This window comes from Thauera terpenica 58Eu (assembly GCF_000443165.1).
Taxonomy (GTDB): domain Bacteria; phylum Pseudomonadota; class Gammaproteobacteria; order Burkholderiales; family Rhodocyclaceae; genus Thauera; species Thauera terpenica.
In genome coordinates, this window is the sequence record NZ_ATJV01000001.1 from 1 (window position 1) to 57,671 (window position 57,671).

A 57,671-nucleotide genomic window follows, 5' to 3' on the forward strand; every position below is an offset into this window, starting at 1 on the left:
GCCAAGCCGCGCGCGGGTTTCACACCCGCGCGCGCCACTCATCCGTGAGCGGCTCACACCTCGTTGTCCATCGTATCGATCGCATCCTCGATCACCGCCGCGCCGCTCACCTCGTCCATCTCCACTTCCACCGTCTGCAGACCGCGCAGATGCTCAGGAAGCTGCAAGGCATGCTGGGCGCCATTGAAGAGATCGCGACTCAGCACCGAGACGGCTTCCAGCCAGGCGCTCGACGCCTCGCAACCGACCTGCACCTCGCCGCTGCGGCACACCCTCAGCGCCTTCCTGCCTTCCAGCGTGAAGTGCAGGCCAGGCAGCGGCCGCACGCGCAGCACGTCATCGGCACGTGCGACAAAGCGCAACATGCTGTCACGCTCATCGCCGAGCAGATCGAGAATCAGGCCAGGCAGCGCATACAGCGGAAGATCGCCGGTACGCACCGGACCGTGGCGGCCGTCGATGACGATCAGCGGTGTCGCCACCAGGGTGCGAAACATCTCGTCGCTGAATTCGCTGCGGCTCGGCGCGAGCAGACCGGACTCTGCATAGCCACCGTGGTTCCAGCCCAGCGAGGGCAGGTGGTCGCCGAACAGCACGATTATGGCGTCGGGATCGCGCTTGCGCAGCACACGGAGAAACGCCATCAGCTCACGCGACTTGTAGTACACGGTGTTGGCATAGGCGGACACGAGCGCGTTGTCGGTGCGGGCCGTGATCAGCTGTGGGCGCGATTCGTTGAGCGGGTATTCCATGTGACCGAAGTAGGTGAGCACATAGTTGAACACCGGCTGGCCCGTGTTCAGCACAGGCTCCAGGCGCTCCAGCACCTGCCGATACAAGGAAGAATCACCGAGAAACTCGCCATTCATGTCGTCGAGCACGAAGTCGCGGTCGGACCAGTACTGTTCGAAGCCCACGCGGCGATAAGCATTGATGCGATTCCAGAACGGCGCGGCGTTCGGATGTGAAGCCACGCTGCGATAGCCGGCTTCGCCAAGATGCCGCGGCAGGCAAGGCACATCACGCCGCAGGCCACCCTCGAAGAACACGGCATCGATCTGCACCGGAAAACCGCACAGCGCCTCGAATTCGGCATTCGCGGTGTAACCCCCGAACACCGGCGACAAGGCGTGCGCATTACCGGTCGCCTTCCACAGCTTGCGAAAGGCGGGGTCGATGGGGTCTGCGGAAAATCCAGCCTGTTTCAAGGCCACCGGATCCCAGAAGGATTCGAGCACGATCATGTGCACATTGCGCGCAGCGCCTGCGCCGGGCACCGCGGCGGCCTTGAAGAAAGCGCTGGGCTGGGTGGCACCGACCATCCTCAGTGCATCGTCGACTTCACCGAACTCGGGCGCCTGCTGCCGACGGGAGAGATTGCGCGCCGCCTCCTGCACCAGATGGATGGGCAAGCCGCGCATCTCGTAATTGCCGCGCTGGTTCCATACCCAGTCGCCGAACTGCTCATCCAGCCAGCTCGACACCGGCGCCGGATTTGCGCTCACGGCCGAAGCCGCCAGCACCACACTGCCCAGTGCCACCCAGGCACGCGGCATGCGCCAGGCGAACATCCACAGCAGGGCCAGCCCGGGCACGGCCAGCATCGCCACACTGGCCCAGAATTGCCAGCCGTCGAGCAAGAGAAAGAGGTTGCGTGCGGCGACGAAGTCGTCGGGCATCACCGGCCCGCCGAGCACCGCGAGCTTCATCGCATTGCCAAGGGTAAAAGCCGAAAACAGCACCACCATGGCGAGCGCAAAACGCATCACGCTGCGCGCCATCAGGAACAGCACGCCACCAATCAGCACATGCGCGCCCAGATCACGCAGCCACGCGTCCACCCCGGGCGAAACACCAAAGAGGTAAGCAATGCCGCCCTGCGCGGCGCCGTACCACAAGACCACCAGCGCCAGCGCCCACGCCCACTCGCGCGCCACGCTGGTGGCAGGCGAGGCAAGGGGGCCCCCGGGGTCGGGGCGAGCTGCGGATACGGACACGGCAATACTCCGGGAGACATGAACGCGACCCCGGATCATACCCGTGGAATATCGCGCGCGACGTGATCAAGGCCCCCTCTTCACCGCAACACAGCAAGCCAATTGCGACAAGGCATTTCCGCTATCGCGGCAACAGGCTCTCACCCATGAGGAAAGTATCCACCGCGTGCGCGCATTGACGCCCCTCTCTAATCGCCCACACCACGAGCGACTGCCCCCGGCGCATGTCGCCTGCGGCGAAGACCTTGGGCACATTGGTGGTGTAGGAGCGCTCGCCCTCGGTGCTGGCCTTGGCGTTGCCACGTGCATCCTGGCCGACGCCAAAGGCTTCGAGCACGCCGCCGACGGGCTGGGTGAAGCCCATCGCGAACAGCACCAGATCGGCCTTGATCTCGAACTCCGAGCCTGGCACTTCGCACAGCTTGCCGTCCTTCAGCGCCACACGGCAGGCCTTGAGTGCCTTGACCTTGCCGTTCTTGCCGATGAACTCCTTGGTGGCGACGGCAAAGTCGCGCTCGCAGCCTTCCTCGTGCGAAGACGAGGTGCGCAGCTTGATCGGCCAGTACGGCCACACCAGCGCCTTGTTCTCCTGCTCGGGCGGCATGGGCATGAGCTCGAACTGGGTGACACTCGCCGCACCGTGACGGTTGGAGGTGCCGACGCAGTCCGAGCCGGTATCACCGCCACCGATGACGACCACGTGCTTGCCCTTGGCTGAAATCGGGTTTGGCTTGTCGCCGGCGACCTGCTTGTTCTGCGGGATGAGGAATTCGAGCGCGTAATGCACGCCGCCCAGGTCGCGCCCCGGCACCGGCAGATCACGCGGCACCTCGGCGCCGCCGCTCAGGACGACGGCGTCGAAGTCGGCCTGCAGCTGCTCGGCGCTGATCACTTCGGTGGCGTCATTGACGATGCCGGCGGGCATGCTCTTGCTGCCCACCAGCACACCGCTGCGGAAAACGACGCCTTCGGCCTGCATCTGCTCGACGCGGCGGTCGATCAGCCCCTTCTCCATCTTGAAGTCCGGGATGCCATAGCGCAGCAGGCCACCGATACGGTCGTTCTTCTCGAACACGGTGACCTCATGCCCGGCGCGCGCCAGCTGCTGCGCGGCGGCCAGGCCGGCGGGGCCGGAGCCGACCACGGCGACGCGCTTGCCGGTCCTGGCGTCCGCCGGCTGTGGCAGCACCCAGCCCTCTTCCCAGGCCTTGTCGATGATGGCGTGCTCGATCGACTTGATGCCGACCGCGTCGTCATTGATGTTCAAGGTACAGGCGGCCTCGCACGGCGCGGGGCAGATGCGGCCGGTGAACTCCGGGAAGTTGTTGGTCGAATGCAGCACCTCGATGGCTTCGCGCCACTGCCCGCGATACACCAGATCGTTCCAGTCCGGAATGATGTTATTGACCGGGCAGCCGCTGGTACAGAACGGAATGCCACAATCCATGCAACGTGCGCCCTGGACGGCGGCCTGCTCATCACTCAGGCGCAGGACGAACTCCTTGTAGTTCTTCAGGCGCTTTTCGATCGGCGCATAGGCCTCGGACAGACGCTGATACTCCATGAATCCAGTAGGCTTGCCCATTTATGCGATCTCCTTCTTGGCGGCGTGCGCGGCGCCCTGCAGTTCGGCCCTCATGGCACTCATCTCCGCCAGCGCACGACGATATTCATGCGGGAATACCTTGACGAATTTCTTGCGCCAGGTGCTCCAGTTGTTGAGGATCTCGCGCGCGCGCACGCTGCCGGCGAAGCGCACATGGCGCTCGATCAGACCCTTGAGGATGAGCTCATCACCCATGCTCAGGTGGTCAATATCCACCCGCCCATGCGCTTCGAGCTCGTCGCCCGACTCCGAGCCCTGGCGCGCGGCGAGCTCGTCCGGCAGCGGCTCGAGCGCGACCTGCGCCATGTTGCAGCGCTGCTCGAAGCTGCCGTCCTCGTCCAGCACATAGGCCACCCCGCCTGACATGCCGGCGGCGAAGTTGCGCCCGGTCGAACCGAGCACGACCACGGTGCCGCCGGTCATGTATTCGCAGCCATGATCGCCAACCCCCTCCACCACCGCGGTGGCGCCTGAATTGCGCACTGCGAAGCGCTCGCCGGCGACCCCGGCAAAGTACACCTCACCCTCGGTGGCGCCGTAGAGCACGGTATTGCCGACGATGATGTTGTCCTGGGTGTTGCCACGGAATTCGGCCTTGGGCCTGACGATGATGCGCCCGCCCGACAAGCCCTTGCCGACGTAGTCATTGCCTTCGCCAACCAGCTCCAGCGTCACGCCGCGGGCAAGGAAGGCGCCAAAGCTCTGCCCTGCGGTGCCGTTGAGGCGGATATGGATGGTGTCATTGGGCAGGCCTTCGTGACCGTAAATGGAGGCAAGCCGGCCCGACAGCATGGCGCCGACGGTGCGGTTGATGTTGCGCACGGGCAGATCGATGTTGACCTTCTCGCCCTTTTCCAGCGCCGGCTTGGCGAGCGTGATGAGTTGCTGGTCGAGCGCACCCTCAAGGCCATGGTCCTGGGTCTCGGTGTGCAGGCGCGGGACCTCGGCCGGCACCGCCGGCAGATGGAAGATGCGCCCATAGTCGAGGCCTCTGGCCTTCCAGTGCGCGATGCCTTGCTTCATGTTGAGCAGATCGGCACGACCGATGAGTTCGTCGAACTTGCGCACGCCCAGCAAGGCCATCAGCTCACGCACCTCCTCGGCAACGAAGAAGAAGTAGTTCACCACGTGCTCGGGCTGGCCGGTGAAGCGCTTGCGCAGCTCGGGGTCCTGGGTGGCCACGCCCACCGGGCAGGTGTTGAGGTGGCACTTGCGCATCATGATGCAGCCCCCGACCACCAGCGGCGCGGTGGCGAAGCCGAACTCGTCCGCCCCCAGCAAGGCGCCGATGACGACGTCGCGACCGGTCTTGATCTGGCCATCGACCTGCAGCCGGATGCGCGAGCGCAGGCGGTTCAGCACCAGGGTCTGCTGGGTCTCGGCCAGGCCCAGCTCCCACGGCGAACCGGCATGCTTGATCGAGCTCCACGGGCTGGCCCCGGTGCCGCCGTCATGGCCGGCGACGACAATGTGATCGGCCTTGGCCTTGGCCACCCCCGCGGCCACCGTGCCGATGCCGATCTCGGACACCAGCTTCACCGAGATGCTGGCCACCGGGTTGGTATTCTTGAGGTCGTGGATGAGCTGCGCCAGATCCTCGATCGAATAGATGTCATGGTGCGGCGGCGGCGAAATCAGGCCGACACCTGGCACCGAGTGGCGCAGAAAGCCGATGTATTCCGACACCTTGTGGCCGGGCAGCTGACCGCCTTCGCCGGGCTTGGCACCCTGGGCCATCTTGATCTGGATCTGATCGGCGTTGGCGAGGTATTCGGCGGTGACCCCGAAGCGGCCTGAGGCGACCTGCTTGATCGCCGAGCGCAGCGAATCGCCGGCGTTCAGCTCCAGATCGCGTGCGATGCGGCTCTCACCGATGACCTGCGACAGCGTGCTCGCCTGGGTCAGGGTCTTGAAGCGCTTGGGGTCTTCGCCGCCCTCACCGGTGTTCGACTTGCCGCCGATACGGTTCATCGCCACCGCCAGGTTGGTGTGGGCTTCGGTCGAGATCGAGCCCAGCGACATCGCGCCGGTGGCAAAGCGCTTGACGATCTCGCTCGCGGGCTCGACCTCATCCAGCGCCACCGGGCTGGCTGCTGGCTTGAGTTCGAACAGGCCGCGCAAGGTCATGTGGCGCTTGTCCTGATCATTGATGATGTGGGCGTATTCCTTGTAGGTGCTGTACTCGCCCGAGCGCGTCGAGTGCTGCAGCTTGGCGATGGCGTCCGGGGTCCACATGTGCTCTTCGCCGCGGATGCGGAAGGCGTACTCGCCCCCGGCGTCCAGCATGTCGTGCAGCACCGGGTCGGTGCTGAAGGCGGCCTTGTGCTGGCGGATGGATTCTTCCATCAGGTCGAACACGCCGATGCCCTCGACCTGGCTGGTGGTGCCAGTGAAGTACTTGTCGAGCAGCGCCTGCTGCAGGCCGACGACCTCGAAGATCTGCGCGCCGGTGTAGGACATGTAGGTCGAGATGCCCATCTTGGACATCACCTTCATCAAGCCCTTGCCGACCGCCTTGACGAAGTGCTGGACGTACTTGACGGCGGACTCGGCATCACCCGCCAGATGCTGCAGGGTCTCCAGCGCCAGATACGGATGGACAGCCTCGGCGCCGTAACCGGCGAGCACGGCGAAGTGATGGATTTCGCGCGCCGAGCCGGTCTCGACCACGAGGCCGGCGCGGGTGCGCAAGCCCTTTGTCACCAGATGCTGATGAATGGCCGACAAGGCCAGCAGCGCTGGAATGGCGATACGCTCGGCGGCGAGCTTGCGATCGGACACGATGAGGATGTTGTAGCCGCGCAGCACCGCGTTCTCGGCGTCGGCACACAGCGAAGCCAGACGTGCCTCAACGCCTTCATTGCCCCATTGGACCGGATAGCAGATGTCGAGCTCGGCCGAGCGGAACTTGTTGTTGGTGTAGCGCGCGATGTTGCGGATCTTGGCCATGCCCTCGAAGTCGAGCACCGGCTGGCTGACTTCGAGCCGGAAGGGCGGGTTGATCTCGTTGATCTCGAGCAGGTTGGGCCGCGGCCCGATGAAGGACACCAGCGACATCACCATCTGCTCGCGGATGGGGTCGATCGGCGGATTGGTGACCTGCGCAAAGAGCTGGCGGAAGTAGTTGTAGATGGGCTTGTTCTTCGACGACAACACCGCCAGCGGCGAATCATTGCCCATCGAACCGGTCGCTTCCTCGCCCGCCTTGCCCATTGGCTCGAGGATGAACTTGATGTCCTCCTGGGTATAGCCAAAGGCCTGCTGACGGTCGAGCAGTGCCGCCACGCGCTCGCCATCGGCGTCGGAGGCGGCGCTGTCCGATGCCGCCGGCGCTTCCAGGGTATCGAGCTTGATGTTGATGCGGCGCAGCCAGTCGGCGTAGGGCCGGGCGTTGGCGAGCGACTCCTTGAGCTCCTGGTCGCCGATGATGCGCCCTTGCTCCATGTCGATCAGGAACATCTTGCCCGGCTGCAAGCGCCACTTCTTGACGATCTTGCTGTCGGGAATCGGCAGCACGCCGGATTCGGACGCCATCACCACGAGGTCGTCGTCGGTGATCAGGTAGCGCGCCGGGCGCAGGCCGTTGCGGTCGAGGGTGGCGCCGATCTGGCGCCCGTCGGTGAAGGCCACCGCTGCCGGGCCGTCCCACGGCTCCATCATCGCCGCATGGTATTCGTAGAAGGCGCGACGCTTCTCATCCATCTGCGTGTGCGACTCCCAGGCCTCGGGGATCATCATCATCATCGCGTGGGCGAGCGAATAACCGCTCATCACCAGCAACTCGAGCGCGTTGTCAAAGGACGCCGAATCGGACTGACCGGGATAGATCAATGGCCAGATCTTCTGCAGATCTTCGCCCAGCAGCGGCGAATGCACACCTTTTTCACGCGCACGCATCCAGTTGTAGTTGCCGCGCAAGGTGTTGATTTCGCCGTTGTGGGCGATGTAGCGGAAGGGGTGGGCGAGGTTCCATTTCGGGAAGGTGTTGGTCGAGAAGCGCTGATGCACCAAGGACAGCGCCGACACCGTGCGCGCATCGAGCAGGTCGAAGTAATACTCGCCAACCTGGTTGGCCAGCAACAGGCCCTTGTAGTTCACCGTGCGCGCCGACATCGACACCATGTAGAACTCTTTGCCGTGCTTGAGGTTGAGCGCGGCGATCGCGTTCGCGGCGCGGCGGCGCACGACGTAGAGCTTGCGCTCGAGCGCCTCGGTGACCATCACATCGGGGCCGCGGCCGATGAAGATCTGGCGAATCACTGGCTCCTTGGCCTTCACCGTCGGCGACATCGGCATGTCGCGGTTGACCGGCACATCGCGCCAGCCGAGTACGAGCTGACCTTCACCGCGCACCGCGCGCTCGATCTCTTCCTCGCACGCGAGACGCGATGCGGCCTCCTTGGGCATGAACACCATGCCCACGCCGTACTCGCCGGCCAGGGGCAGGCTCACATCCTGCGCCGCCATCTCTTCGCGATAGAGGCGGTCCGGAATCTGGATCAGGATGCCGGCACCATCACCCTGCAAGGGGTCGGCACCGACTGCGCCACGGTGGTCGAGGTTCTTCAGGATCTCGAGGCCCTGGAGCACGATGTCATGTGTCTTTCTGCCCTTGATGTGGGCGATGAAACCCACGCCACAGGCATCATGTTCATTGGCGGGATCGTAAAGTCCCTGCTTTTGGGGCAGATCCATCTTGTATTCCTCAAACGACAGGTCACAACGCGCGTCGCAGCCCAAAGCTGGGCGAATGAAGCAGACGCGCACAAAAAAGCCGGGCGGGCACGCACCGGCTTGGTAGTCTGCACTCTTATGGTGCAAAAAAAGCGATTTTGCTTGTTGATTCAGCGCGCTGGAGGCGCCGCATGCACCAACTTGGTCAGCGTCGCCGGGATGCGGGAGCGCAAAAAAACTATACCCCCGGGAAACCCTGGGTTCAAGATTTTTTTGCACTGCGGCATTGGATCTGGAGCCGGCATTTCGGCCCGCCCGAAGCGGTTTCGCTCAGTGGATTTCGCCAACGGCAAACAGGCGCCGATGCTCTTTCATCGCGTAGCGGTCGGTCATGCCGGCGATGTAGTCGGCGATGGCGCGCGGCTTGTCCTCGCGCGCCATGGCCTGGTATTGCGGCGGCAGGATGTGCGGATCGTCCATGAAGGCAGCGAACAGGTCACCGACGATGCGGCGCGCCTTGTTGGTCATGCGCAGCACCTGGTAGTGGTGATAGAGCTGATCACGCAGAAAGACCTTGAGCTCGCGCAGCTGCGGCAGCAGGCCTTCCGAGTACGCCACCAGGCGCGGCGCGGCGCGCACGTCGGCGAGTGAAGCCACCGCGGCCGCCGCAATGTTGGCGCGCGTCTGTTCGAGCAGATCGATCACCATGAGGTGAATCATGCGCCGCACGGTCTCGTTGATCAGCCTGCGCCCGGCCAGACCCGGCCAGCGTGCTTCGACCACGCGCCGTTGCGTGGCGAACAGCGCGACCTCGTCGAGCTGCGCGAGCGTGATCAGCCCCGAGCGCAGCCCGTCGTCCACGTCGTGGTTGTTGTAGGCAATCTCGTCTGCCAGGTTGGCAAGCTGCGCCTCGATCGAGGGCTGAGTGCCGTCAAGAAAACGTTCGCCAACATCACCCAGGCGCTCGGCATTGACGCGCGAGCAGTGCTTGAGGATGCCCTCGCGGGTCTCGAACATCAGGTTCAGCCCATCGAAGGCGGCATAGCGGTCTTCGAGCAGGTCCACCGTGCGCAGCGACTGAAGGTTGTGTTCGAAGCCACCGTAATCCTTCATGCAGGCGTTCAGCGCATCCTGCCCGGCGTGGCCGAACGGGGTGTGCCCGAGGTCGTGCGCGAATGCGATCGACTCCGCCAGATCCTCGTTGAGGCTGAGCTGGCGGGCGATACCGCGCGTGATCTGGGCGACTTCGATGCTGTGCGTGAGGCGGGTGCGAAACAGATCACCTTCGTGATTCACGAACACCTGCGTCTTGTATTCCAGGCGACGAAAGGCGGTGGAATGCACGATGCGATCGCGGTCGCGCTGGAATTCGCCGCGCGCCACCGGCCCTGGCTCATCGTGCGTGCGCCCGCGCGAGTTGGTCTCGGTAACGGCGTAGGGAGCGAGTTGCAGCATCGGTTCGTCCTCTGGGTTCTGGAAGCAGAACGGGATCAGCAGTGGAGCGCGGCACTCAGATCCACGCTGCGCCGACCGGGCGCGTCCAGACCGGGCGTGTGCAGCCAGGGCACGACTGCCCAGCCCGATTTCAACGGCATCGCGCCTCGATCGCCGCCGCCATCTCGGCTGGCGATGCGTCTCCATGGATGACGCCCTGGCCAAGGGCGCGCAACAGAATCAGGCGCAGCTTGCCGGCCTCGACCTTCTTGTCGTGCGCCATCAACTCCAGATAGCGTTCGACGCCCAGCCGTGGCCCCCACACCGGCAGACCTGCGCGCTCGAACAGAGCGCTGATGCGCTCAACATCGGCCGCGCTCAGCCATCCGAGCTGATGTGACAGCTGCGCCGCCATCATCGTGCCGGCGGCAACCGCCTCGCCATGCAACCATTCACCGTAACCCAGGCCGGTCTCGATGGCGTGACCAAAGGTGTGGCCAAGATTGAGCAACGCGCGCTCGCCCTGCTCGGTTTCGTCGGCCGCCACCACCTCGGCCTTGTTGCGGCAGGAGCGCTCGATGGCGTAGGCGAGCGCCTCGGGCTCGCGCGCCAGCAGGCGTTCCAGATTCTGTTCCAGCCACTCGAGAAACTCGAGGTCGCGAATCAGTCCGTACTTGATCACTTCGGCCAGACCGGCAGACAGCTCGCGCACCGGCAAGGTGCTCAGGGTGTCGATGTCGGCCAGCACCAGGCGCGGCTGATAGAAAGCGCCGATCATGTTCTTGCCCAGCGCATGGTTGACCGCGGTCTTGCCGCCCACCGAGGAGTCCACCTGCGCGAGCAGCGTGGTCGGGATCTGGATGAAGGGCATGCCACGCTGATAGCAAGCGGCAGCAAAGCCGCCCATGTCGCCCACCACACCGCCACCCAGGGCGATCAAGGTCGTCGAGCGCTCGCAGCGCTCGGCGAGCAACATGTCGAAGATGCGGTTCAGCGTCGGCAAATCCTTGTGCGCCTCGCCATCAGGCAGGCTCACAACCGCGACCTGCATTCCGGCGGCTTCCAGCGTGGCGCGCAGGCGCTCCAGGTAAAGCGGGCCAACGACATCGTTGGTGACGATGGCAACGCGCTTGGTCTTTAGTTGCGGCAAGATCAGGTCGGCGCGCTCGAGCAGGCCACGGCCGATGTGAATGGGATAGGCGCGCTCGCCGAGGGCGACGTTCAAGGTTCGCATGAGCTCACTTTCTGGTTCGGTTGGCCACAGCTTGTGCAAGGCATTCTCGATCATGCGCACCATGGTGCCCGGATTGCCGCGCCCGCCTTCGATGATCAGGTGCGCAGCCTCACGGTAGAGCGGGTCACGCTGCTGGAACAACTCTTCGATACGCTGGCGCGGGTTGTCCACCTGCAGCAGTGGCCGGTTGCGATCGTGCCGGGTACGCTCATAAAGGATTTGCGGCGGCACGTTGAGGTAGATCACCACGCCGCGCGTGCGCATCAGCTCGCGATTGAGCGGGCTGAGGACGACGCCGCCGCCAGTGGCGATGACGATGTCCGGCTCTTGGGTGAGCTCGTCCATCATGTGCGTTTCGCGGCGACGAAAGCCCTCCTCGCCCTCGATCTCGAAGATGGTCGGGATGCTCACCCCGGTGCGGGCGATGATCTCGTGATCGCAATCGGCAAAGCGGAGCTTGCGCCGACGCGCGAGTTCCTTGCCCACAGTGGTCTTGCCGGCTCCCATCATGCCGATCAGTATCAAGCAGCTCACGCGCAACTCGCCGGAAGTCCAGATCAAAAAAGGGCGGGCATCTGTACAGATGCCCGCCCCGCATTGTATCAGCAGTCAGAAGCGCTTAGCGCAGTGTCAGTGAGTCGGCGACGATGCGCGGGGTGATGAAGATAAGGAGCTCCCGGCGCTCCGAGCTCTTGATGTTCGTTTTGAAGAGATGTCCTAGCACGGGGATGTCTCCCAGAAGAGGCACTTGCTCAACCGTATCAGTGTCATCTTCAGTATAAATACCCCCAATAACCACAGTCCCTCCGTTCTCAATGGAAACCTTGCTCTTCACCTTCTTTGTATCAATAACTGGCCCCGCCCGAGTATCGACTCCTCTCGAATCTTTATTCACTTCCAAATCCAGTTGAAGTCGTCCGTCGGGTGTTATTTGTGGAGTTACCTTAAGGGAAAGAACAGCCTTCTTGAAAGAAACGCTTGTAGCGCCCGAACTGCTTGCCTCTTCGTACGGAATCTCTGTCCCCTCTTCAATCAGGGCTTCTGCTTGATCAGCTGTAAGAATACGAGGGCTTGAAACGAGTCTAATTGTTCCCGATGTCTCTTGCGCCCTCAACTCCATGTTCAGGAAACGGGTCAAGCTGTTATTGAAAAGTGTCAAATTCATGGAGCCAAATGCACTCGTGACGGAACCGGGCCCACTAGTGGCACTCTCTCCCACGCGCCGAACTATCGAATTGATCTGGGCACCTCCGCCCGTATTAGTCGTCCCATCCGGATTGACCGAAGCGAACTCGGACGACCCAAATCCAAGCTTGGCACCGCCGAGACTACGGTTGGTGCGGTCGCCGTACCCCAGACGAACTCCTAGATCACGAGCAAAGGTTTTATTCGCCTCGACAATTCGTGCCTCAATGAGAACCTGCCTTGGCGGAATATCAATTTGTTTTATAAAGACAGCAATACCTTCGCGACTTGTGGCAATATCACGAACCATCAACTTATTTGTTCGTTTATCTGCTGTGACCGAGCCACGCTCACTCAACAGCCCAACCCGACCAGTATCAAAAACTGACTGTCTATTGTAGTTATCCCAACCATCGCCACTAGCCGTCAATGGAACATTTCTACTCGCACCTCCACCCTGCGTCGAAACAGTGGTAGAAGCCCCCTTGAACTGAGCCCTGATCAAGACCGCAATCTCCTCTGCATCATGATAGTTAATCTGAAAGATCTCAGTATCAACGAGCTCCAAATTTCTATCCAGTTGCTGTCTAAGAGCGCTGGCCTTCTGCTGCTCTTCAATTTCCTTCACTGAAGCAACCCAAATTACATCACCATCGCGTTTGTAAGAGAGGCTCTTCGCCTGCAGCACTAAACTTAGAGCCTGATCCCAAGGAACATCCTTTAACCTGAGAGTAAGACGCCCCTGCACCGTATCTGAAGTAACGATATTAATATCAGTAAAATCTGCTATCACTTGCAGAACAGATCTAATTTCCACATCCTGAAAATTTAATGATAGTTTTTCACCTTTATACAGGCCCTCAGCACCTAGGCGCTGCCGGCTCTCCTCTTCGGAAACGCGTTTCACCTCGAGGACAAACTGATTGTTACTTTGATAAGCATTGTGCTCCCAAAGGCCATTGGGCGTTACAGCGAGTCGCACATGCGCCCCTACCTGCTCAATAGCCATCAAGCTCACTGGAGTTGCAAAATCTATAACGTCAGATTTTTTACGAAGATGCTCTGGAATATTGGTATCAAGAAACTCAACAACAACCTGCGTACCTTCTTTCTTTATATTTATACTAGAGTCTGGATCGGTCAAATCAACAATAACTCGTCCACCTCCATCCTCACCACGCTTGAAACTAACGTCGCGAATACTACGCACGCTATTATCGGAGCTTTGTGCAACTGCAAAACTCTCAGCAACGGAAGCTGCTGACGTTTGGCTTGAAGCAATCGAAGCCCCCGAACGCAAAGCGATGATCAGTTTTCGGCCGCTAAGGCTACTCTCGTATGAATTCATTCTCACTAAATTCAAAACCAATCTGGTTCGATCACCAACCTGCACGACGTTTACGCTGCGTAGATCTCCCGACTCTAGCTTCTGTAAATCATTACTGGAGGCATTAGCTGTACTCTTGAAGTCAAATGCGACTCTCGGCGGTTCAGCAATACTAAAATTCGGAGGAATGTCTGAGAGCGGCACTTTCAATGTCACTGCAACGTAGGTGACCCCCCCCTGCTTTGCAACCTCAACAGTTTCAATTTGATTCTGAAAGCTCTCAGATTGCACAAGGTCTTGAGCAAACACTGCCGCCCCCTGCATAAATCCACATAAAGCACTTGTCAGCGCCAAGACTCCGCAATACTTTTTCATTTCGTGCTCTCCTGCAGCGTCAGCGTACTGATCCGCTCGACCCAGTCGCCATTCACGTCTTCGACTATTTCTTTCAAGCTCAGATCACCGTCGCCGATATAGGTGACCACACCGAAGTTCTGTCCCACGTAATTTCCAACCTTGACCTGATGCAGATTCTTGCCCGCAAGCACAAGTGCATGGATGGTATTGCCCTGGGACAACACGCCGACCATGCGCAACGACTCGAGCGGGTAAGCCTCGAGCGGCTCCTTGCGGCGATCCAGATCTGGCCTGAGGGCGGTGCTGGCGCGCCTCTCAACATCCATCCGCCCCTTGCGGAACGGATCGTCGACGCTGGGACCGAGGTACTCGACAACGGGAAAGGGCTTGATTTCGGGCAAGGTCCTGACCGCGCCGCGCATACCTTTGGTCTGTTCGTCCATCCAGGCATTGATGTCCTGCTGCTCGCCGCTGCTGCTGCAGCCCGCAAGGATCGCGGCACAGGCGAGGATCAACGCACGCTTCATCGCTTCTTCCCCTTTGCAGCGGCCTTCGCCTCCTGACGCTGCTTGGCAATTTCACCTTCATCCAGATAGCGATAGGTGATCGCCTTGGCCTCGAGCTTGAGCCGTCCGTCCTTGTCAGCGTTGATTGCGATGTTGTTCAGGGTGACGATGCGCGGCATGCGTGCGACATCACTGACGAACTCACCCAGCTCGTGATAAGCACCGGTGACGCGGATGTCGATCGGCATCTCGGCATAAAACTCCTTGACCACGTTGGAGCCCGGTTTGAAGAGCTCGAACTGCAAGCCACGTCCAAGCCCCGCCTGGTTGATGTCGGACAACAAGGAGTCCATCTCGGCGCGATTCGGCAACTGCTTGAGCAGCGCACCAAATTGAATGTCGATCTCGGTCAGCTGGCGACGGTGCTCATCAAGATTGACCGCCAACTTCTTCTTCGACACCCAGCTCTCGCGCAGCTGAATCTCTTCCTGTTCGCGCTGCGCCAGCGTATCGGCCTGTTCCTGCCAGTCGAACCACCAGAAGGCGCCGAGCGTGGCCACCAGCAGGCCGACCATGACCGCAAGGCGGGGCGCAAGCGGCCATACACCAGGGTCGCTCGTATCCAGACCCTGAAAATCCTGCGCGAGGCGCGTGAAGTCGATCGCGCGCGCACCACGGGAGGTGTCGGAAGGCTTCATTTGCGCGCTCCCTTCGCTTTGCTGCCGCTACCCTGAGGCTCGGACGCATCCGCTTCCGCCTTCGGCCGCTCGATACCGATGCTGAGCGTGAACTCACTGATGCGGCGATCATCGACCGTTGCCGCCTTCGCCTCGACCAGGCTTGGGCGCTCGAGGAAGGGAGACTCCTCGAGGCTGCGCATCAGGTGCGACACGCGCGCATTCGATTGCGCGTAACCAACCAGCGTGATGCGTCCCCCCGCCTGCTTGACCGACTTCAGATACACCCCATCCGGTGTCCCGCGCGCCAGCTCATTGAGCAGGTGAACGGACTCGGCGCGCGTGCTCTGCAGATCCTCGATGACCTGCTTGCGCGCAAGCAGCGCCTCGATCTGCTCGCGCAGCCGGCGAATCTCGGCGGTCTGTTGGTCGAGCTTGGCAATCTCGCTCTTGAGAAAGGCGTTACGCGCGTCCTGATGCTCGATGTAACCCGTGTAAATGGAATGCACGAGAAAACCGATCAGCCCTCCAAGCACCACCATGAGCGCCGACAAGACGTAGAACTGCGTGCGCCGCCGCTTGCGCTTCTCCGCGCGGTGCGGCAGCAGGTTGATCCGGATCATTCGTCGAACCTCCGCAGAGCAAGCCCACAGGCAACCATCAGCGAGGGCGCATCGGTGAGCAGGTTCTTCGGCCTCACCTTCGAGGACAGGGTCATGCCCACGAAGGGGTTGCCGATGAGGGTCTCGACCTGAGTGCGTGCCGTGACGATTTCGGCCAGCCCGGGCATGAGGGCACAGCCTCCGGCGAGCACCAGATGATCGACCTGATTGTATTGAGTGGAGGTGAAGAAGAACTGCAGCGCACGCGAGACCTCGAGTGCGAGGCTGTCAAGAAAAGGCCGCATGAGTTCGCGTTCGAAGGTGTCGGGCAGCGAGCCTGCGCGCTTGGCGGCTTCGGCCTCGTCGAAGCTCATGCCGAAGTTGCGCGCAATGTCCTGCGTGAGTTGACTGCCGCCAAAAGCCTGCTCGCGCGCATAGACCGACTGCCGATTGCGGAACATGCTCACGTTCATGACGTTCGCACCCACATCGATCAGGCCGATGACCCTGTCCTCACCACCACCGGGCAATTGACGGCTGACCAGCTCGAGCGCGGACTCGATCGCAAGTGATTCCACATCGATCACCGTTGCCTCCAGACCCGCAGCCTGGGCCACCGCCACCCTGTCCTCGACCTTGTCCTTGCGCGATGCGGCGATCAGCACCTCCAGCTCGCCCGGACTGCCGGGCGCGGGACCGATGACCTGGAAGTCGAGATTGACCTCATCAATGGCGAACGGAATGTACTGGTTGGCCTCAGACTCGACTGCGAGCTCCATGTCCTGCTCGCGCAAGCCAGCGGGAAGGATGATCTTCTTGGTGATCACCGACGAAGCGGGCAGCGCCATGGCGACGTTCCTGACGCCGGAGCCGAAGCGCCGCAACGCGCGCAGAACCGCCTCGCTGACCGCTTCGAGGTTGGCGATGTTGCCATCGCTCACCGCGTCACGCGGCAGCGGCTCGATGGCATAACGCTCGACTTTGTAAGCTTCCTTGTCCCCTGCGGACAACTCGACGAGCTTGACCGATGAAGATGAGATATCGAGTCCTGCGAGCTGTCGTGTGGCAGAGCCAAAAACGGGGAGTTGAATCACAAAGAAAGCCCTTACATTTCTTTATGTTACGAGCGAGACTTGATTCTTGCTCTGAAATCGTATCAACAAGGACAGATAAGTGTAAAGCGCGCTGTTTCAGTGACAACGCCTTGAAACAGCGGGCCTTGGGGGCATCTCGTATAATGCGGGCCCTTTCGACGTTTCTGGACTGCTGATGCGCTGGGTCCTCTATCCGATCGCAGCGCTGCTCGCGCTGGCGATTCTCGGTCTTGCCACGCTGGCTGCGGTATCGCTGTTCGCGTGGCCCAACCTTCCTTCGCTTGAGTCCCTGACCGACTACCGGCCTCGAATCCCACTCCGAGTATATACGTCGGATGGTCACCTGCTCGCCGAGTTTGGCGAAGAGCGCCGTGACGTGGTGCGCATTGCCGAAGTTCCATCAGCGCTCAAGCACGCCATCCTCGCCGCTGAGGACGAGCGTTTCTACGAGCATGCCGGGGTTGATCCGCTGGGCATCGCCCGCGCTGCCCTCGCCAACCTGACCTCGGGCGGGCGCGGCCAGGGCGCATCGACGATCACCATGCAGGTTGCACGCAACTTCTTCCTGACCCGCGAGAAGACCTATAACCGCAAGCTCTACGAGATCCTGCTCGCACTCAAGATTGAGCGCGAGCTGAGCAAGGACCAGATTCTCGAGCTCTACATCAACCAGATCTACCTCGGCCAGCGCGCCTATGGCTTTGCAGTGGCCGCACGGGCCTACTACGGCAAGACGCTGGACGCGCTCAGCCTGGCTGAAGCCGCGATGCTGGCGGGCCTGCCGAAGGCGCCGTCCGCATACAACCCGGTGGTCAATCCTGCGCGTGCCGCCGTGCGCCAGCAATATGTGCTGCGCCGCATGCTCGAAGCCGGCTTCATCCGGCAGACCGACTTCGAGGCCGCGATTGCGGTGGCCACGCCGACCCGCAGTCAGCGCGACACCGCTGTGGCGCGCAAACAACACGCGGACAACATTCACGGCGAGTACGTCGCCGAAATGGCGCGCCAGATCGCGGTCGAGCAGTTCGGCGAGCAGGCCTACGAGCTGGGCATACGCATCTTCACCACCGTCACGCGCAAGGACCAGGAGGCCGCCTACGCCGCGCTGCGCAAGGGGGTGACGGACTATGACCGGCGCCATGGCTACCGTGGCCCCGAGGCCTTCGCCAGTCTGGCAGCGGACAGCGCCTCGGACGAGCAGCTCGACGAAGTGCTCGCCGAGCACAGCGACTACGATGATCTCCTCGCCGCGGTGGTGCTGCAGGCCACGCCCAAGCAGGTCAAGGTATACCGCCGCGGCGAGGAAATCACCATCAGCGCCAACGGCCTGCGCTTTGCCGCGCCGATGCTGGCCGACAAGGCGCCGCAGGCGCGTCGCATCCGCCGCGGCGCCATCGTGCGCATCCGCGACAACGGCGACAAGGGCTGGGAGATCGCACAGGTTCCCGAAGTGCAGTCCGCCCTGGTGTCCATCGACCCGCGCGACGGCGCAATTCGCGCGCTGGTGGGCGGCTTCGACTTCAACCGCAACAAGTTCAACCACGTCACTCAGGGCCAGCGCCAGCCGGGCTCGAGCTTCAAACCCTTCATTTACTCAGCCGCGCTCGAGCGTGGCTACGGCCCCGGCCACGTCGTCGCCGACGAGCCGCTTTATTTTCCGGCCGGCGTCACCGGCAGTCAGGCCTGGGAGCCGAAAAACTACGACGGCAAATACAGCGGCCCGATGACCCTGCGCGAGGGGCTCGCGCGTTCGAAGAACATGGTCTCGATCCGCGTGCTGGAGGACATCACGCCGCAGTTTGCCCAGGATTATGTCGGCCGCTTCGGCTTCGACTCCTCCAAGCATCCGCCCTATCTCACCATGGCGCTCGGTGCCGGCAGCGTCACGCCCTGGGAACTCGCGGGTGGTTACGCGGTGTTTGCCAACGGCGGCTTTCGCATCAACCCCTACGTGGTGAAGGAAATCTACGACGGCAACGGCAAGCTGATCGCACGCACCGATCCCGTGGTCGCGGGCGAGAGCGCACCGCGCGTGCTCGATCCACGCAATGCCTGGCTGGTCGATTCGATGCTGCAGGACGTGGTCACGCACGGCACCGCCACCCGTGCGCGCAGCCTCAAGCGTAACGACCTCGCCGGCAAGACGGGGACCACGAATGACTACCTCGATGCCTGGTTCTGTGGCTACAACCCTGACCTGGTTGCCGTGTCGTGGGTGGGCTTCAGCCAACCGCGCAACCTCGGCCGGGGCGAAACCGGAGGCGCGGCCGCGCTGCCGATCTGGATCAGCTACATGAGCGCAGCGCTCGCCGGCGCCCCCGAGGTGCAGCGCCCGCGTCCGGACGGGCTGATCGAAGTCCAGGCCGGCGACGGTAGCCGCACGGACTACCAGTACGCCGAATACGCCCCGCCCGAGCCCCCGCTTGCACCGGAATGGCTGCGCGACATGTTCGCCTCCGAAGACGGGCCCGCGCTGGAGGCGCCCGAGGAAGCCACGCCCTCATTCGCACCCCGCCCGCCCCCGTCGGCACAAGCGCCAGCACCGGTCGTGGACCGCATACCGGTGCCGATCCGACGCTGAGCTCAGGGCGCAGGCATGAGCCGCACCCTCATTCCACCCTCAGTCGGCGCGCACGAGGGTGAGCGCCACCCCCGCCTGCGCGCTCACCAGCGCCGACAGCATGGCCCACAGTTCGCTACCATCGCGGGTATCGCGCCAGCTGTCATCCACCGGACGGAAGTGAAAGCCGCCCGACTTTGCCGCCACCCAGATTTCACGCGCCGCGGTGTGGCGGTTGATGATCATCTTGCTGCCGTTGTCGAATTCGATCTCAAGCACGCAGCCCTGCTTGGGCTCGACGTCCATATCCGCGCCACACTCCTCGAGGGCGGTCTCGATGCGTGCGAGCTCGGCCTCGGCCATTGCGTTGAAGACGGATTCTTCCATGCGGATTCCTTCTGATAGCATTCCGGTTTTTGGTAAACGATGGCGATGCGAGTGAAAACAACCCTAATCGCGCTTGCCTGCGCGCTGGTGTCGGCCTGTGGCATCAAGGGCCCACTCCATCTGCCCGCACCCCAGACGAGCGCATCCGGCCAGCCTGCACCGGGCGCCGATCATAACAAACCACTGATGCGACCGGAGCTGATCCCGGACGCCCTGAGCCAATGACCGCAACACACAACACCGTCTCCCCCTACCCGATCCCGACCCTGCATGCCGACAATGGCGAACTGAGCCTTGAAGACGTGCCGCTGACCCAGCTTGCCGAACAATTCGGCACTCCGAGCTATGTGTATTCGAAGGCCGCGCTCACAGCCGCCTTCGACGCCTGGCAGCAGGCCCTGAGCGGGCGTCGTGCGCTCGTGTGCTATGCGGTGAAGGCGAACTCCAACCTCGGCGTGCTATCTGTTTTCGCCCGCCTGGGGGCGGGCTTCGACATCGTCTCGGGTGGCGAGCTGGCGCGCGTGCTGGCCGCCGGGGGGCGTGCGGACAAGGTGGTGTTCTCGGGTGTGGGCAAGACTCGCGACGAGATGCGCCAGGCGCTGCGCGCCGGCATCCGCTGCTTCAATGTCGAGTCCGCAGCCGAGCTCGAGCGTCTGGACAGCATTGCCGCCGAGCTCGGGGTGAAGGCGCCGGTCGCCTTGCGCGTCAATCCGGATGTCGACCCGAAGACACACCCCTACATTTCCACCGGCCTCAAGGGCAACAAGTTCGGCGTCGCCTTCGCCGATGCGCAGGCGCTCTATGCCCGCGCCCGCGCCCTGCCCAACCTGCACATCAGCGGCATCGCCTGTCACATCGGTTCGCAACTGCTCGACCCTGCACCGATCGCCGAGGCGGCGCAAAAGCTGGCGGAACTCGTCGACCGCCTCGCCACCGATGGCATCACGCTCGACCACATCGACCTCGGCGGCGGACTCGGCATCCGCTACCAGGACGAAACGCCGCCTGGCGTTGCCGACTATCTTGCACCACTGCTGAAGGTATTCGAGGGGCGCACCGAGGAACTATGTTTCGAGCCCGGCCGCTCACTGGTGGGCAACGCCGGCCTGCTGCTGACCCGCATCGAGTACCTGAAGCCGGGCGAGACGAAGAACTTCGCCATCGTCGATGCCGCCATGAACGACCTTGCACGGCCTGCGCTCTACGACGCCTGGCACGACGTGGTCGAAGTCGTCGCGCGCGCGACTCCGGCACAAACCTATGACGTCGTCGGTCCGATTTGCGAAAGTGGCGACTTCCTGGCCAGGGAACGCGAGCTGGCAGTGGAAGAGGGTGACCTGCTCGCCATCTTGTCAGCGGGGGCTTATGGCATGACGATGAGCTCGAACTACAACACCCGCCCGCGTGCCGCCGAAGTCATCGTCGATGGCGAGCAGGCGCACCTGGTGCGTGCGCGCGAAACGATTGACGCGCTGTTTGCGGACGAAAAGCCGCTGTAGTCCCTCGCGACCCGCTGGCAAGGTGGCAAGGCCACCTTGTCAGCCCTTGCTCTGGGCCAGCAGTTCAGCCTCCTGGTAAAGGGCTCGACCAAAAGCCTTCCATGTCTTGCCGGCACTGGTATTGACGTCAATCTGCGCACTCTGGCGCATGGTGTGCAGCATGAGCTCGGACAAGGCGAACAACTCGGCGGTGAGCTTGTCCTCGCTCAGCGCGCTACGGAACAAGCTATCCACGCAGCCCGGCTTGCAGCTCAAGGCGTGACGCGCCAGCGCGCGCAGGCGGATGGGGTCATCCCAGTCGACTCCGAGCGCCAGCCCGCGCAGGAATATCTCGCGCTCGATCTCTTTCGCCCGGCGCGCATAATTTCCAAATCCACTCATTTCAAGAACCTTGCAGTCACGCCGAAAAACAAGTCCCCGACGTCGGTATCGATGAATTCCAACGAGCGCACCCCATCTTCAATGGTTTTATTCTGCCACTGTGCAGGGAAACGGCTGGCACCCTTCCGTCAGCAACCGTGCTGCAGTGCACTATACCGCCGTATGCGACGCGCCGCGCACCTGCTCTTGAGCACCCTTGCCCTGTTCGCAGCCCCCTTGTGCGCCGCGCAAGGGCTGCCGCCGCCGCTCATGCTCGCGCTCGAGAACGCCCACATCACGCCGGATGCGGTCTCGATATGGGTACAGGCGGTCGATGACAAGACCCCCAGCCTGAGCCTGAACGCTGAGCAGCCGATGAACCCGGCGTCGGTGATGAAGCTCGTCACCGCATTTGCCGCATTCGAACAACTCGGCCCCGCCCACACCTGGAGCACACAGCTCGCGAGCAGTGCCACGGTGTCCAAGGGCGTGCTCGCGGGCGACGTGTACCTCGTCGGCGGCGCAGACCCCGTGCTCGACCAGGAGCGCGTCGGCAAGCTCTTGCGCCGCCTGCGCGGCCTGGGCATAGAGCGCATCAGCGGCGACATCGTGCTCGACGCCTCCGTGCTGCGACTGCCCGCGCACGATCCCGACGCCTTTGACGGCCGCGGCCTGCGGCCATACAACAGCGGCCCCTACGGCCTGCTGATGCACTACAACACCCTGCAGCTCGCGCTCTTTCCCGGCCAACAGACCAACGAAGCCGTCACCGTGGTGGCCGAGCCCGCGCTTGCCGGAGTGCTCATCGACAACCGTGTGCACACCTCGAACGCCGCCTGCGACGTTTGGTATCGCGACCTTGAGGCCACGCTCGAGCCGGGACGCCGGCTCGTGCTCAGCGGCAGCCTGCCCGCCGCCTGCGGCCCGCGCACCTGGAGTGCAGCACCGCTGCCACCGGAGGAATTCGGCACCGCACTCGTCGCCACGCTGTGGTCGGAGCTCGGCGGCCACCTCGATGGACTGGTACGCAATGGCATCATGCCGGTCGGCACCCGGACCCTGCTCACTCACGACTCGCCGCCGCTCGCGGACATCATCCGCGACATGAACAAATGGTCGAGCAACGTCATCGCCCGCCAGCTGCTGGCCAGCCTCGCGGCCACCCACCCCAGTCTTGCCCCCGAGACATCGGACATGGTGGCGGAAGGCGCCCGTATCGCCCTTGAAAGCCTTGCACGCGTCGGCCTCGATACCCGCGCCCTGCTCATCGAGAACGGCTCCGGCCTGTCGCGCATCGAGCGCGTCAGCGCAGACATGCTGGGCCACCTGCTGCTGCTTGCCTGGCAGCGGCCGTGGATGCCGGAGTACATCTCCGCACTTCCGATCGCGGGTGTGGACGGTACGGCACGCCGGCGTCTGCGCGACAGCGCGGCGAACGGCCGTGCCCACATCAAGACCGGCTCGCTCAACGGCGTGCGCGCGATTGCCGGCTATGTGCTAGACCGCAATGGCCGTCGCCATGCCGTGGTGATGATGGTGAACCACGCTGAGGCAGCCGCGAGCGCCGCCGCTCAGGACGCCTTGCTCGAATGGGTCTGGGCCGGCGGCTTGTAGAACGTGCGCGGCCCTCAGTCCATCGGCATGCCACGCTGGCCACTCAGCGCCAGCCAGCCGCGCGCCACACGGTACAGGATCCACAAGCCGACCAGCCCCATCACCAGCAACGCAAAGGGGATGCCGATCACGGTCAGGAACATGAGCACGGCGACCACGACCCACAGCACGGCGAACCAGAAGGTACGGATCTGCCAGCGAAAGTGGCTCTCGAGCCAGGTGCCGCGCACCGCCGCCTGATTCCAGTAGTTGAGCACGATCGCCGCGATGGACGGAAGGCTGGCGACGAAGCTGCCGATGATGGTGGCCGAGCCCACCAGGCCGGTAAACACGGCAAACCCATGCAGGGCGTAGATCAGGTGGGTGACGGTGACCATGTTCGCGCTCGGCTGGCCGAACGACGTGGGTGCGGGGACGGGCTTATTCATCGTTTCTCCTTCGGTTTGGCAGGCGCTGCCAGGCACAGCCCCACGACTCAGAGTACGTGACGCCAAAACCATGATGAGGGCTTGGACAGGCCACCGCGCGAGATGTTGCACTGCCACAGCCCCGCCCGCGAGCAACTCGCATCAAAGACCGAGTGCGCCCCATATTTCATCGACCCGGCGCTTGACCGCTTCGTCCATGACGATGGGCGTACCCCATTCGCGCTGGGTCTCGCCTGGCCACTTGTTGGTCGCATCCAGGCCCATCTTGCTGCCCAGACCGGCAACCGGGCTGGCGAAGTCGAGATAGTCGATCGGCGTGTTGTCGACCAGGGTGGTATCGCGGCTGGCATCCATGCGCGTGGTGAGCGCCCAGATCACTTCCTTCCAGTCACGGATGTTCACGTCCGCATCGACCACGATGATGAACTTGGTGTACATGAACTGGCGCAGGAAGCTCCAGATGCCGAACATCACGCGCTTGGCATGGCCAGGGTATTGCTTGTCGATGCTGACCACCGCCAGGCGGTAGGAGCAACCTTCAGGCGGCAGATAGAAATCGACGATTTCGGTGAACTGCTTCTGCAGCAGCGGCACGAACACTTCGTTGAGCGCCACACCCAGCATCGCCGGCTCGTCGGGTGGCTTGCCGGTGTAGGTGGAGTGGTAGATGGGGTCGCGCCGCATGGTGATGCGTTCGATGGTGAACACCGGAAAATCCGACACTTCGTTGTAATAACCGGTGTGGTCGCCATACGGGCCTTCCGGCGCCATATCATCCGGATGGATCACGCCTTCAAGCACGATCTCGGCCGATGCCGGCACCTGCAGGTCGCTGCCCATGCATTTCACCAGCTCGGTCTTGGCGCCGCGCAGCAGCCCGGCGAACTGGTACTCGGAGATGGAATCCGGCACCGGCGTGACCGCGCCCAGGATGGTGGCCGGATCACAGCCCAGCACCACCGCCACCGGAAAGGGCTCGCCCGGATGCGCGCGCTGGTGCTCGAGGAAGTCGAGCGCGCCGCCGCGGTGCGCCAGCCAGCGCATGATCACCCGGTTGCGGCCAATGACTTGCTGGCGGTAGATGCCCAGGTTCTGGCGCTTCTTGTGCGGCCCGCGCGTCACCACCAGACCCCAGGTGATCAGCGGCGCGGCATCACCCGGCCAGCAGTGCTGGATCGGCAGTTTGGCCAGATCGACGCCGTTCTCACCCTCACCTTCCCACACCACCTGCTGGCAGGGCGCGGAGCGCACTTCCCTGGGCGCCATGTTGAGCACTTGCTTGAGCACCGGCAGCTTTTCCCAGGCGTCCTTCAAGCCCTTGGGCGGCTCGGGCTCCTTGAGATAGGCGAGCAGTTTGCCCACCTCGCGCAGCGGCGTGCTCCAGTCGCCGTCGGCGACGTCCTCGCCCATGCCCATCGCCACCCGCTGCGGCGTGCCGAACAGGTTGGCGAGCACCGGAATCGCCTGCGCCACGCCACGGGTCACCGGCTTCTCGAACAAGAGCGCGGGGCCACCGGCGCGCAGCACGCGGTCGGCGATCTCGGTCATCTCGAGGTGGGTGTCGACCTCCACCGTGATGCACTTGAGTTCGCCGCGCACTTCCAGTTGGGCGATAAAATCGCGCAGATCCTTGTATTTCATGAAAAAGTCTCACAGTGGGCAAAGCCGTGCGGGCAAGCACGGGAGCCCGTTAGGACAGCGGACAAGAGAGAAGTTGCAGCGCCGCTCAACGCTGGGCGTTGATGGCGTCGCGGGTGTCAAGCGCGGCCTGACGTGCGGCGGCGGCGAAGTTTTCGTCCTGGCCGGCGTACAGGATCGCCCGTGAAGAGTTGATCATCAGGCCCGCGCCATGCGTGCTGAGGCCGGCGGCCAGGGTGGCGGCGATGTCACCCCCCTGCGCACCGATGCCAGGCACCAGCAAGGGCATGTCGCCAATGAGTGCGCGCACGCGGGCGATTTCGGCCGGAAAGGTGGCCCCCACGACCAGACCGCAGTTGCCGCTCGCGTTCCACTCTTCAGCCACCAGACGGGCGACGTGCTCGTACAGCTTGAGCCCACCCACGTCGAGGAACTGGAGATCGGAGCCGCCGGGGTTGGAGGTGCGGCACAGCAGGATCACGCCCTTGTCCGGATAGGCGAGATAGGGATCAACCGAATCACGCCCCATGTAGGGATTGACCGTGATGGCGTCGGCCTTGAAGCGCTCGAAGGCCTCCACCGCGTACTGCTCGGCCGTGCTGCCGATGTCGCCGCGCTTGGCATCCAGCACCACCGGGGTGCCAGGGTGGCGCGTATGGATGTGCTCGATCAGCGCCTCGAGCTGGTCTTCGGCGCGACGCGCGGCAAAGTAGGCAATCTGCGGCTTGAAGCAGCACACCAGGTCGGCGGTGGCATCGACGATCTGGGTGCAGAACTCGAGGATGGCGTGCGGGCGCCCCTGCAGGTGGGCAGGGAAGCGGGCTGGGTCGGGGTCCAGGCCAACGCACAGCAGGCTGTTGCGCTGCCGCCAGGCAGCCTCGAGGGCGGTCATGAAGTGCATGTGGGGGTCCAGAAAGTAGCGGGACTGAAGTTACTGATGGAGTGCTCAGACGCGGCGCAGCAGATCGTCAATGAGCAGGCCGGCGAACACCGCCGCACCCAGCCAGTTGTTGTGACGGAAGGCCTTGAAGCAGGCGTCGCGCTCGCGCTCGCGGATCAAGGTGTAGTGATGGAGCGCAATCGCGGCCGCCACCAGCAGACCGACAAACCAGGCTGTGCCGCGCTCGGCCATGACGCCGACCAGTGCCAACAGGCCGAGCGTGATCGCGTAACACAGCATCACCGCACTGACGTCGAAACGACCGAAGGTCAGCGCCGAGCTCTTCACCCCGATCTTGATGTCGTCGGGCCGGTCAACCATCGCGTACTCGGTGTCATAGGCGATGGCCCAGAACACGTTGGCGAGCAGCATCACCCAGGCAATGGCGGGCACCTCGCCAAGCACTGCGGCAAAACCCATCGGAATGCCGAAGCCGAAGGCGATGCCGAGATAGGCCTGTGGAATGGCAAGAAAACGCTTGGTGAAGGGATAGCTGCCCGCCAGAAACAGCGCCGGCACGGACAGCCAGATGACCAGGCCATCGAGCGGCAGGAGCAGCATGAAGGCAAGCACGGACAAGCCGAGCGCCAGCAGCAGCGCCTCTCGCGTGCTGACCATGCCGGTCGCCAGCGGGCGGTTGCGGGTCCGTTCCACATGACCATCGATGTTGCGGTCGGCGTAATCATTGATGACGCAGCCCGCCGAGCGCATGAGGAAGGTGCCGAGCACGAAGATCACCAGCAGGTACAAGGGCGGCCAGCCGTCGGCGGCAAACCACAAGGCCCACAGCGTCGGCCACAGCAGGAGCAAGGTGCCGATCGGCTTGTCGATCCGCATCAGGCGGGCGTAGTGGGGCAACTTGGCGCTGAGGCTCATGGCGTGGGTCATTGGGGCAGATCGAATATCGCAGGCAGGAAGAATTCACTCACCATCAGCGCCCGGCCATGCCGGCAAAACAGTGAGCGCCGCCCCCACAGCTCACGCGCCAAACTCACCGGCGGCGTCCGTGTGGACAGCAGGGCGTGCGCCCGATGATAACGCGCATCGCGCGCATCGAGCCGGCTACAGGCCAGCGGCGCGCGCGTGATCGCCGCATCGGAGAACAGCGCTGCGCCCAGCGGGCGCGCCCCGAAACCCTGAAACAGATGCCACGCACCACGCACGTTCTCCAATGGAAGCAGCGAGCGCGCGAACACCACCGGCTGGCCGTCTGCGATCAACAACACCTCCCTCACCCACACGCGCTCGCCTGCGCGCAGGCCGAGCAGGACGGCCTCGTCCCGCAGCGCCCGTCCCAGCTTCTGCCCCAGTAGCTGGACGCCGAACTCGCTGCAGCGTGCCTTGACGCGCGCGGTGAGGGAGGAAGGGTCGGTGAGCCAGGACATGAGGGCAGGTGGGACGGTGGTGCGCGGTGGACGGGGCAACCAGGTTTCGCGGTGGAGACGGGTAAGCATGGGGGCTCTTGCAGAACGAAGGCGTATTTTAGCAAGCGCGCCGGGCAAGACTGCAGCCGGGGCCGATCAGGCGCGCAAAAGCGCCTCGCGTCCGCCGAGCCAGCGCTGCAACAGACCTTCGGTCGCCGCAGGCAGCTCGCGCAGCATGCGTTCGGCCAGCGCGCGTGCGGGGTCGATGAGCGCGGCGTCCTCTTCCAGACTGGCATAGCGCAACAAGGGCAGGCCGCTCTGACGCGCGCCGACAAATTCACCAGGGCCGCGAATACGCAGATCGGCACGCGCGATCTCGAAACCGTCAGTGTTCTCGTAGATCACCTTCAGACGCTCACGCCCGGTCTGCGACAAGGGCTGGGCGTAGATCAGGATGCACACCGACTCCGCGCTGCCGCGCCCGACGCGGCCGCGCAACTGGTGCAACTGGGCGAGGCCGAAGCGCTCGGCGTGCTCGATGACCATCAGGCTGGCCTTGGGCACATCGACCCCGACCTCGATCACGGTGGTGGCCACCAGCACATCGAGCTCGCCGGCAGAGAAAGCTTTCATCGTCGCCGACTTCTCATCGGCTTTCAGCCGGCCATGCACCAAGCCCACCTTCAACTCGGGCAGCGCCGCGCGCAAGGTGTCGAAGGTCTCGACCGCAGTCTGCAACTGCAGCGCTTCGGACTCCTCGATCAGGGGGCACACCCAATACGCCTGGCGCCCGCCCAGGCAGGCTTGACGCACGCGTTCGATGACCTCGTCGCGGCGCGTGTCCGACACCAGCCGGGTGCGGATGGGCGTGCGCCCGGGCGGCAACTCATCGAGCACCGACACATCCAGATCGGCGTAATGCGTCATCGCCAGGGTGCGTGGAATCGGCGTCGCCGACATCATCAGCATGTGCGGGCGGCGTCCGCCCTCGCCCTTCTCGCGCAAGGCCAGACGCTGACGCACGCCGAAGCGGTGTTGTTCGTCCACCACGGCAAGCGCGAGTCGCGGCAGCGCGACCGGGTCTTCGATCAGGGCGTGGGTGCCCACCGCGAGCAGAAGCTCGCCGCGGCGCAAGCGTTCAAGCTCGGCTTCGCGCTCGCGCTTGCGCCGGCTGCCGGACAGCCAGGCCACTTCCAGCCCCAGCGGCGCCATCCATTCGGAGAGCTTGCGCCAGTGCTGCTCGGCGAGGATCTCGGTGGGCGCCATCATCGCCGCCTGCCAGCCGTTGTCGACCGCCTGCAGCATCGCCAGCGCCGCCACCAGCGTCTTGCCGCTGCCGACATCGCCCTGCAGCAGGCGCTGCATCGGGTAGGGCGCGGCCAGATCGGCGGCGATCTCGGCCACCACCCGGGACTGTGCGGCCGTGGGCTGAAAGGGCAGCTTGTCGAGCAACGCAGCACCGAGCCGGCCACGCACCGGCAAGGGCACAGCCTGGCGGGCACGACGGGCGTTGTAGGCACGACGCAGCGACATCTGCTGCACGAGCAGCTCCTCGAACTTGATGCGCAGCCAGGCTGGATGCGTGCGCAACTCGAGGGCGGCGGGGTCGGCATCGGCGGCGGGGTGGTGCAGCGCGCGCACGGCGTCGCCAAAGCCGGGCAGGCCGAGCTCACGCAAGGCGTCCGGCGGTAGCGGGTCGTCGACTTGCATGCTCGCCAGCGCACGATCAATGAGCTTGCGCAAGGTGAGCTGACCGACGCCGGCCGTGGTCGGATAGACTGGGGTCAGCGCCGTGGGCAGTGCCTCGCCCTCTTCGACCGATTTGATCCGGGGGTGAATCATCTCGTCGCCGAAGAAGCCACCGCGCACCTCGCCGAACAGGCGCACGCGGCGCCCGGGCGCAAGCTGCTTTTGCTGCGAGGGATAGAAATTGAGCCAGCGCGCGATCAGGGTGCCCGACGAGTCGCTGACCCGGACAAGGAGCTGCCGACGAGGGCGCAACACGATTTCGCACGTGCTCACCTCGCCCTCGACCTGAACGGAAAAACCCGGCCGGGCGGCGGCGATCGGTGTCAGCCGGGTCTCGTCTTCGTACCTCAGCGGCAGATGGAGCAGCAAGTCCTCGGGGCGGTGGATGTCGAGCTTCGCCAGCCTCGCCAGCAGTTGCGCGCCAACCCCTGGCCAGGCGCGCGCACGGGAGTCCGGCGCAGGCTCAGCGTGCACAGAATCGAGCTCCACGGTCTGCACAGCCACGCCACTGCAGGCAGGAGTGCCACGGGAACGCGAACCCACGCCGGAGCGCGTTGCGCTCAAACGCGGGTGTATTGCGCCAATCAGCCAAGGACGATGGTGAGATCGGCCTCCACCAGCGCGGCGCGCGGCAACTCGCGCACACCGACCGTGGCACGGGCCGGATAGGGCTCGGAGAAATAACGCATCATCACCTCATTGACGACGCCGAAGTTGGACAGATCGGTCATATAGATGTTGATCTTGACCACATCGGCAAAGGAGGCGCCAGCAGCTTCGGCCACCGCCTTGAGGTTATCGAATACGCGCACGGCCTGCGCTTCGACGCCTTCAACCATCTGCATGCTGACCGGATCGAGACCGATCTGACCGGACAGGAAGACCTGGTTGCCGACCTTGACTGCCTGTGAATAGGGACCGATCGCGGCCGGTGCGTCAGGGCTGGAGATGATGCTGCGGGTCATGTTGTACACCTCATGTGCGAAAGGCCGACATTGTAAGCCGCGGGCGTGCCACAGGTGAGCCGTACGAAAACAGGCTCACCGGCGATTTTTTACAGCGCGCTCACGGCTATCAGGAAATTACCCGGCAAGGGCCAGCGCGCCCTCGCAGGAGCAGGCGGTCTCAGTCCTGCTGGCGCAAGGTGATCTCGCAGCCCAGGCGGCTGATCACTTTCTGCATGCCCAGGCGCGCGCGCGTGTTGATCACCAGCGGCGCCATGAAGTTGGCGCTCAGGCCGGCACCCGCAGGGCCGGCCTCTTCGCTTTTCTGCGAACGGATGATGATGACGACGGCGACTTCATCGATCTTGCCGGCGTCGTCGAGCTGCAACAAGGCCATGTCTTCGTCACTGAGGACGAACTCCAGGTTGACGCCCAGGCGGGCTGGCGCAGTGACCGAAAACGCCACCTCGGGATCGTCGACCGACTGCAGCAGGAAGACCTCGGCCTCACGGCCTTCCTCATGCACGAGCGCGAAGCGCTGGCATTGCTCGAAGCCGGGCAGGCCCGCAGGAAACTCGATAATGCGGTCGTCAGCGACTTCGACCGTGCCAAATTCAGGGCTTTTGATCTTCATGGAATTCCCTCTGGATGATTGAGCCGGGCCTGGCAGCAAGCCTCAGCGCTTTTTCCTTGCCGGCGGCAACAGCATACCCGCCTCCACCCCAGCGGCGCGCAGCGCAGCCTGAGCCTTGTGTGCTGCATCACGGTCGCCAAAGGGGCCGAGCACGACCCGGCTCTGGATGCCGGCGGCCAGGCCACGTGCATTGAGCTCATGCGCCAGCCCGATCGCATTCTGCGGATCGCTGAACACACCGAGCTGGATGCGGTAGCCGTCTACCGGCGCCGACGCCGCCTCCGCCATCAAGGCCGCCAGGGAGGGGGGCGGCCTTTCCCTCGCACTCGGCACGCTTGCAGGGGCTTCTCCCACCACCGGCGGACGCGCCGCAGCGCCTTCTGTCATCGGCAGCACATCCGCAAGCGGCGTGGGCGCGGCGGGCGCCGCGACCGCCAGGGGCGGAACACCGGGCGCAGCCTCCTCTTCGTCGGCTGCGACAGTAATCTGCGCCGACGGCGGCGGCGTCACCTCCTGCGGCTGGGATGCCCGCGTCTGCGTCCCCACGCCCCCGCCGGGCTCCTGATCAAGCGCCAGGGCAAGAACCAGCACGACGATAGCGCCCAGCAGCGCGCCCGCGGCCCGGCGCAGAGCGGAATTACGCTGCTGGCGGGCATCGCGCGGTGCGGCTTGCGGACTCACGAGCGCGCACCCCCGGCACGCGCAAGAGACTGCACCAGCCCCGCCTCCGCCACGCTGATGCCGCAGCGCGCAGCGATCTCTTGCGCATCGTGACCCTGGCCGGCGAGTTGCATGGCCTCGCTGTATTCCGGCGAGGTGCTCGGCTGCGCCACCACCGCGTCCGCAAGCTGCAGGTGCAAGCCTCCCAGCTCGGAGTGAAGCGCCTCGATCTGTGCACGTTGCAGCGCGATGAGCTCCTGCTGCCCTTCGAGTTCACGCTGCAGGTGACGCACTTCGAGTTCAAGCTGAAACACCTCCGGTGCAGGCACCACCGGAGTCGGCACCCGCGCTGGCTGCGCGGGCGCGACCTGCTCGGGTGGGGTGGCGATTGTCGCGCTCACGGGGCGCAATTGGGGGGCATAGTCGAATCCGTCTTCATCGTCATCGGCGCCAGCTGCATCGTCACCGGACTCAGCCGTCGCTGCCAACCTGGATGTGGTCATCGGTGCGCGCCCCAGACGCAAGGCACGCAGAAACTGCCAGACCGACCCCAGCACCAGGATCACCACCAGCCCCCATAGAATCAGGCGCAGCGTCATGCACGAGGCCTGCGCACAAAGTGGGCCGCGACATGTCCGCCGCGGGGCGACACACAGGGCGACAAGGAAAGGAAAGGACTCATCGACACGGCCAGCCTGCAGGAGTAATCGCCTGATAATACTGTTCGCCCACACCAAGGACAAACGCGATGGATCCGTCTGTGCCGTTGTTCTGGCTGAAGAAGCTGCTTGCCGCCTTTGCCCTGCCCCCCTTGCTGCCCTTGCTGCCGATCATGCTTGGTCTTGTGCTGCTCAAGCCTCACCCGCGCCTGGGACGCACACTGGCCTGGGCTGGCGTGACGCTGAACCTGCTGCTGATCACCCCCGCCAGCGTGAACTGGCTGCTCACGCAGGTCGAAGACCCGGCGCCGCTGGCAGTCGAAGCCATGGCCGATGCCGAAGCGATCGTCATCCTCGGTGCGGGCCGGCGCGAACATGCACCCGAGTTCGGCGCTGAAACGGTGAACCGCCTGGCGCTCGAACGCCTGCGCTATGGCGCACGACTGGCCCGCCTGAGCGGCTTGCCGGTGCTGGTGAGCGGTGGCGGGGGAGCGAACGAAGTGCCCGAGGCCGTGCTGATGCAGGCCACGCTGGAGCAGGATTTCGGGGTGCCGGTGCGCTGGGCGGAGAAGCGTTCACTCGACACGCGCGGGAACGCACGCCATTGTGCTGCCATCCTCGATGCAGCCGGGGTGAGACGGATCCTGCTCGTTACCCACGCCGCCCACATGCCTCGCGCCCGTGCCGAATTCGAAGCAGCAGGGCTCATCGTGCACGCTGCGCCCACTGGCTGGCTGGGCGTGTACGCGGACAAGGTCCCCGCAAACTTCCTGCTCGGAGAGCTGCCCAGCCAGAACAGTGCCTACGCCGGCTGGTTCGCCTGGCACGAGACCCTGGGACAGCTTGCCTACCGCATCTCGCGTTGAGCCGCTCAGCGACCCTGAAAACCGGGCGTGCGCTTGTCGAGAAAGGCGCTCACGCCCTCGGCGAAATCAGCCGTTGCCGCACAGCGCGCGAAGGCTTCGGCCTCGGCCTGCAGCTGCACGCCGAGCTCACTGCCGGATGACGCGCTCAACAAGCGCTTGATCTCGCCATAGGCGTGCAGCGGCCCACTCTTGAGCCGACTGACAAGTTTGTTGACTGCGGCCTCGAGCTCGGTGTCGGGCACCACACGGGTGAGCAAGCCCAGGCGCAGTGCCTCGGCAGCATCAAAACGCTCGGCCAGCAGCAGCAACTCGGCGGCCTTGCGCGCGCCGACGATGCGCGGCAGGAAATAGGACGCGCCACCATCACCCGACAGCGCGATGGCGGAATATGCGGTGGTGAACTTCGCATTGTCGGCGGCGATGACGAGGTCGCAAGCCGCCATCAGGGACAGCCCGAAGCCTGCACAGGCGCCCCGCACGCAGGCAACGATAGGCTGCGACAAACCCTGCAGAACCTCAACCGTGGGGTTGATGTGCTGCACGATCATGGCCTGGAATGCAGCCAGACGCGCTTCCGGCGCCAGCGGCAGCTGGCGCGCGAAGTCCTTGAGGTCGCCCCCCGCCATGAAGTGCTCGCCCGCGCCCTTGATGACGACCACCGTAAAGTCACTGCGCCCTGCGAGCGCGCGGGTGGTCTCGGCGAGGTCTTCCATCATCTCGACCGACAAGGCATTCAGCGCCTGCGGGCGGTTCAGGGTCAGGGTCGCGACGCCGTCGGCGACCTCAAGCAGCACGGTTCCAGCCATGGATCAATCCTCAGAAAAAATGCCCGCCCTTGCAGGCGCGGAAAGTGCGCAAAGGCAGGCATTTTGCCACGGGGCGGCACACCCCCCGCAAACCTCGAACGGACGATGCGATCAGCCGCCGAAATCATCCAGCATGATGTTCTCGTGTTCAACGCCGAGGTCGACCAAGGTCTTGATCACCGCCGAGTTCATCATGGGTGGGCCACACATGTAGAACTCGCAATCTTCCGGCGCCGGGTGGTCCTTGAGATAGTTCTCGTACAGGACGTTATGGATGAAGCCCGTATAGCCCGTCCAGTTGTCCTCGGGCAGAGGATCGGACAATGCAAGATGCCAGGTGAAGTTCGGGTTTTCTTCCTGCAGCTTGTCGAACTCCTCCACATAGAAGGCCTCGCGCATCGAGCGCGCGCCGTACCAGAACGTGATCTTGCGCTTGGAGTGCAGGCGCTTGAGCTGATCGAAGATGTGCGAGCGCATCGGCGCCATGCCCGCGCCCCCACCGACGAACACCATCTCGTTATCGGTCTGGCGCGCGAAGAATTCGCCAAACGGCCCATACACCGTGACCTTGTCACCCTTCTTGAGGTTGAACACCCAGGACGACATCTTGCCCGGCGGGATGTCGTCACGCCCTGGCGGTGGCGAGGCGACGCGGATGTTGAACTTCACCAGGCCCTTCTCGTCCGGGTAGTTCGCCATCGAGTAGGCGCGAATGGTGGTTTCGTCCACCTTCGAGACAAAGCGCCACATGTCGAACTTGTCCCAGTCGCCACGATATTCGTCCTGGATGGCGAAGTCCTTGTAGTGCACGACATGGGGCGGGCATTCAAGCTGCACGTAGCCACCGGCGCGGAACGCGACGTCCTCGCCTTCAGGCAGCCGCAGGGTGAGTTCCTTGATGAAAGTGGCAACGTTCGGGTTCGATTCGACCGTGCACTCCCACTTCTTTACGCCGAAGACTTCTTCCGGCACCTCGATCTTCATGTCCTGCTTGACCGGCGTCTGACACGCCAGACGCCAGCCTTCCTTGGCTTCGCGCCGGGTGAAGCACGACTCCTCGGTCGGCAACATCTCCCCTCCACCCTCCTCGACCACGCATTTGCACTGCGCGCAGGTGCCGCCACCGCCACAGGCAGAAGACAGGAAGATATCGTTTGCCGCCAGCGTCTGCAGCAGCTTGCCGCCCGCAGGAACGACGACGTTGCGCTCGTTATTGATATTGATGGTGACGTCACCGCTGGACACCAGCCGCGCACGCGCCATCAGGATTATGAGCACCAGCGCGAGCACGATCGCCGTGAACATGCCGATGGCGATGAAGATTTCCTGGTTGTTCATCTATTTGCCCCGCCTTTACAGCTGCACGCCGGAGAAGGACATGAAGCCCAGCGACATCAAGCCGATGGTAATGAAGGTGATACCCAGGCCCTGCAGGCCGGCGGGCACATCGCTGTACTTGAGCTTCTCGCGGATACCGGCGAGCAGCGCGATCGCCAGCGCCCAGGAGGCGCCAGAACCCACGCCATACACGGTACTCTCGGCGAGGTTGTAGTCGCGTTCGACCATGAACAGGGAGCCTGCCATGATCGCGCAGTTGACCGTGATCAGAGGCAGAAACACCCCGAGCGCGTTGTAGAGGCTGGGCACGTACTTGTCGAGCAGCATCTCGAGGATCTGCACGATCGCGGCGATCACGCCGATGTAGGACAGCAGACCGAGAAAGGACAGATCGACATCGGGCAGCCCGGCCCAGGCGAGCGCGCCGTCGCGCAGCAACCAGGTGTAGATCAGGTTGTTGGCCGGCACGGTGATGGTCTGCACCACGATCACCGCGATGCCCAGGCCGATCGCGGTCTCGACCTTCTTCGAGATGGCGATGAAGGTGCACATGCCAAGAAAGAAGGACAGCGCCATGTTCTCGATGAACACCGCACGCACGAAGAGGCTCAGATAGTGTTCCATTTCAGTAGGCCTCCTTGGTGATGACCTGCTGCGCCATCCTGAATGCCGGCTCCTCCACCTGCTCCGTGCGCCAGGTGCGCAGCGCCCAGATCAACAGACCGATGAGGAAGAAGGCCGAAGGCGGCAGCAGCAACAGCCCGTTGGGCACATACCAGCCACCATCCTTGGCCAGCGTGATGATCTCGACACCGAACAGCTTGCCGGCGCCGAACAATTCACGAATCACCCCCAGGGTGAGCAGCACGACGCTGTAGCCAAGGCCATTGCCGATGCCGTCCATGAAGGACAACCCCGGCGGGTTCTGCATGGCAAAGGCTTCGGCGCGGCCCATCACGATGCAGTTGGTGATGATGAGGCCGACGAACACCGACAACTGCTTGGCGAGGCTGAAGGCATAGGCACGCAGGATCTGATCGACGACGATCACCAGCGAGGCGATGATCACCATCTGCACGATCATGCGGATCGAGCCCGGAATCTGGCTGCGGATCATCGAGATGAACAGGTTCGAGAACGCGGTCACCAGGGTCAGCGCGATCGACATCACGAGCGCCGTCTTCAGGTTTGAGGTGACGGCAAGCGCCGAACAGATGCCGAGGATCTGCAGGCCAATCGGGTTGTTGGCGAAGATCGGGTTGAGCAGGACTTCCTTTACGCTGGGCTTGGACATGATCAGACCCCCTGGGTACGAAGTTTGGCGAGATAAGGCCCGAAGCCCTGCTCGCCGAGCCAGAATTGCAGCAGATGATCAACGCCATTACTGGTCAGCGTAGCGCCGGCAAGCGCATCCACCTGATGGCCCGCCTGCGCGCTGGAGGGATCGACGCCACCCTTGACGATCTCGATGATGGGTTTGCCGGCGTCGTCGAAGAGGGTCTTGCCCGGCCACAAGGCCTTCCACTTCGGGTTGTCCACTTCGCCGCCCAGGCCCGGCGTCTCGGCGTGCTGGTAAAAACCAAGGCCGACCACGGTATTGAGGTCGCTCTTCAAGGCGACGAAACCATGCAGCGTTGACCACAGCCCATAGCCGCGCACTGGCAGGATCAAGGCTTCGAGCTTGCCGTCCTGCTCGACCATGTACACGGTGGTGAAGCGCTCACGGCGCTTGATCAGCGCGACATCCTCCTCGCCGCTGAGCGCGTCGGACAGCTTGGGGTCTCTCGCCGCCTTGAGCGGGTCGAACAGTTTGGGATCAAAGGCGTCGCTGTATTCGCCGCTGTCGAGCTCGAGCACGCGGGCCTTGATGCGGCTGTTGTACAGATCCTTGACTTCCCGCGCGGACATCGTCGCCTCGCCGAGACCGGCGATGGCCAGAATGCTGCGCTGCTTGTCGAGCTGGCGGTTCTCGATCTGCACCGGCTTGAGCGACACCGCGGCGCCGGCAACGAAGACCGAGCTCACCAGGCTGACCGCGAGTGCCACCAGCAGGGTGCGGCTCGTCGATTCTTTCTTAGACATTACGTGCGAGCCTCCGCTTGATGTTGGCCGCGACCACGTAGTGATCGATCAGCGGCGCACACAGGTTGGCGAACAGGATGGCGAGCATGATGCCCTCGGGGAAGGCGGGGTTCACCACGCGCACAAGCACCGTCATCACACCCACGAGTGCACCGAAGATCCACTTGCCGGTATTGGTCATCGAGGCCGACACCGGGTCGGTGGCCATGAACATCATGCCGAAGGCGAAGCCGCCCATGACCAGATGCCAATGCCAGGGCACGGCAAACATCGGATTACTGTCCGAGCCGATGGCATTGAACACCAGCGCCATGCCCACCATGCCGAGGAACACGCCGGCCACGATGCGCCATGAGGCGATCTTCATCACCAGCAGCACTGCACCACCCATCAGGATCGCCAGCGTGCTGGTTTCGCCGATCGAGCCGTGAACCGTACCGAGGAAGGCGCTCATCCAGTCGATGCCGCTGCCGAGCACTGCGTCCATGCCACCGCCGGCACCGAGCGACAACATGGTCGCGCCGGTGTAGCCGTCCACCGCCGTCCACACCGCATCGCCGGATATCTGCGCCGGGTAGGCAAAGTAGAGGAAGGCGCGGCCAGTGAGCGCGGGGTTGAGAAAGTTCTTGCCGGTGCCGCCGAAGACCTCCTTGCCGATCACCACACCGAAGCTGATGCCCATCGCCACCTGCCACAAGGGAATGTCCGGCGGACAGGTGAGCGCGAACAGCACCGAGGTGACGAAGAAACCCTCATTGACTTCGTGCCTGCGCACAGACGCAAAGAGGACTTCCCAGAAGCCGCCGACAATGAAGGTGGTCAGGTAGATCGGCACGAAATAGGTCGCACCATGCAGCCAGTTGGCCCACATGCTGGCCGGATCCAGGCCCGCCAGCGCGCTGCTGAGCGCGATGCGCCAGCCGTCCTGAGCCGCCAGCAGATCCGCGCTGGCGGCGAGGATGGTGTTGGCCTGATAGCCGACGTTCCACATGCCAAAGAACATGGCGGGGAAGGTGCACAGCCACACCGTGATCATCATGCGCTTGAGATCGAGCCCATCGCGCACATGGGAGGTGCTGCGGGTGACGCTGCCCGGCTTGAACAAAGCGGTATCGATGGCTTCGTACAAGGGGTAGAGCTTCTCGTACTTGCCACCTTTTTCAAAGTGATGCTCAATGCTGTCGAGCCAGGAGCGCACGCCCATTCTCAACCCTCCTTCTCGATGCGTGTCAGGTTATCCCGCAGGATGGGACCGTATTCGTACTTGCCCGCACACACATAGGTGCACAAGGCCAGATCCTCCTCGTCCAGCTCCAGCGCGCCCAGCTTCTGCGCCATCTCGGTGTCACCAACGATGAGCGAACGCAGCAATTGCGTCGGCAGGATGTCGAGCGGCATCACTTCCTCGTAGTTACCGATAGGCACCATGGCGCGCGGGCTGCCGTTGGTGCTGGTGGTGAAGCCGAAGCGTTTTTGCGGCGAGAGCTTGGAGACATAGAGGTTCATCACCGAGTGCTTCTCTACGCCGGCGCGCAGGTAATGCAGCAGCTCGCGCTCGGTGCCTTCCTCGAGACAGGAGGCCTGCAGGTGATAGCGCCCGAGATAGGCACAGGCGCCGCGCGCGGTACGCCCACCAAACACCGAGCCGGAGATGACCCGTACTTTCTTGCCCGGCAGCAGTTCGCCCGCGGTGAGCTCATCGAGGTTGGCGCCCAGACGAGCGCGCACCAGGCGCGGCTTGTCGACCATCGGCCCCGCAATCGACACGATGCGCTCGGTCCACAACTGGCCGCTGGCGAAGAGCTTGCCCACCGCGATCACGTCCTGATAATTCAGGTACCACACCGACTTTTGTGCGTTGACCGGGTCGATAAAGTGAATGTGAGTGCCCGCCAGACCGGCCGGGTGCGGGCCGTCGAAAGTCGCGGTACTGACCTGCGCCAGACCGGAGCACGGCATCTGCGTGCCCTCTGCGTGGCACACGACGACGCGTGCGATGCGGGCCAGCACTTTCAGCCCACGGGCAAAATCGTCGCGGTAGGCGGCAATGACCACGGTCGGATCGGCTGCCAGCGGATGGCTATCGATCGCCGTGACGAAGATGGAACTCGGCGTGGAGTCGACCGCGGGGACCTTGCTGTAGGGACGCGTACGCAGTGCAGTCCACAGACCGGAGTTGATCAGATTCTCACGCACCTGACTGGCATCGAGGCGGTCGATATCGGCATCCGGGAAAGATGCAAATTCGATCGCGTCCTCCCCCTCGAGATCGATCACCACCGACTGCAGCACGCGTTGCTCGCCACGATGGACGGCACTCACGATGCCAGCACCGGGAGCGGTGAACACCACGCCCGGTGTCTTCTTGTCAGAAAAAAGCACCTCGCCCAGCTTCACACGGTCACCCACCTGGACCGACATCGTGGGCCGCATGCCGTGATAGTCGAAACCGATGACAGCGACGCTGCGCACCGGCCGTCCGGGCTCGATGCGCTGCGCCGGCGTGCCGGTGATGGGCAGATCCAGTCCGCGCCTGATTTTGATCATGCCTCTCTCGCCCAATCTCTTGTGACATTGACGGGGGGCACACGAACTCACGAAAAATGGCCTCGCAAAGATGACCGTCAGTGAGCCGGCGACACGCTCCCGCATCCATAAGCTGGGGGATTATAAAAGATTGTTACCCAGCGATCACGCCGATTGCTTGTTTTACATCGACCTGATCCGTGTTATCCACAACACGAAAACGGGGCGGAAGGAGACTTGCGTCCCTCGCCACCCCGAATACGACAAACTCCCCCACAAAACCGACAGCGAGCGCTCACATGCGCTCGAACACCCCCGCCGCCCCCATGCCAGTGCCAATGCACATGCTGATCATGCCGTAGCGCAGCCCGGGGTCGCGCTCCATTGCCGCCATCAGCGTTGCCGTACGAATCGCGCCGGTGGCGCCCAGCGGGTGACCGAGCGCGATCGCACCGCCGAGCGGATTGACCCGCGCCGGATCCATCTCGAGCTGGCGCATCACCGCCAGCGCCTGCGCCGCGAACGCCTCGTTGAGCTCGACCCAGCCCATGTCCTGCAGCGCAAGGCCCGCCCGTTTCAATGCCCGCGGAATGGCCTCGATCGGCCCGATCCCCATCACTTCAGGCGACACGCCTGCCACCGCATAGCTGACAAAGCGTGCTATCGGGCGCAGGTTGTAGCGCTTCAAGGCCACCTCGCTCATCAGCAGCACGGCGGCAGCACCGTCCGACATCTGCGAGCTGTTGCCTGCGGTGACCGATCCGCGCGCGGCGAACACCGGCCGCAGCCGGGCCAGCTTCTCGACCGACGAGTCCGCACGTGGGCCCTCGTCCTGAGCGACGCTACGTTCGGCCGTGCGCACCACGCCGCCCTCGCCCGGAACATGGCTGTTCACCACATAAGGCACGATTTCCGCGTCAAACAACCCAGCAGCACTGGCTGCGCACGCGCGCCGATGCGATTCCGCGGCGAACGCGTCCTGATCCTCGCGGCTCACCTTCCACTGTGCAGCCACCCGTTCGGCGGTCAGCCCCATGCCATAGGCAATGTCGATGTTCTCCGCGTGCGCGAAGATCTCCGGGTTGATGCTGACCTTGTTGCCCATGATCTGCGGCATCGCGCTCATGCTCTCGGTGCCCGCGGCAATCATCACGTCAGCCTCTCCGAGCCGGATGCGGCTGGCGGCATCGGCCACCGCCTGCAGGCCAGAGGCGCAAAAGCGGTTCACCGTCACTCCGGGCACGCCGTCCGCCAGGCCGGCGAGCAACAGCGCGATGCGCGCCACGTTCATGCCCTGCTCGGCCTCAGGCATGGCACAACCCGCAATCACGTCGCCGATCTCGTTCTGGTCCAGATTGGGGACCGTGGCGACGATGTCGCGCAACACCCTGGCCAGCATGTCGTCGGGGCGAACGTAGCGAAACGCGCCATTGCGACGGGCCACCGGCGTGCGCAGCGCGGCGACGATGTAGGCATCCTGAATCTGTTTGCTCATCGCTATTCTCTCCGTCAGTTACGCAGGGGCTTGCCCGTGTCGAGCATGTGCGCGATGCGCTGCTGGGTTTTCTCGCTCTTCAGCAACTCGAGAAACTGGGCACGCTCGACGTCCAGCACCCACTGCTCGCCGACGCGGCGACCAGAGTCCACTTCGCCGCCGCACAGCGCAGTCGCAGCCGCCTTGGCCACTCTATAGTCATGCGCCGAGATGAAACCGCCCTCGGCCATGTTCACCAGCATCATCTCGCAGGTTGCGATGCCGTTGCGCCCGGCCACCGTGAGCGCCGGGTTGAGCATGGGTGGTCGCCATGCCGACTCGGCCAGTGCGCGCGCACGCCTGATCGCCACGTAAAGCAACTCGTTGGCGTTGAGCACGATGTCGTCCGCTGCGCTGGCGAAACCGAGCTGCACCGCCTCCAGCGCGCTCTTGCTCGCGGTGGCCATGGCGATGGTCTGGAAGGCATTCTGGATATAGGGGAACACGTCGCCACCCGCAGCGCGCTGCGCCATCGCGTGCGCCTGCAGCGCAAACTCCTTGCTCCCGCCACCGGCGGGGATCAGACCCACGCCCGCCTCGACCAGGCCCATGTAACTCTCGAGCGCCAGGACGCGGTGTGCCGCATGCATCGCGAACTCGCAGCCGCCACCCAGCGCCATGCCCTGCACAGCCGCCACCACGGGCACCTGGGCATGCTTGATCGCCATCGAGGTACGCTGAAACCTGGCCACCATCTTGTCGAGCAGATCGAACTCGCCGGCCCGGCATGCCGCCCCCACTTGCTGCAGGTTGGCACCCACCGCGAACGGCGCCGGCTGCCAGATCACCAGGCCATCAAGATCGATCTCTGCGCGCGCGATGGCTTCGAGCATGCCGTCCATGACCTCATCACCGATCGCATGCATCTTGGAGGTGATCGAGACGATGCCGATGCGCGCATCCTGATCAGCGCGCCGCCACAGGCGCACACCGGCGTTCTCCCACAGCGTCTCGCCACGCTCGAGCGGCGCCTCGCCCAGCACGCGGTCGGGGTAGAGCTGGCGCTCATAGACCGCCAGATCGGTTCGCGGCTTGAGCAATTTTTCGGCTGCGCTGAAGGAGCCCGCAGGGCTGTGCACGCCAGCACGCTCGAACACCCAGTCCGGCAGCGGCACGTCCGACATCGCACGCCCATGCTCGACGTCTTCGCGGATCATGCCCGCCACCGCCGCCCACCCGGCGCCCTGCCAGGCTTCGAACGGGCCTTGTGCCCACGCAAAGCCCCAGCGCATGGCCAGGTCAACATCGCGCGCCGTGTCGGCAATAGCACCCAGATGAACGGCGCAGTAGTGGAACACATCGCGGAACATGGACCACAGGAACTGCGCCTGCGGATGCGGATGTGCCGCCAACTGAGCGAATTTCTCGACCGGGCTCTTGAGCTTGAGAATGTCCTCAACATCAGGAAAAACCTCGCCGCCACTATCGCGATAATCCTGCAAGGCAAGATCGAGCACCTGAATCTGCTTGCCCTGCTTGCGGTAGATGCCGGCCTTGGTCTTCTGCCCCAGCGCGCCCTTGCCGATCAGCCCCTGCAACCAGGCAGGCGACTTGAAGTAGGCATGCCAGGGGTCGTCCGCCAAGGTAGCCTGCATGGTGTCGATGACATGGGCCAGGGTGTCGAGGCCGACCACGTCCGCGGTACGAAAGGTGGCGCTCTTGGGGCGGCCGATGCGCGGCCCGGTGAGCAGGTCGACCTCGTCGAAGCTCAGCCCCAGACGCGCCGTGTGGTGCAGGACGGCCAGGATGGAGAACACACCGACGCGGTTGGCGACGAAGTTGGGCGTATCCCTGGCGCGCACGATGCTCTTGCCCAGTCGCGTCGTCAGCCAGGCCTCGAGCGCGTCCAGCATCGCCGCATCGGTGTCGGCAGTGGGGATGAGTTCCACCAGCGGCATGTAGCGCGGTGGATTGAAAAAATGGATGCCGCAAAAGCGACTGCGCCGCTCGACCGGCATGCCGGCAGCCAGCGCAGTGATGGACAGGCCCGAGGTGTTGGAGGCAAACACAGCACCGGGCTTCAGAAAGGGGGCGACCCTGGCGTAAAGGTCGAGCTTCCACTCCATCTTCTCGGCAATGGCCTCGATCACGAGCTCGCACTCACCCAGGCGCGCGAGATCGGCTTCGTAGTTGGCAGTTTCGATATATTGCGCCCGCTCCCGACTGGCGAAGGGCGCCGGATCGAGCTTGCCGATGCCCGCGAGCGCCTTGTTGGCGATGCCGTTGGGCTCGCCCTCGGGTGCGGGCAAATCGAACAGAATCACGGGCACATCGGCATTGGCGCAATGAGCAGCGATCTGCGCGCCCATGACGCCGGCACCGAGCACGGCTACTTTGCGGATGATGAGACGGCTCATACGTTTCTCCGGATGCGAAGCGGCCGGACCAGCAGGCCCGGCCGCAGCCCTCTGGGAGGATTAGAAAGCGTGGTTGACCTGGAGCGAAAAGATGTTGACCGAGGTATCGAACGAGCCTCGCACGAACTGCCCGGTTTGCGTCATGCCGAGCACGGTGCGTCGCTCGATCTTCTCCTTGTCGAAGAAGAGACGCGCGTAGCCGGCGTCTATCGAGGTCTGCTTGTTGAGCTTGTAGTTAAGGCCGAAAGCCAGCCAGGTACGATCCGAGTCAGGCAGGCGCACCGTTCGATCACTGACTGTAGTCACCGGTGACTCGTCGTACGCCATCCCCGCACGCAGGCGCAGTGCATCGGTGTACTGGTACTGCATGCCCAGCCCGACCCGGAAGCTATCCTTGAAACCCAGTCGCTCGTCGGTCAAGGTGACGCCTAAGCTGCGATGCTTCACGTCGAGACTGGGAATGGAGCTCCAGCCCATCCAGGTGTAGTCGGCCAGAATCTGCAACTTGTCGGACATCTGGTAGGCGAGCGCAATCGAAGCGGTATCGGGCAGTTCGACCGCCACTTTGGCGGGGGTCGAGCTCGGCCCGGTTTCCACCTGGCCCTCCACGTCAAGGTCGATCTTCGAGCGATAAGTCAGCGCAAGCCGGGCTTGCGGGCTGAGTTCAAAGATTGCTCCGACGTTCCAGCCCCAACCCGTATCGTCGCCAGAAAGCTTGCTCTTGACGTCGACCGTACTGGGCAACGCGCCGGTCACTGGCTGCATGCCACGCAAGTCCGCCTCGAACTTCACGTAGTTCACACCAAAACCCAGCGCGATCTTTTCATTGACGCGAAATGCCACGCTGGGGTTGAGGTTGATCGCCTTGATCTCGGAATACACACCCTGGTAACGCCCGATGAAGTCATCAGCCCACTCGGTGGCATTGCCAAAAGTGGGCGAAACACCCAGACCAACACGCAGATCCTTGTTGATCGACATCGCCCAATAAGCGGCCGGCACGGCTGAAACACCTCCCGCATTGCCGCCCTTGCTACCCAGCGCGTAGGCCGGCACAGGAGGTGCTGCGACCCTGAGCGCGTTCGACCCTCGGTCAGAAAACTCCAGCGAGCGATCAAGCACGGTCAGGGCGCCCGTTACGTGATGCCCTTCGCTCAGATACAGCATCCCTGCCGGATTGAAGAAAATCGTGCTGGCATCCTCTGCCACTGCAGCTGAGCCCGCGTAGGCGTAGCCGGTTCCTGCCCCGTTCTGATTTTGCAGCGCAAACCCCGCCGCCATCGCATGGCCTGCCGCCAGTCCAGCCGTTGCCGCAGCCATATTGACTACCAGACGCTTCATCTTCATGTCTCGCCCCCTATCCTCGTCATTGATTGCAGGTCATGCCCGCTCTGATCGAAAATACCGCCCTCGCCCTACGCTCTACTCGGCCGGCACCGGCCGCTTGCGCCCCTTGTCATCGAGTGCGACGTAAGTAAGTCGCGCCTCGGTCACCTTCACCACCACCGGGTTCTCCGGGTCACGCTCGGCAAACACCTCGACGTCAACCGTGATCGACGTCCGCCCGACCGCTGTCACCTCGGCGTAAAAGCTCACCAGATCACCAACCGACACCGGCTGCTTGAAGGTGAATGAATTCACCGCCACGGTGGTCACCCGCGAGCGCGCGCGCCGCACCGCTGGAATGGCACCGGCGATGTCCGCCATCGACATCACCCAGCCACCGAACACATCGCCGGCGGGGTTGAGGTCGGCAGGCATGGGCATGACGCGCAAGGCGGGTTGCTTGTCCTGCGGCAGCGCGGTCCTCAAGGTGGCGAGATCGCTCATCCAGGTCTCCTGTCATGTAAGTTGTCGGACACGTTCAGCCAATTCCGGGCTCAGTGCCAATTCGGGTTTTCCCGAGACTGCGGGCAAGCTGCAGGGGCCCGCCGGTGTGAGGTGCAAAGCCGGTGCCGAATATCACCCCGGCATCGGCCAGATCCGCATCGGCCACCACCGCCTCGCGCACGCAGCGTTCAGCGGCGGCCAGCAAGGGCGCCAGGATGCGATCGGCGAGCTCGGGGGCGAACGCCCCTGCCTCGCCCTTTTGCGCCTTGCCCTCCACCCAGCGGTAGTAACCTTCGCCGCTCTTGCGCCCGAGCTTGCCTTCGGCGACCAGTTTCAGCAGCCGCGGCGGCGGCTTCGCGCCCGCGCCGGCAAGCGCCTCACCGGCGGCCACCGCGATGTCGAGACCGACGGTATCGACGAGTTCGACCGGACCGATCGGCATGCCGAAACGCACCAGGGCGGCGTCGACGGTTTCGGGCGCACAGCCTTCCTCGACGCAGCGCAGGGCCTCGAGCATGTAGGGGCCAAGCACCGCATTGACCAGGAAACCGGGCGCGCTCTTCACCGGCAGCGGCAGCTTGTCGAGCGCGCGCACGAAACCGATTGCGCGGCGCAGCACCTCAGGGTCGCTGGCCTCGCCGTGCACCACCTCCACCAGCGGCAGTTGCGCCACCGGGTTGAAGAAGTGAATGCCGACCAAGCGCTGCGGCGCCTGCAGCGCGCAGGCGATATCCTCCAGGCGCAGGCTGGAGGTGTTGGTCGCGAGCACCGCGTCCGCTCTGGCGTGGCGCTCGAGCTCGGCAAACACGCTGCGCTTGGCTTCCAGATTCTCGGAGATGGCTTCGATGATCAGCTCGGCGTGCGCGACACCCTGAGCCTGGGAGTCGGGGATGAGACGATCGAGCGCAAAGCGCACGCGGCGGGCGTCGCCCTTGTAACGGCGCTCGAACAGCTTGGCCGCACGCTGGATGGCGGGCGCAATGCGCTCCACCGTCTGATCCTGCAGGGTCACGCGCATGCCACGCAACGCACACAGCGCGGCAATGTCGCCGCCCATCACGCCGGCGCCGACCACATGCACGTGCCTGGGCGAGAACGCGCCATCCTTGCCAAAGGCCTTCAGGCGCTCCTGCAGGAAGAACACCCGAAGCAGGTTTCTTGTTGTTGGCGAGGCAAACAAGGCCTCGAGCGCGGCGGGCTCACCTGCGGGCACGGCGAGCACGTTGCCGTCATATCTTTCCCAGATATCGATGATGGCGTAGGGTGCAGGATAGTTTTCGCGTACGACCTTTGCGGCGGTCTGCTTGCGCGCCTTGTCGGCAAGCTTGCCGCGCAGGGGGCCGTTGATCACGTAACGCAGGACGCATTCGGGCACGGCCAGCTTGCGTGGGGCAGCACCGGACAGCACCATGATGCGCGCGGCTGCGTCCATGACCCGCGCCGGCACGCAATCGGTGACCAGTCCCAGGCGTCTGGCTTTCCTGCCATCGACACTCTTGCCGGTCAGCATCATGTCCAGCGCCGCCATCGGGCCAATGGTGGCCGGTAGCCGCTTGATGCCGCCCCAGCCCGGAACGATGCCCAGCATGACCTCGGGCAGCGCCAGCCTGGTGCCGGGCTCATCGACGGCCAGGCGGTAACGACAGGCCAGCGCCAGTTCCAGCCCACCACCCAGACAGTGACCACGGATCAGCGCCAATGTGGGATAGCCCACCGCAGCCAGCCGATTGAGCAGACTCCAGCCACGCTCCACGAAACCGCGCGCAGCCGCGACCGAATCAAAGCTCGCGAACTCGTCAATATCCGCTCCGGCGATGAAACCGGCCCCCTTGCCCGATGCGATCACCAGCGCTGTGGGCGCGCGCGCATCGAGCGCGTCAAGCACCTGACTGAACTCCCCCAACACCTCGGAGGACAAGGTATTTGCCGCCGCACCCGCACAATCGATCTCGAGCCAGGCGAGGCCGTCATCCTCGTAGCGCAAGCGCCAGTGCTGCCATGTCTGTTGCGTGATCGGGCTCATTGCACCGTCTCCACCAGCATCGCACCGCCCTGCCCGCCGCCGATGCAGATCGACGCCAAGCCCCGCTGACCGCCAGTGCGATGCAACACATTGAGCAGATGCAGAACAATGCGCGCGCCGCTCGCTCCCACCGGATGACCGAGCGCCACCGCGCCGCCATCGACGTTGAGCCTTGCCATGTCGGGTGCACCGGGTGCGGCCTCGACGCCAAGGTGCTGGCGGCAGTAATCATCGTCATCAAAAGCGCGCAGGCAGGCGATGACCTGCGCCGCAAAAGCTTCATTCAACTCCCATACATCCAGGTCGTTCGGTGCCAGACCATGGCGCTGCAGGATGGGCATCGCGGCATGCACCGGCCCCAGGCCCATCTGCGCGGGCGCCAGCGCTGCCCATTGGCTGTCCACAATGCGTCCGCGCGGCTGCAGGCCGTGGCGCTCGACTGCCGCGGCCGAAGCCAGCACCAGCCAGGCCGCGCCATCGCTGATCTGTGAGCTGTTGCCGGGGGTGATGCGTCCGTACTTCTTGTCGAAGAAGGGTTTGAGCTTCGCCAGAGCTTCCACCGAGGAGTCGTGGCGCACGCCGTCATCGGCGGCGAATACCGTGCCGTCGCGCCCGATCAGCGGCACGATCTCATCGGCGTAGTGTCCGGCATCCTGCGCAGCCACAACACGCTGATGGCTGTGCACTGCAAACGCGTCCATCTCTGCACGGGTGATGCCGAACTTGAAGGCGAGATTCTCGGCCGTCTGCCCCATCAGCTGGCCGATCACCGGGTCAGTCAGCCCTTTCATGATGCCGACCACCGGCGCCAGATGCCTCAAGGGCAGCGACTTCAGCGCGCGCAGCTTCTGCCCCACGTTCCTGGTCGCAAACCAGTTTGCCAGCCAGCGCGTCATGGCCTCGGAGAACAACAGCGGCGCATGCGAAAGCGCATCGACGCCGCCGGCCAGCACCAGCTCCGAGCGCCCCAGGCGAATGTTGGCCACCGCAGAATCCAGCGCCTGCATGCCCGAAGCGCAGTTGCGCATCACCGTCCACCCCGGAACGGCATCCCCACAGCCCATGCGCAGCGCCACCACACGGCCGATGTTGACCTCATCGGCGGCCGGGCTGGCGCAGCCCAGGATCACTTCATCGAGTTGCTCGGGCGCGAAGGGCTGGCGCAGCAGCAGCGCCGAACCGGCGGCGGTCGCCATGTCCGCCGCGGAGAAGGGGCCAGGGCCGGTGCGAGCCTTGAGGAAAGGCGTGCGCGCACCATCAATGATGAAGACCTCGCGCGTCATGTCCTGGCCTTGGACAGCGGCGATGAATCCGGCATGTCGCACAGCGCCGCCTTGAGCTCGAAGTCGTAGGGGAAGTCATCCACACGGATGACCTTGTCGCGCAACATGTTGCGCCGCTCCACGAGCTCATACTCGTCGGCGCTGATCACCCCGGCGTCGCGCGCACGGCGCCACAGCTCATCGACATCGCCACTGGTCATCAGGCCAGGGGTGAAGGCGCCGGAACGTTGCGCCTGCTTCACCTTGCTCTCGATCGGCTCGGCAGCGATGGTCGCGAGCAGCGCGGCCTCGAGCGCCGCGACCGGCTCTTCGATGTCGGTGGGCAGATAGACGTCGGAGCTCAGTCGATCGCGCGTCGCGGACGGCGCGATGAGAAGCGCCGCCACCTTGTGGCCGAGGCGGTCCGAAGGCACGACGTAGGGCCGACCGAGCGGGAACACGACGAGGTGGCGCAGCACCAGGGCGAAGAGCTTGTTGGGGAAGTTGGCAATCACACCCTCGAAAGCGAGCTGGATGCGGAACATGCAGTCCCAGATCGCCCAGTGCATGAGCGGCGCGTCAGCCGCGCAGCGGCCCTCGGCCTCATAGCGCTTGAGCGTGGCGGTGGCGAGATACATCAGCGACAGAATGTCGCCCAGTCGCGCCGACAGCTTTTCCTTGCGCTTGAGCGCCCCACCCATGCTGCCCATCGAAACATCGGCGATGAAGGCGAAGGCGGCCGAGAAGCGGGTCAATTGCTGGTAATAACGGCGCGTCTCGCGTGCCACGCCTTGCGGTACCTTGACGAAATGCGAGCCGGTCAGCCCCATCACGATCGCACGCCCGGCATTGCTGACCGTGAAACCGACGTGATCCCACAACACGAGGTCGAAGGCGTCCTCATCGTCGCGCTGCGCCGCGTCCATTTCGGCGAGCACGAAGGGGTGGCAGCGAATGGCGCCCTGACCGAACAGGATCAGGCTGCGGGTGAGGATGTTCGCCCCCTCGACCGTAATGCCGATGGGAATCTGCTGATAGGCACGACCGAGGAAGTTCTGCGGCCCGAGGCAGATCCCCTTGCCTCCGATCACGTCCATGCCGTCGTTGACGACCTGGCGCGCACGCTCGGTGACGTGATATTTGACGATGGCCGACACCACCGACGGCTTCTCGCCCAGATCGATCGCACCCGCCGTCATCACGCGCGCGGCGTCGCACAAGTAGGTGTTGCCCCCAATGCGCGTCAAGGCCTCTTCCACACCTTCGAAGCGACCGATCGCAGTGCGGAACTGGTAACGCACGCGGGCGTAGGCCCCCACCGCACGCGCAGTCATCTTCTGCATGCCGACGTTGGCGCCCGGCAGCGAGATCGAGCGCCCGGCCGCGAGACACTCCATCAACATGCGCCAGCCCTGGCCCGCCATCTTCGGCCCGCCGATGATGAACTCGAGCGGCATGAACACGTCCGTGCCGCGCACCGGACCGTTCATCCACACCGCGTTGAGCGGCATGTGGCGACGACCGATCTCGACGCCGGGGTGGTCGTGCGGCACCAGGGCGCAGGTGATGCCGATATCCTGTTCGCCACCCAGCAGGCCGTCCGGGTCATACATCCTGAAAGCCAGCCCGAACACGGTGCACACCGGCGCCAGGGTGATGTAGCGCTTGTCGAAACTGACGCGCACGCCCAGCACTTCCTCCTCATTCCAGATGCCCTTGCACACCACGCCGGCATCCGGAATCGACGCCGCGTCCGAACCCGCCCACGGACTGGTCAGCGCAAACGCGGGGATTTCTTGCCCACTGGCCAAGCCGGGCAGGTAGCGCTGCTTCTGTTCGGGCGTGCCGTAGTGCAGCAGCAACTCGGCCGGACCAAGCGAATTGGGCACCATGACGGTGACCGCGGGGGCCGATGAGCGCGTCGACAGCTTGGTGATCACCTGTGAGTGGGCATAGGCGGAGAAGCCCTTGCCGCCGTACTCCTTGGGGATGATCATGCCCAGGAAGCCCTGGTCGCGGATGTACTCCCACACCGCCAGCGGCATGTCCTGCTTCTGGGTGCACTCCCAGTCGTTGGTGAGGCGGCACAGTTCATCGACTTCGTTATCGAGAAAAGCCTGCTCCTCTTCACTCAGCTTCGGCCAGGGGTACTTCCCGAACTTGTCCCAGTCCGGATTACCTCTGAACAGCTCTCCCTCCCACCACACCGTGCCGGCCTCGATCGCGTCCTTTTCGGTCTGCGACATACCCGGCAGCGCCTTGCGGAAGGCCTTGAAGATGGGCGCCGTCACCCACTGCCGGCGCCAGCTTTCGACCAGAAACAGACTCATCGCTCCGGCATAGAGCGCGAGCACGAAAAAGGTCAGCAGCACTGAGCCATCCGCCGCCCAGCCCATTGCCGCAATCCACACCAGACCGGTGAGCAGCCAGATAGGGAGAGGGACACGCCGATAGGCGAGCGTCACCACCAGTACGGGCAGACAAACAAGGACAATCCAGAACATCGCCATCTCCTTTGCCGGGGACTCAGCCTGCGCCGTGGATCCCGTCGTGAACATCAAACATCATGGGGCGCGGCGTCTCCGCCAGATCAGCGAGAGGCGCCCGCAGTCCGCCCAGCAGGAAGCTCATCAGCCGCGGCAACAGGCGCGCGGGGTCTTCGTCCTCATAGGGCAAACCGGCCATTGCATGCACACTCTCGATGCCCGCCATCGCGAAGGACATGGCTCCCATCATGAAATGGAAGCGCCACATGATTTCTGTCCGGGGAACCTCGGGCAGCGCACGGAACAGCGCGCCCAGGAAGCGGTCCATCACCTCGGCATATTCCTCGGCGAGAAACTGGCGCACGAAAGCATTGGGTTCGTTATAGGTGCGGCTGAGCAGACGCATGAAGGTGGCGCCGCCGTGCTCGGTATCGGCCGCCATCGCCAGGGCGGTGCCGAAAAAGGCGAAAACGATGCGGCTGGGCTTGAGAGCAGCATCGCCAGCCTGGGCCTCAAGCTGGTCCAAGGCTGCAAGCCTGGCCTCGTTGAGTGCCGTCAGCCGACGCCTGAACACCGCCTGGATGAGCGCATCCTTGCTGCCGAAGTGATAGTTCACCGCCGCCAGATTGGCTTGAGCGCTGCGGGTGATCACGCGCATCGAGGTGCCTTCAAAGCCATGCTCGACAAACAACGCCTCGGCCGCATCAAGGATGCGGTCGCGGGTTTCGGGCTGCGGCATACAGGCAACGGGACACATCTGAGCACCATTTCAAACGCCTGTTTGAATCATACGTTCTCCTTATTGCCTGTCAAGCCAGGCTTATCGAGCTGAAAGGAAAGTCCTCACGCGCAGCGCGGCAACCGGGTTCATTACGCACAGCGCAGCACATGGCCGCCGGGTGAGAAGGCCGGCGCTTCCGGAAGCCGGCAGATCTTGAGGCAGAATGGGGGCCGTTTTCGCTTCGCGAACCTTCAACACGATGCGCGCGCAGCCCGCTCCACACCAGGAAACACCATGAGACGCGCCCCCGCCGCCGCACTGCCCGGCCCCGAACCCATGGACCGCCGTGACTGGCAGACCCTGAAGAGCCTGTTTCCCTTCATCTGGGCCTACAAATGGCGGGTCATCTTCGCACTCGGCAGCCTGATCCTGGCCAAGGGCGCCAACGTGACGGTGCCCATCATCTTCAAGAACATCATTGACGATCTGTCGATGACGCGCGAGCAGGCCTTCATCCTTGTCCCTGCTGCGCTGCTGCTCGCCTACGGTGTCTTGCGCTTCTCCACCTCGCTCTTCACCGAACTGCGTGAAGTCATCTTCGCCCGCGTCACCCAGCAGGCCGTGCGCGAAATATCCCTGCGCGTCTTTCGCCGCCTGCATGCGCTGTCGCTGCGCTTTCACCTTGAACGCCAGACCGGCGGCCTGACGCGCGACATCGAACGCGGCACGCGCTCGATCGGCTCGCTGATCAGCTACACGCTGTACTCCATCCTGCCGACGCTGATCGAAATCAGCATGGTGATCGGCATCCTGCTGGCGCGCTACGACGCGGTGTTCGCCCTCATCGCGCTGAGCGCGCTGGCGATCTACGTCACCTTCACGGTGAAGATCACCAACTGGCGCACCAAGCTGCGGCGCGAGGCCAACGAGCTTGACTCGGCCGCCAATGCGCGCGCGATCGACAGCCTGATCAATTTCGAGACGGTGAAGTACTTCAACAACGAGGAGTTCGAGGCACGCCGCTACGACGAACAGCTGCAGAAATGGACTACCGCCCAGGTCACCAATCAATACTCGCTGTCCGCGCTCAACGTCGGCCAGGCCGCGATCATTGCCGTGGCCGTCACCGCCATGATGTGGCAGGCCGCCGCCCGTGTCGCGACCGGCGAGATGACCATCGGTGACATCGTGCTGGTCAACGCCTTCCTCATCCAGCTCTACATCCCGCTCAACTTCCTTGGCGTGCTGTATCGGGAGATCCGTCAGTCACTGACCGACATCGAGCGCATGTTCGGGCTCATGCACCAGCATCGTGAGATTGCCGACGCGCCCGACGCCATCAACCTGCCTGGCGGTCCGGCCAGTGTGCGTTTCGAGAACGTCAGCTTCGCCTACGATGCCAAGCGCGCCATCCTGTTCGACGTCGACTTCGAGATCCCCACCGGCAGCACGGTGGCCATCGTCGGCCACTCCGGCTCGGGCAAGTCAACGCTGGCGCGGCTGCTGTACCGCTTCTATGACGTGAGCAGCGGTGCCATCCGCATCAACGGCCACGATCTGCGCCAGCTCAGCCAGGACAGCCTGCGTGGCGCGATCGGCATCGTGCCGCAGGACACCGTGCTGTTCAACGACAGCCTGTTCTACAACATCCAGTACGGCCGCCCGAGCGCGACGCGCGAGGAAGTGGACGCTGCCGCGCGCGCCGCACAACTCGAAGACTTCATCCGCCAACTCCCCGATGGCTACGAGACGCGCGTCGGCGAGCGCGGGCTGAAGCTGTCGGGCGGAGAGAAGCAGCGCGTCGCCATTGCGCGCGCGCTGCTGAAGAACCCAGCCATCCTGATCTTCGACGAGGCCACTTCCGCGCTCGACTCCAAGACCGAGAAAGCGATCCAGGCTCAGATCGAACGCGCCGCCCAAGGACGGACGGCGCTGGTGATTGCGCACCGGCTGTCGACGATCATGGATGCGGACGAGATCATCGTCCTCGACGGTGGCCGCATCATGGAGCGCGGACGCCATGCTGCGCTGCTGGCGCAGGGCGGCACCTATGCGCAGATGTGGATGTTGCAGCAGCAGGAAGAGCAGAGCGCAAACGGGGCTGCAAGCTAGCCAGGAAATGAACAACGGCGCCGATGGCGCCGTTGTTCATTTAGCTGCGGGACTGCGATCCGGGCTCGAACTCCGGCCCGACTCAGGCCGCCTGCTTGCGGCGTCGCACGCCCACCATGCCCATGAAGGCCAGACCGGCAAGCGCGAGCGAGCCCGGCTCGGGAACACTGCCACCACCACCGTTGTTCGACTTGATCGTGCCGGTGACGCTGGCGAGTTTGAGATAGTCGTACTTCCCGCAGACTGTGTTCGAACCCGATGGGCACGTACCGAATGCCACCGCAGACCCGCTCTCGATGTCTCCGGAATTCACACCGGCGCCGGCGGAAAAGCCCCCCGCACCGATCAACCAGAAACTCGAATACGTATTCGAAAATGTTCCGGCTGTCGTCCCCAGGCTCCTGGACACCGTGCCGATGTCAGCGTAGTTCCCGACCAGAGTCCAGCCACGAGTGGTCAAGTTGGAAAACTTGCCGCCAGTAAGCGAGGTTGTCGCGGTAAGCGCACCGGAACCGGTAAAGGCCATGACGAAAATATCGGAATCCGTTTGCGTCCAGCCAGCCCTGACCGACTCGAGCCGCACCTGCTGGTCAAAACTCAGCAGGGCCACTTCAAAACCTGACTGGTTGTCCAGCGAGTGCTGACCATCCGATGAGGACTCTCCACCGACTCCGACGCCATTACCACTCCAGTAATCAACGGTGGTGCTGCCGATCAGCACGGCATTGGTGCTCGCTTTCCAGCCCGTCACCAGGGGGTTATTGGCCGGCAAGTCAGTCAAACCCCAGCTCGTCGCCGCAAACCCACCCGCCGAAGCTGCACACAGCGCCGTAGCGACTGCCATTCTGATTACGATCGATTTCATGACTCTCTCCCTGACTCAAATTGCCATTACAGCTCAAAGCAAAAATCAGGCCTGAATTAAAAATTGTTTAAAAACAATGGATTAAAAATCATGTATGACAAAATCATCGATAAGCGTCAAATTCGCCGACACTAGGGCAGCGTGGAGTACAAGGTCCGCGCCTCGCCCACCCAGGGCTCCACCGCACTGCCCTGCAGAGCCAACTGGAGCTCGGCGCGCGCTTCCTGGGCGCGCCCGAGGCGGGCGAGCACGTAGGCCAGATGCCAGCGAATTTCAGCGTTCTGCGGCGCACGCAGGCGCGCATCGCGCAGGTGGCGCATGGCCTCGTCCAGCCGCCCCGCCCGCGCCAGCGCCCAGCCCAGGGTGTCGACCATGCTCACCTCGCCGGGTGCCAGGGCCAGGGCCTGCTCTGCCGCCGCCACCGCGTCGCCCTCGCCAAGCATGAGCAGGGCATTGGCCAGATTGTTGAACACCCCAGCCCCCGCATTCCCGCCAGCAATCAGGCTTTCATATTGCTCGCGCGCCGCCTTCCAGTTGCCCTTACGCATCCACAGCTCGGCCAGCATTTCACGCGCGCGCGCATCCTCGCCCTTCTCAGCAAGCCAGTGCTCGACCAGAGGCACAGCAGCCTTGGCCTCGCCCTGCAGCACGGCAACACTGACCTGCCGCTGCAGCAGCTCGAACGAAGCCTGCTGCCTGAATGCGTCCTGATAGTGCCGTTCAGCCTCGGCATAGCGCTTGCTGCGGACCGCCACATCACCCGCCAGACGCAATCCGTTGACGCTTGCCGGATGGGCGCTGCGCAAGGCGGTGACCAAGGCTTCGACTGCCGCCGGCGCGACCGAGGCATCAAGCAAGGCGGCCTCGACCTCCAGCACCATCGCCGCCTCATCGCCCGGCCTGCCCTGCAGCGCTTTTTGCGCGGCATACGTGGCGCCAGCCGGATTCGACGCGCGCAGCTGCAGATAGCCCACTCGCAGCAGGCGTGCAACATCGAACTCGGCCTGCTTCGTCATCTCGCGCAGCGTGTGCTGGGCGCCATTGTTGTCACCGATATCGATCTGGGCTTCAGCAAGCGCAGCCAGTGCAGACAGATCCGAACTGCGCCGCAAGGCCAGGGTCCTGGCGGCGTCCAAGGCCCCCTCACGGTCGCCTGCTGCGGCCCTGATGTTGATCAACGCAAGGGCAAAACCCGTGTCCGCCGGGCGCTCGGCCACCGCCTTCTCGAACCAGCGCGCGGCCTCCGCCATGTTGCCGACGCGCTGCTCGAGAACACCGCTCTCATACATGGCCACCGCGTCGTTGCGGTTCTTCTTCAGCATCGCGGCGTAAGTCTGTCGTGCCTCGGCGAGATTTCCCTCAGCCACGGCAAGCCGGGCCAGATTGAGGCGCGCGGGGAGAAAATCGGCATTCAGTTTCAGGGCTGCGCCATACGCTGCCCTCGCTCCGACGCCATCGCCACTGGCGCTGAGCATTCCGCCCAGCAGATTCAAGACCGCCGGACTGTCCGCCAAGGCCTCACTGGCGCGCTGCGCAACCGCCACTGCGTCCTTTTTATGCCCCTGCCGCATCAGGATGTTTGCCAGCGCATTGGCGGTGATGAAGTCGGTCGGCGACTGCTCGAACGCCGCTTGCAGATCCTTGAGTGCGGCCTCGGTTTCACCCGCTCCCAGACGGCTGAAACCCAGCGCGGCCTGGGCGCCCCCATCACCCGCCTGCGCCGCCTTTTCCAGTAATTCACTTGCCCGACCGTAACGCCGCTGCGCCAGATTCACCCGCCCCAGCAGTTGCAGGGCCTGGGCATCTTCCGGCTGCAGGCGCAGGACGAACTCGAGCAGCCCGGTTGCACGCGCGTAGTCGCGCTGATCGAGATAGATCGAGGCCAGCAATTTGCGCGCGCCGAGATTGTTCGGGTAGCGCGCAACCGCCGCCTCCAGATATCGCTGCGCCTTCTCGAACTGGCGTCCGGCGTGGTGCGCCAGACCGCCCACCATCAGCAACTGCTCATGCCCCGCCACCCATCCGATCGGCAAGGCATCCACCAAGCCAGCGGCCTCTGCAAGGTACTTGGCGGACGCCGCCGCATCACCCTGGCGCTCGGCAATCAAGGCCAGCAGATAGGCGGCTCTGGGCTCGACCGCTCCACCCTGGGTGGGTGCCAGCACGGCACGCGCTTCGTCATTGCGGCCCAGGTCAACGAGGATGCCGGCACGCGCAACCAGTGCATCGACCAGCCCCGGATCAAGCTCGAGCGCACGCTCGTAATCCTGCAGTGCGCTGGCCAGCTCACCGCGCGCATGCGCAACCGAGCCGCGGGCATTGAAGGCAGGGGCAAAGTCGGCGTCATTGCGCACCGCCAGCTCGGCGCGCTCCCATGCCAGATCGAGCTTGCCGCCGGCGATCAGCATCGGCACTTCGGCAGCCAGAGGGATGGGCGATGCGGGGTCGAGCGCGCGGGCCTGAGCGAAGCTGCTTTCCGCCTCGGCACCTTGTCCCAGCGCAACATGAGCCGCCCCGCGCAGGGTCAGCACCTGCAATTGCTCGGCCCCTTGCAGACCCTCAGCCGGAATCGATTCCAGCAAGACCTTGGGCCGCCCTTGCAAGAGGTAGATGCGCGCCATCGGCACCGCCACTTCGGCACGACTCACCCCGAGCCGCAGCGCTTCGCGAAACGTCACCTCGGCGGGGCCCACATCCCCGTCGCGCAGATAGGCCTGCGCCAGCAGCAGCTGAG

General features: G+C 63.9%; 45 protein-coding genes and 1 pseudogene (1 of these 46 running past the window's edge). 6 read left to right on the forward strand and 40 right to left on the reverse strand.

Annotated features, from left to right (window positions below):
• Nucleotides 1-53 precede the first annotated feature (53 nt).
• The 11 genes and pseudogenes from M622_RS20830 to M622_RS20865 all read right to left on the reverse strand — a co-directional run bounded on the left by M622_RS20830 (nucleotide 54) and on the right by M622_RS20865 (nucleotide 16,693).
• Nucleotides 54-1,997, reverse strand: a complete 1,944-nt coding sequence (locus M622_RS20830) for an LTA synthase family protein (RefSeq protein ID WP_245543017.1) — start codon at nucleotides 1,995-1,997, stop codon at nucleotides 54-56.
• 121 nt (nucleotides 1,998-2,118) lie between these two features.
• Nucleotides 2,119-3,582, reverse strand: a complete 1,464-nt coding sequence (locus M622_RS20835) for a glutamate synthase subunit beta (protein WP_021247466.1) — start codon at nucleotides 3,580-3,582, stop codon at nucleotides 2,119-2,121.
• Nucleotides 3,583-8,298, reverse strand: a complete 4,716-nt coding sequence (locus M622_RS20840; protein ID WP_021247467.1) for a glutamate synthase-related protein — start codon at nucleotides 8,296-8,298, stop codon at nucleotides 3,583-3,585.
• A 309-nt stretch (nucleotides 8,299-8,607) separates the two neighbouring features.
• Nucleotides 8,608-9,732 (reverse strand): deoxyguanosinetriphosphate triphosphohydrolase, encoded by a 1,125-nt coding sequence (locus M622_RS20845; protein ID WP_021247468.1) that lies wholly within the window; start codon nucleotides 9,730-9,732, stop codon nucleotides 8,608-8,610.
• A gap of 130 nt (nucleotides 9,733-9,862) precedes the next feature.
• Nucleotides 9,863-10,945 (reverse strand): 3-dehydroquinate synthase, encoded by a 1,083-nt coding sequence (aroB, locus tag M622_RS0119675; protein WP_031345979.1) that lies wholly within the window; start codon nucleotides 10,943-10,945, stop codon nucleotides 9,863-9,865.
• Nucleotides 10,946-10,981: 36 nt separating this feature from the next.
• Nucleotides 10,982-11,479, reverse strand: a pseudogene (locus M622_RS40395) (shikimate kinase); the annotation flags it as partial.
• An 85-nt stretch (nucleotides 11,480-11,564) separates the two neighbouring features.
• Nucleotides 11,565-13,832, reverse strand: coding sequence for a type IV pilus secretin PilQ (locus M622_RS0119680; protein ID WP_031345982.1), 2,268 nt, complete (start codon nucleotides 13,830-13,832; stop codon nucleotides 11,565-11,567).
• Entirely contained in the window at nucleotides 13,829-14,341 is a 513-nt protein-coding gene (locus M622_RS20850; RefSeq protein ID WP_021247472.1) for a pilus assembly protein PilP, read from the reverse strand. The genes M622_RS0119680 and M622_RS20850 overlap by 4 nt, the downstream gene beginning before the upstream one ends.
• On the reverse strand, nucleotides 14,338-15,018 hold the full coding sequence (locus tag M622_RS20855; RefSeq protein ID WP_021247473.1) for a type IV pilus inner membrane component PilO: 681 nt from the start codon (nucleotides 15,016-15,018) through the stop codon (nucleotides 14,338-14,340). The genes M622_RS20850 and M622_RS20855 overlap by 4 nt, the downstream gene beginning before the upstream one ends.
• Nucleotides 15,015-15,620, reverse strand: a complete 606-nt coding sequence (locus M622_RS20860; protein ID WP_021247474.1) for a PilN domain-containing protein — start codon at nucleotides 15,618-15,620, stop codon at nucleotides 15,015-15,017. Before M622_RS20860 ends, M622_RS20855 begins: the two co-directional genes overlap by 4 nt.
• Entirely contained in the window at nucleotides 15,617-16,693 is a 1,077-nt protein-coding gene (locus tag M622_RS20865; protein WP_031345983.1) for a pilus assembly protein PilM, read from the reverse strand. The genes M622_RS20860 and M622_RS20865 overlap by 4 nt, the downstream gene beginning before the upstream one ends.
• Before the next feature lie 175 nt (nucleotides 16,694-16,868).
• On the opposite strand from M622_RS20865, the gene M622_RS20870 reads away from it, so the two are divergent.
• A complete protein-coding gene (locus tag M622_RS20870; protein WP_021247476.1) occupies nucleotides 16,869-19,274 on the forward strand; it encodes a penicillin-binding protein 1A in 2,406 nt (801 codons plus the stop codon).
• Nucleotides 19,275-19,313: 39 nt separating this feature from the next.
• Here the strand turns inward: M622_RS20870 and cyaY are convergent, their stop codons facing one another.
• Nucleotides 19,314-19,640: an iron donor protein CyaY gene (gene cyaY, locus M622_RS20875; RefSeq protein WP_021247477.1), complete on the reverse strand. Its 327-nt coding sequence runs from the start codon at nucleotides 19,638-19,640 to the stop codon at nucleotides 19,314-19,316.
• Nucleotides 19,641-19,685: 45 nt separating this feature from the next.
• Here cyaY and lptM point away from each other — a divergent pair, with 45 nt between their 5' ends.
• Both lptM and lysA read left to right on the forward strand, forming a co-directional pair.
• Nucleotides 19,686-19,865: an LPS translocon maturation chaperone LptM gene (lptM, locus tag M622_RS39525; RefSeq protein ID WP_084520640.1), complete on the forward strand. Its 180-nt coding sequence runs from the start codon at nucleotides 19,686-19,688 to the stop codon at nucleotides 19,863-19,865.
• Complete coding sequence (gene lysA, locus M622_RS20880) at nucleotides 19,862-21,139, forward strand: diaminopimelate decarboxylase (protein WP_021247478.1); 1,278 nt, start codon at nucleotides 19,862-19,864, stop codon at nucleotides 21,137-21,139. Before lptM ends, lysA begins: the two co-directional genes overlap by 4 nt.
• Nucleotides 21,140-21,178: 39 nt before the next feature.
• Here the strand turns inward: lysA and M622_RS20885 are convergent, their stop codons facing one another.
• Nucleotides 21,179-21,520 carry a hypothetical protein gene (locus M622_RS20885; RefSeq protein ID WP_021247479.1) on the reverse strand — a complete coding sequence of 114 codons (342 nt, stop codon included), beginning with the start codon at nucleotides 21,518-21,520 and terminating at the stop codon, nucleotides 21,179-21,181.
• Between the two features lie 162 nt (nucleotides 21,521-21,682).
• Here M622_RS20885 and dacB point away from each other — a divergent pair, with 162 nt between their 5' ends.
• On the forward strand, nucleotides 21,683-23,113 hold the full coding sequence (gene dacB, locus M622_RS20890) for a D-alanyl-D-alanine carboxypeptidase/D-alanyl-D-alanine endopeptidase (protein ID WP_021247480.1): 1,431 nt from the start codon (nucleotides 21,683-21,685) through the stop codon (nucleotides 23,111-23,113).
• Nucleotides 23,114-23,127: 14 nt separating this feature from the next.
• Here the strand turns inward: dacB and M622_RS20895 are convergent, their stop codons facing one another.
• The 10 genes from M622_RS20895 to M622_RS20940 all read right to left on the reverse strand — a co-directional run bounded on the left by M622_RS20895 (nucleotide 23,128) and on the right by M622_RS20940 (nucleotide 32,069).
• A complete protein-coding gene (locus M622_RS20895; RefSeq protein WP_021247481.1) occupies nucleotides 23,128-23,541 on the reverse strand; it encodes a DUF4870 family protein in 414 nt (137 codons plus the stop codon).
• Between the two features lie 141 nt (nucleotides 23,542-23,682).
• Nucleotides 23,683-25,182 (reverse strand): 4-hydroxy-3-polyprenylbenzoate decarboxylase, encoded by a 1,500-nt coding sequence (gene ubiD, locus M622_RS20900; RefSeq protein WP_021247482.1) that lies wholly within the window; start codon nucleotides 25,180-25,182, stop codon nucleotides 23,683-23,685.
• A gap of 85 nt (nucleotides 25,183-25,267) precedes the next feature.
• Nucleotides 25,268-26,080 (reverse strand): orotidine-5'-phosphate decarboxylase, encoded by an 813-nt coding sequence (pyrF, locus tag M622_RS20905; protein ID WP_021247483.1) that lies wholly within the window; start codon nucleotides 26,078-26,080, stop codon nucleotides 25,268-25,270.
• A 45-nt stretch (nucleotides 26,081-26,125) separates the two neighbouring features.
• Nucleotides 26,126-27,007, reverse strand: coding sequence for a 4-hydroxybenzoate octaprenyltransferase (gene ubiA, locus M622_RS20910; protein ID WP_031345987.1), 882 nt, complete (start codon nucleotides 27,005-27,007; stop codon nucleotides 26,126-26,128).
• Entirely contained in the window at nucleotides 27,004-27,573 is a 570-nt protein-coding gene (locus tag M622_RS20915; protein WP_021247485.1) for a chorismate--pyruvate lyase family protein, read from the reverse strand. Before M622_RS20915 ends, ubiA begins: the two co-directional genes overlap by 4 nt.
• 66 nt (nucleotides 27,574-27,639) lie before the next feature.
• On the reverse strand, nucleotides 27,640-29,706 hold the full coding sequence (gene recG / locus M622_RS20920; protein WP_031345988.1) for an ATP-dependent DNA helicase RecG: 2,067 nt from the start codon (nucleotides 29,704-29,706) through the stop codon (nucleotides 27,640-27,642).
• 110 nt (nucleotides 29,707-29,816) lie between these two features.
• Nucleotides 29,817-30,197 carry a RidA family protein gene (locus M622_RS20925; RefSeq protein WP_021247487.1) on the reverse strand — a complete coding sequence of 127 codons (381 nt, stop codon included), beginning with the start codon at nucleotides 30,195-30,197 and terminating at the stop codon, nucleotides 29,817-29,819.
• 160 nt (nucleotides 30,198-30,357) lie between these two features.
• Nucleotides 30,358-30,810: a flagellar assembly protein FliW gene (fliW, locus tag M622_RS20930; protein ID WP_021247488.1), complete on the reverse strand. Its 453-nt coding sequence runs from the start codon at nucleotides 30,808-30,810 to the stop codon at nucleotides 30,358-30,360.
• A 42-nt stretch (nucleotides 30,811-30,852) separates the two neighbouring features.
• Entirely contained in the window at nucleotides 30,853-31,491 is a 639-nt protein-coding gene (locus tag M622_RS20935) for an SPOR domain-containing protein (protein WP_021247489.1), read from the reverse strand.
• Nucleotides 31,488-32,069 (reverse strand): DUF2802 domain-containing protein, encoded by a 582-nt coding sequence (locus M622_RS20940; RefSeq protein WP_021247490.1) that lies wholly within the window; start codon nucleotides 32,067-32,069, stop codon nucleotides 31,488-31,490. Before M622_RS20940 ends, M622_RS20935 begins: the two co-directional genes overlap by 4 nt.
• A gap of 149 nt (nucleotides 32,070-32,218) precedes the next feature.
• On the opposite strand from M622_RS20940, the gene M622_RS20945 reads away from it, so the two are divergent.
• A complete protein-coding gene (locus M622_RS20945; RefSeq protein WP_021247491.1) occupies nucleotides 32,219-32,995 on the forward strand; it encodes a YdcF family protein in 777 nt (258 codons plus the stop codon).
• 5 nt (nucleotides 32,996-33,000) lie between these two features.
• Here M622_RS20945 and M622_RS20950 read toward each other — a convergent pair whose 3' ends face one another.
• The 15 genes from M622_RS20950 to M622_RS21020 form a co-directional block, all read right to left on the reverse strand.
• Nucleotides 33,001-33,801, reverse strand: a complete 801-nt coding sequence (locus tag M622_RS20950; RefSeq protein WP_021247492.1) for an enoyl-CoA hydratase — start codon at nucleotides 33,799-33,801, stop codon at nucleotides 33,001-33,003.
• 111 nt (nucleotides 33,802-33,912) lie between these two features.
• The gene (gene nqrF / locus M622_RS20955) at nucleotides 33,913-35,139 is read right to left on the reverse strand and encodes an NADH:ubiquinone reductase (Na(+)-transporting) subunit F (RefSeq protein ID WP_021247493.1); all 1,227 of its coding nucleotides are present in this window, start codon (nucleotides 35,137-35,139) and stop codon (nucleotides 33,913-33,915) included.
• Between the two features lie 15 nt (nucleotides 35,140-35,154).
• Nucleotides 35,155-35,763 (reverse strand): NADH:ubiquinone reductase (Na(+)-transporting) subunit E, encoded by a 609-nt coding sequence (gene nqrE / locus M622_RS20960; RefSeq protein ID WP_021247494.1) that lies wholly within the window; start codon nucleotides 35,761-35,763, stop codon nucleotides 35,155-35,157.
• A gap of 1 nt (nucleotide 35,764) precedes the next feature.
• On the reverse strand, nucleotides 35,765-36,433 hold the full coding sequence (locus tag M622_RS20965) for an NADH:ubiquinone reductase (Na(+)-transporting) subunit D (protein ID WP_021247495.1): 669 nt from the start codon (nucleotides 36,431-36,433) through the stop codon (nucleotides 35,765-35,767).
• A 2-nt stretch (nucleotides 36,434-36,435) separates the two neighbouring features.
• The gene (locus M622_RS20970; protein ID WP_021247496.1) at nucleotides 36,436-37,221 is read right to left on the reverse strand and encodes a Na(+)-translocating NADH-quinone reductase subunit C; all 786 of its coding nucleotides are present in this window, start codon (nucleotides 37,219-37,221) and stop codon (nucleotides 36,436-36,438) included.
• Complete coding sequence (locus M622_RS20975) at nucleotides 37,214-38,425, reverse strand: NADH:ubiquinone reductase (Na(+)-transporting) subunit B (RefSeq protein ID WP_021247497.1); 1,212 nt, start codon at nucleotides 38,423-38,425, stop codon at nucleotides 37,214-37,216. Before M622_RS20975 ends, M622_RS20970 begins: the two co-directional genes overlap by 8 nt.
• 2 nt (nucleotides 38,426-38,427) lie before the next feature.
• Nucleotides 38,428-39,768 carry a Na(+)-translocating NADH-quinone reductase subunit A gene (locus tag M622_RS20980; protein WP_021247498.1) on the reverse strand — a complete coding sequence of 447 codons (1,341 nt, stop codon included), beginning with the start codon at nucleotides 39,766-39,768 and terminating at the stop codon, nucleotides 38,428-38,430.
• 274 nt (nucleotides 39,769-40,042) lie between these two features.
• The gene (locus M622_RS20985; protein WP_021247499.1) at nucleotides 40,043-41,242 is read right to left on the reverse strand and encodes an acetyl-CoA C-acyltransferase; all 1,200 of its coding nucleotides are present in this window, start codon (nucleotides 41,240-41,242) and stop codon (nucleotides 40,043-40,045) included.
• A gap of 14 nt (nucleotides 41,243-41,256) precedes the next feature.
• Nucleotides 41,257-43,638, reverse strand: coding sequence for a 3-hydroxyacyl-CoA dehydrogenase/enoyl-CoA hydratase family protein (locus M622_RS20990; RefSeq protein ID WP_021247500.1), 2,382 nt, complete (start codon nucleotides 43,636-43,638; stop codon nucleotides 41,257-41,259).
• Between the two features lie 60 nt (nucleotides 43,639-43,698).
• Nucleotides 43,699-44,985, reverse strand: a complete 1,287-nt coding sequence (locus M622_RS20995; RefSeq protein ID WP_021247501.1) for an OmpP1/FadL family transporter — start codon at nucleotides 44,983-44,985, stop codon at nucleotides 43,699-43,701.
• 75 nt (nucleotides 44,986-45,060) lie between these two features.
• Nucleotides 45,061-45,468, reverse strand: coding sequence for an acyl-CoA thioesterase (locus M622_RS21000; protein WP_021247502.1), 408 nt, complete (start codon nucleotides 45,466-45,468; stop codon nucleotides 45,061-45,063).
• 34 nt (nucleotides 45,469-45,502) lie between these two features.
• A complete protein-coding gene (locus M622_RS21005; RefSeq protein ID WP_021247503.1) occupies nucleotides 45,503-47,491 on the reverse strand; it encodes a 3-hydroxyacyl-CoA dehydrogenase NAD-binding domain-containing protein in 1,989 nt (662 codons plus the stop codon).
• On the reverse strand, nucleotides 47,488-48,774 hold the full coding sequence (locus M622_RS21010; RefSeq protein WP_021247504.1) for an acetyl-CoA C-acetyltransferase: 1,287 nt from the start codon (nucleotides 48,772-48,774) through the stop codon (nucleotides 47,488-47,490). Before M622_RS21010 ends, M622_RS21005 begins: the two co-directional genes overlap by 4 nt.
• Entirely contained in the window at nucleotides 48,771-51,257 is a 2,487-nt protein-coding gene (locus M622_RS21015) for an acyl-CoA dehydrogenase (RefSeq protein WP_021247505.1), read from the reverse strand. Before M622_RS21015 ends, M622_RS21010 begins: the two co-directional genes overlap by 4 nt.
• A 22-nt stretch (nucleotides 51,258-51,279) precedes the next feature.
• On the reverse strand, nucleotides 51,280-51,978 hold the full coding sequence (locus tag M622_RS21020) for a TetR/AcrR family transcriptional regulator (protein ID WP_021247506.1): 699 nt from the start codon (nucleotides 51,976-51,978) through the stop codon (nucleotides 51,280-51,282).
• 276 nt (nucleotides 51,979-52,254) lie between these two features.
• Between M622_RS21020 and M622_RS21025 the strand changes: the two genes are divergently transcribed.
• Entirely contained in the window at nucleotides 52,255-54,072 is a 1,818-nt protein-coding gene (locus M622_RS21025) for an ABCB family ABC transporter ATP-binding protein/permease (RefSeq protein ID WP_021247507.1), read from the forward strand.
• 82 nt (nucleotides 54,073-54,154) lie between these two features.
• On the opposite strand, the gene M622_RS21030 is transcribed toward M622_RS21025, so the two are convergent.
• Both M622_RS21030 and prsT read right to left on the reverse strand, forming a co-directional pair.
• Nucleotides 54,155-54,937: a PEP-CTERM sorting domain-containing protein gene (locus tag M622_RS21030; RefSeq protein WP_031345995.1), complete on the reverse strand. Its 783-nt coding sequence runs from the start codon at nucleotides 54,935-54,937 to the stop codon at nucleotides 54,155-54,157.
• Between the two features lie 131 nt (nucleotides 54,938-55,068).
• Nucleotides 55,069-57,671, reverse strand: partial view of an XrtA/PEP-CTERM system TPR-repeat protein PrsT gene (gene prsT, locus M622_RS21035; protein WP_021247509.1) — the 3' portion only. It continues 202 nt past the right edge of the window; only the last 2,603 of its 2,805 coding nucleotides appear in the window; its start codon lies beyond the right edge, outside the window; it ends in the stop codon at nucleotides 55,069-55,071.

Coding starts and splice junctions, on each gene's coding strand:
- M622_RS20835 (WP_021247466.1), bottom strand. CDS start 3,582: ATGGGCAAGCCTACTGGATTCATGGAGTATCAGCGTCTGTCCGAGGCC.
- M622_RS20840 (WP_021247467.1), bottom strand. CDS start 8,298: ATGGATCTGCCCCAAAAGCAGGGACTTTACGATCCCGCCAATGAACAT.
- M622_RS20845 (WP_021247468.1), bottom strand. CDS start 9,732: ATGCTGCAACTCGCTCCCTACGCCGTTACCGAGACCAACTCGCGCGGG.
- aroB (WP_031345979.1), bottom strand. CDS start 10,945: ATGCGAACCTTGAACGTCGCCCTCGGCGAGCGCGCCTATCCCATTCAC.
- M622_RS0119680 (WP_031345982.1), bottom strand. CDS start 13,832: ATGAAAAAGTATTGCGGAGTCTTGGCGCTGACAAGTGCTTTATGTGGA.
- M622_RS20850 (WP_021247472.1), bottom strand. CDS start 14,341: ATGAAGCGTGCGTTGATCCTCGCCTGTGCCGCGATCCTTGCGGGCTGC.
- M622_RS20855 (WP_021247473.1), bottom strand. CDS start 15,018: ATGAAGCCTTCCGACACCTCCCGTGGTGCGCGCGCGATCGACTTCACG.
- M622_RS20860 (WP_021247474.1), bottom strand. CDS start 15,620: ATGATCCGGATCAACCTGCTGCCGCACCGCGCGGAGAAGCGCAAGCGG.
- M622_RS20870 (WP_021247476.1), top strand. CDS start 16,869: ATGCGCTGGGTCCTCTATCCGATCGCAGCGCTGCTCGCGCTGGCGATT.
- cyaY (WP_021247477.1), bottom strand. CDS start 19,640: ATGGAAGAATCCGTCTTCAACGCAATGGCCGAGGCCGAGCTCGCACGC.
- lptM (WP_084520640.1), top strand. CDS start 19,686: ATGCGAGTGAAAACAACCCTAATCGCGCTTGCCTGCGCGCTGGTGTCG.
- lysA (WP_021247478.1), top strand. CDS start 19,862: ATGACCGCAACACACAACACCGTCTCCCCCTACCCGATCCCGACCCTG.
- M622_RS20885 (WP_021247479.1), bottom strand. CDS start 21,520: ATGAGTGGATTTGGAAATTATGCGCGCCGGGCGAAAGAGATCGAGCGC.
- dacB (WP_021247480.1), top strand. CDS start 21,683: ATGCGACGCGCCGCGCACCTGCTCTTGAGCACCCTTGCCCTGTTCGCA.
- M622_RS20895 (WP_021247481.1), bottom strand. CDS start 23,541: ATGAATAAGCCCGTCCCCGCACCCACGTCGTTCGGCCAGCCGAGCGCG.
- ubiD (WP_021247482.1), bottom strand. CDS start 25,182: ATGAAATACAAGGATCTGCGCGATTTTATCGCCCAACTGGAAGTGCGC.
- pyrF (WP_021247483.1), bottom strand. CDS start 26,080: ATGCACTTCATGACCGCCCTCGAGGCTGCCTGGCGGCAGCGCAACAGC.
- ubiA (WP_031345987.1), bottom strand. CDS start 27,007: ATGACCCACGCCATGAGCCTCAGCGCCAAGTTGCCCCACTACGCCCGC.
- M622_RS20915 (WP_021247485.1), bottom strand. CDS start 27,573: ATGCTTACCCGTCTCCACCGCGAAACCTGGTTGCCCCGTCCACCGCGC.
- M622_RS20925 (WP_021247487.1), bottom strand. CDS start 30,197: ATGACCCGCAGCATCATCTCCAGCCCTGACGCACCGGCCGCGATCGGT.
- fliW (WP_021247488.1), bottom strand. CDS start 30,810: ATGAAGATCAAAAGCCCTGAATTTGGCACGGTCGAAGTCGCTGACGAC.
- M622_RS20940 (WP_021247490.1), bottom strand. CDS start 32,069: ATGACGCTGCGCCTGATTCTATGGGGGCTGGTGGTGATCCTGGTGCTG.
- M622_RS20945 (WP_021247491.1), top strand. CDS start 32,219: ATGGATCCGTCTGTGCCGTTGTTCTGGCTGAAGAAGCTGCTTGCCGCC.
- M622_RS20950 (WP_021247492.1), bottom strand. CDS start 33,801: ATGGCTGGAACCGTGCTGCTTGAGGTCGCCGACGGCGTCGCGACCCTG.
- nqrF (WP_021247493.1), bottom strand. CDS start 35,139: ATGAACAACCAGGAAATCTTCATCGCCATCGGCATGTTCACGGCGATC.
- nqrE (WP_021247494.1), bottom strand. CDS start 35,763: ATGGAACACTATCTGAGCCTCTTCGTGCGTGCGGTGTTCATCGAGAAC.
- M622_RS20965 (WP_021247495.1), bottom strand. CDS start 36,433: ATGTCCAAGCCCAGCGTAAAGGAAGTCCTGCTCAACCCGATCTTCGCC.
- M622_RS20970 (WP_021247496.1), bottom strand. CDS start 37,221: ATGTCTAAGAAAGAATCGACGAGCCGCACCCTGCTGGTGGCACTCGCG.
- M622_RS20975 (WP_021247497.1), bottom strand. CDS start 38,425: ATGGGCGTGCGCTCCTGGCTCGACAGCATTGAGCATCACTTTGAAAAA.
- M622_RS20980 (WP_021247498.1), bottom strand. CDS start 39,768: ATGATCAAAATCAGGCGCGGACTGGATCTGCCCATCACCGGCACGCCG.
- M622_RS20985 (WP_021247499.1), bottom strand. CDS start 41,242: ATGAGCAAACAGATTCAGGATGCCTACATCGTCGCCGCGCTGCGCACG.
- M622_RS20990 (WP_021247500.1), bottom strand. CDS start 43,638: ATGAGCCGTCTCATCATCCGCAAAGTAGCCGTGCTCGGTGCCGGCGTC.
- M622_RS20995 (WP_021247501.1), bottom strand. CDS start 44,985: ATGAAGATGAAGCGTCTGGTAGTCAATATGGCTGCGGCAACGGCTGGA.
- M622_RS21000 (WP_021247502.1), bottom strand. CDS start 45,468: ATGAGCGATCTCGCCACCTTGAGGACCGCGCTGCCGCAGGACAAGCAA.
- M622_RS21005 (WP_021247503.1), bottom strand. CDS start 47,491: ATGAGCCCGATCACGCAACAGACATGGCAGCACTGGCGCTTGCGCTAC.
- M622_RS21010 (WP_021247504.1), bottom strand. CDS start 48,774: ATGACGCGCGAGGTCTTCATCATTGATGGTGCGCGCACGCCTTTCCTC.
- M622_RS21015 (WP_021247505.1), bottom strand. CDS start 51,257: ATGTTCTGGATTGTCCTTGTTTGTCTGCCCGTACTGGTGGTGACGCTC.
- M622_RS21020 (WP_021247506.1), bottom strand. CDS start 51,978: ATGCCGCAGCCCGAAACCCGCGACCGCATCCTTGATGCGGCCGAGGCG.
- M622_RS21025 (WP_021247507.1), top strand. CDS start 52,255: ATGAGACGCGCCCCCGCCGCCGCACTGCCCGGCCCCGAACCCATGGAC.
- M622_RS21030 (WP_031345995.1), bottom strand. CDS start 54,937: ATGAAATCGATCGTAATCAGAATGGCAGTCGCTACGGCGCTGTGTGCA.